This window comes from Actinosynnema sp. NPDC023794 (assembly GCF_040639675.1).
GTDB lineage: Bacteria > Actinomycetota > Actinomycetes > Mycobacteriales > Pseudonocardiaceae > Actinosynnema > Actinosynnema luteola.
Window position 1 is genome coordinate 1 of sequence record NZ_JBFAFR010000005.1, and the last position, 56,680, is coordinate 56,680.

The 56,680-nt window shown below is 71.4% G+C and carries 58 protein-coding genes (1 of these 58 cut by a window edge); 24 read left to right on the top strand and 34 right to left on the bottom strand.

The features are described from left to right. Positions 1-304: 304 nt before the first annotated feature. The 6 genes from AB0H12_RS13645 to AB0H12_RS13670 form a co-directional block, all read right to left on the bottom strand. Positions 305-1,459 carry a sensor histidine kinase gene (locus AB0H12_RS13645; RefSeq protein WP_499623541.1) on the bottom strand — a complete coding sequence of 385 codons (1,155 nt, stop codon included), beginning with the start codon at positions 1,457-1,459 and terminating at the stop codon, positions 305-307. After that, on the bottom strand, positions 1,449-2,126 hold the full coding sequence (locus AB0H12_RS13650) for a response regulator transcription factor (RefSeq protein WP_499623189.1): 678 nt from the start codon (positions 2,124-2,126) through the stop codon (positions 1,449-1,451). Before AB0H12_RS13650 ends, AB0H12_RS13645 begins: the two co-directional genes overlap by 11 nt. A gap of 255 nt (positions 2,127-2,381) precedes the next feature. Continuing rightward, positions 2,382-3,014 carry a slipin family protein gene (locus AB0H12_RS13655; RefSeq protein ID WP_499623190.1) on the bottom strand — a complete coding sequence of 211 codons (633 nt, stop codon included), beginning with the start codon at positions 3,012-3,014 and terminating at the stop codon, positions 2,382-2,384. A gap of 231 nt (positions 3,015-3,245) precedes the next feature. Beyond that, on the bottom strand, positions 3,246-5,144 hold the full coding sequence (gene dxs, locus AB0H12_RS13660) for a 1-deoxy-D-xylulose-5-phosphate synthase (RefSeq protein ID WP_499623192.1): 1,899 nt from the start codon (positions 5,142-5,144) through the stop codon (positions 3,246-3,248). Between the two features lie 74 nt (positions 5,145-5,218). Continuing rightward, positions 5,219-6,448: a class I SAM-dependent RNA methyltransferase gene (locus AB0H12_RS13665; protein WP_499623194.1), complete on the bottom strand. Its 1,230-nt coding sequence runs from the start codon at positions 6,446-6,448 to the stop codon at positions 5,219-5,221. Then, the gene (locus AB0H12_RS13670) at positions 6,445-8,454 is read right to left on the bottom strand and encodes an APC family permease (RefSeq protein WP_499623195.1); all 2,010 of its coding nucleotides are present in this window, start codon (positions 8,452-8,454) and stop codon (positions 6,445-6,447) included. Before AB0H12_RS13670 ends, AB0H12_RS13665 begins: the two co-directional genes overlap by 4 nt. Before the next feature lie 246 nt (positions 8,455-8,700). On the opposite strand from AB0H12_RS13670, the gene AB0H12_RS13675 reads away from it, so the two are divergent. After that, positions 8,701-9,363 carry a potassium channel family protein gene (locus AB0H12_RS13675; protein WP_499623196.1) on the top strand — a complete coding sequence of 221 codons (663 nt, stop codon included), beginning with the start codon at positions 8,701-8,703 and terminating at the stop codon, positions 9,361-9,363. Further along, positions 9,364-10,020, top strand: coding sequence for a potassium channel family protein (locus AB0H12_RS13680; protein ID WP_499623197.1), 657 nt, complete (start codon positions 9,364-9,366; stop codon positions 10,018-10,020). 154 nt (positions 10,021-10,174) lie between these two features. Here the strand turns inward: AB0H12_RS13680 and AB0H12_RS13685 are convergent, their stop codons facing one another. From AB0H12_RS13685 to AB0H12_RS13695, 3 genes are all read right to left on the bottom strand, one after another. Next, the gene (locus AB0H12_RS13685; protein WP_499623199.1) at positions 10,175-10,360 is read right to left on the bottom strand and encodes a hypothetical protein; all 186 of its coding nucleotides are present in this window, start codon (positions 10,358-10,360) and stop codon (positions 10,175-10,177) included. Positions 10,361-10,501: 141 nt separating this feature from the next. Next, the gene (locus AB0H12_RS13690) at positions 10,502-11,269 is read right to left on the bottom strand and encodes a DUF3159 domain-containing protein (RefSeq protein ID WP_499623200.1); all 768 of its coding nucleotides are present in this window, start codon (positions 11,267-11,269) and stop codon (positions 10,502-10,504) included. After that, a complete protein-coding gene (locus AB0H12_RS13695) occupies positions 11,266-11,643 on the bottom strand; it encodes an OB-fold nucleic acid binding domain-containing protein (RefSeq protein WP_033437072.1) in 378 nt (125 codons plus the stop codon). Before AB0H12_RS13695 ends, AB0H12_RS13690 begins: the two co-directional genes overlap by 4 nt. A 105-nt stretch (positions 11,644-11,748) precedes the next feature. Here AB0H12_RS13695 and AB0H12_RS13700 point away from each other — a divergent pair, with 105 nt between their 5' ends. After that, a complete protein-coding gene (locus AB0H12_RS13700; protein ID WP_499623202.1) occupies positions 11,749-12,426 on the top strand; it encodes an alpha/beta fold hydrolase in 678 nt (225 codons plus the stop codon). Here AB0H12_RS13700 and AB0H12_RS13705 read toward each other — a convergent pair. Together AB0H12_RS13705 and dut are read right to left on the bottom strand one after the other, a co-directional pair. Further along, positions 12,423-13,049, bottom strand: a complete 627-nt coding sequence (locus AB0H12_RS13705) for a DUF3710 domain-containing protein (RefSeq protein WP_499623204.1) — start codon at positions 13,047-13,049, stop codon at positions 12,423-12,425. The two genes, AB0H12_RS13700 and AB0H12_RS13705, sit on opposite strands and share 4 nt — an antisense overlap. Before the next feature lie 5 nt (positions 13,050-13,054). Then, positions 13,055-13,522, bottom strand: coding sequence for a dUTP diphosphatase (gene dut / locus AB0H12_RS13710; protein WP_053717169.1), 468 nt, complete (start codon positions 13,520-13,522; stop codon positions 13,055-13,057). Positions 13,523-13,546: 24 nt separating this feature from the next. Between dut and AB0H12_RS13715 the strand changes: the two genes are divergently transcribed. Beyond that, positions 13,547-14,011: a DUF3093 domain-containing protein gene (locus tag AB0H12_RS13715; RefSeq protein ID WP_499623206.1), complete on the top strand. Its 465-nt coding sequence runs from the start codon at positions 13,547-13,549 to the stop codon at positions 14,009-14,011. Positions 14,012-14,207: 196 nt separating this feature from the next. Here AB0H12_RS13715 and AB0H12_RS13720 read toward each other — a convergent pair whose 3' ends face one another. Further along, entirely contained in the window at positions 14,208-14,507 is a 300-nt protein-coding gene (locus AB0H12_RS13720; protein WP_053717171.1) for a DUF4193 domain-containing protein, read from the bottom strand. A gap of 430 nt (positions 14,508-14,937) precedes the next feature. On the opposite strand from AB0H12_RS13720, the gene cei reads away from it, so the two are divergent. Continuing rightward, positions 14,938-15,660 (top strand): envelope integrity protein Cei, encoded by a 723-nt coding sequence (gene cei / locus AB0H12_RS13725; protein WP_499623207.1) that lies wholly within the window; start codon positions 14,938-14,940, stop codon positions 15,658-15,660. Positions 15,661-15,846: 186 nt separating this feature from the next. On the opposite strand, the gene AB0H12_RS13730 is transcribed toward cei, so the two are convergent. Then, a complete protein-coding gene (locus AB0H12_RS13730) occupies positions 15,847-16,647 on the bottom strand; it encodes an inositol monophosphatase family protein (protein ID WP_499623208.1) in 801 nt (266 codons plus the stop codon). A 95-nt stretch (positions 16,648-16,742) separates the two neighbouring features. On the opposite strand from AB0H12_RS13730, the gene ppgK reads away from it, so the two are divergent. The 6 genes from ppgK (at position 16,743) to AB0H12_RS13760 (ending at position 23,896) form a co-directional block, all read left to right on the top strand. Further along, entirely contained in the window at positions 16,743-17,504 is a 762-nt protein-coding gene (ppgK, locus tag AB0H12_RS13735; protein WP_308257186.1) for a polyphosphate--glucose phosphotransferase, read from the top strand. A 170-nt stretch (positions 17,505-17,674) separates the two neighbouring features. After that, positions 17,675-19,003 carry an RNA polymerase sigma factor gene (locus AB0H12_RS13740; protein WP_211363475.1) on the top strand — a complete coding sequence of 443 codons (1,329 nt, stop codon included), beginning with the start codon at positions 17,675-17,677 and terminating at the stop codon, positions 19,001-19,003. A gap of 177 nt (positions 19,004-19,180) precedes the next feature. Then, positions 19,181-20,674: a vanadium-dependent haloperoxidase gene (locus tag AB0H12_RS13745; protein WP_499623209.1), complete on the top strand. Its 1,494-nt coding sequence runs from the start codon at positions 19,181-19,183 to the stop codon at positions 20,672-20,674. 415 nt (positions 20,675-21,089) lie between these two features. Further along, positions 21,090-21,269: a DUF7455 domain-containing protein gene (locus AB0H12_RS13750; RefSeq protein WP_015800348.1), complete on the top strand. Its 180-nt coding sequence runs from the start codon at positions 21,090-21,092 to the stop codon at positions 21,267-21,269. A 151-nt stretch (positions 21,270-21,420) separates the two neighbouring features. Further along, positions 21,421-21,774, top strand: coding sequence for an RIP homotypic interaction motif-containing protein (locus tag AB0H12_RS13755; protein ID WP_499623210.1), 354 nt, complete (start codon positions 21,421-21,423; stop codon positions 21,772-21,774). A 7-nt stretch (positions 21,775-21,781) separates the two neighbouring features. Then, positions 21,782-23,896, top strand: a complete 2,115-nt coding sequence (locus tag AB0H12_RS13760; protein WP_499623212.1) for a tetratricopeptide repeat protein — start codon at positions 21,782-21,784, stop codon at positions 23,894-23,896. Here the strand turns inward: AB0H12_RS13760 and AB0H12_RS13765 are convergent. The 5 genes from AB0H12_RS13765 to AB0H12_RS13785 form a co-directional block, all read right to left on the bottom strand. Next, positions 23,789-24,961, bottom strand: a complete 1,173-nt coding sequence (locus tag AB0H12_RS13765) for an ROK family protein (RefSeq protein ID WP_499623213.1) — start codon at positions 24,959-24,961, stop codon at positions 23,789-23,791. The genes AB0H12_RS13760 and AB0H12_RS13765 overlap by 108 nt on opposite strands. Before the next feature lies 1 nt (position 24,962). Next, entirely contained in the window at positions 24,963-26,390 is a 1,428-nt protein-coding gene (locus AB0H12_RS13770; protein ID WP_499623214.1) for a sugar ABC transporter permease, read from the bottom strand. Between the two features lie 37 nt (positions 26,391-26,427). Next, positions 26,428-27,201, bottom strand: a complete 774-nt coding sequence (locus tag AB0H12_RS13775) for an ATP-binding cassette domain-containing protein (protein WP_387488242.1) — start codon at positions 27,199-27,201, stop codon at positions 26,428-26,430. Between the two features lie 124 nt (positions 27,202-27,325). Further along, on the bottom strand, positions 27,326-28,462 hold the full coding sequence (locus AB0H12_RS13780) for a sugar ABC transporter substrate-binding protein (RefSeq protein WP_499623216.1): 1,137 nt from the start codon (positions 28,460-28,462) through the stop codon (positions 27,326-27,328). 179 nt (positions 28,463-28,641) lie between these two features. After that, a complete protein-coding gene (locus tag AB0H12_RS13785) occupies positions 28,642-30,357 on the bottom strand; it encodes a DEAD/DEAH box helicase (protein ID WP_499623217.1) in 1,716 nt (571 codons plus the stop codon). Positions 30,358-30,519: 162 nt separating this feature from the next. On the opposite strand from AB0H12_RS13785, the gene AB0H12_RS13790 reads away from it, so the two are divergent. Then, positions 30,520-31,698, top strand: a complete 1,179-nt coding sequence (locus tag AB0H12_RS13790) for a YihY/virulence factor BrkB family protein (RefSeq protein WP_499623219.1) — start codon at positions 30,520-30,522, stop codon at positions 31,696-31,698. Positions 31,699-31,744: 46 nt separating this feature from the next. On the opposite strand, the gene AB0H12_RS13795 is transcribed toward AB0H12_RS13790, so the two are convergent. After that, the gene (locus AB0H12_RS13795; RefSeq protein ID WP_499623220.1) at positions 31,745-32,335 is read right to left on the bottom strand and encodes a hypothetical protein; all 591 of its coding nucleotides are present in this window, start codon (positions 32,333-32,335) and stop codon (positions 31,745-31,747) included. Between the two features lie 86 nt (positions 32,336-32,421). Next, positions 32,422-32,670 (bottom strand): DUF3039 domain-containing protein, encoded by a 249-nt coding sequence (locus tag AB0H12_RS13800; protein WP_141978007.1) that lies wholly within the window; start codon positions 32,668-32,670, stop codon positions 32,422-32,424. 31 nt (positions 32,671-32,701) lie between these two features. Here AB0H12_RS13800 and AB0H12_RS13805 point away from each other — a divergent pair, with 31 nt between their 5' ends. Next, positions 32,702-33,610 (top strand): pseudouridine-5'-phosphate glycosidase, encoded by a 909-nt coding sequence (locus AB0H12_RS13805; RefSeq protein ID WP_499623222.1) that lies wholly within the window; start codon positions 32,702-32,704, stop codon positions 33,608-33,610. A gap of 40 nt (positions 33,611-33,650) precedes the next feature. Continuing rightward, entirely contained in the window at positions 33,651-34,541 is an 891-nt protein-coding gene (locus AB0H12_RS13810) for a carbohydrate kinase family protein (RefSeq protein ID WP_499623223.1), read from the top strand. Here AB0H12_RS13810 and AB0H12_RS13815 read toward each other — a convergent pair. Next, on the bottom strand, positions 34,523-34,837 hold the full coding sequence (locus AB0H12_RS13815; protein WP_230566574.1) for a DUF3099 domain-containing protein: 315 nt from the start codon (positions 34,835-34,837) through the stop codon (positions 34,523-34,525). The two genes, AB0H12_RS13810 and AB0H12_RS13815, sit on opposite strands and share 19 nt — an antisense overlap. A gap of 150 nt (positions 34,838-34,987) precedes the next feature. Between AB0H12_RS13815 and AB0H12_RS13820 the strand changes: the two genes are divergently transcribed. Beyond that, a complete protein-coding gene (locus AB0H12_RS13820; protein WP_499623224.1) occupies positions 34,988-36,481 on the top strand; it encodes a PucR family transcriptional regulator in 1,494 nt (497 codons plus the stop codon). Here AB0H12_RS13820 and AB0H12_RS13825 read toward each other — a convergent pair. After that, positions 36,471-37,151 carry a TetR/AcrR family transcriptional regulator gene (locus AB0H12_RS13825; protein WP_499623225.1) on the bottom strand — a complete coding sequence of 227 codons (681 nt, stop codon included), beginning with the start codon at positions 37,149-37,151 and terminating at the stop codon, positions 36,471-36,473. The two genes, AB0H12_RS13820 and AB0H12_RS13825, sit on opposite strands and share 11 nt — an antisense overlap. Positions 37,152-37,200: 49 nt before the next feature. Between AB0H12_RS13825 and AB0H12_RS13830 the strand changes: the two genes are divergently transcribed. The 4 genes from AB0H12_RS13830 (at position 37,201) to AB0H12_RS13845 (ending at position 40,698) form a co-directional block, all read left to right on the top strand. Continuing rightward, complete coding sequence (locus AB0H12_RS13830; RefSeq protein WP_499623226.1) at positions 37,201-37,542, top strand: hypothetical protein; 342 nt, start codon at positions 37,201-37,203, stop codon at positions 37,540-37,542. 51 nt (positions 37,543-37,593) lie between these two features. Then, entirely contained in the window at positions 37,594-39,081 is a 1,488-nt protein-coding gene (locus AB0H12_RS13835; protein ID WP_499623228.1) for a DUF7782 domain-containing protein, read from the top strand. Continuing rightward, a complete protein-coding gene (dtd, locus tag AB0H12_RS13840) occupies positions 39,078-39,503 on the top strand; it encodes a D-aminoacyl-tRNA deacylase (protein WP_499623229.1) in 426 nt (141 codons plus the stop codon). Before AB0H12_RS13835 ends, dtd begins: the two co-directional genes overlap by 4 nt. A gap of 202 nt (positions 39,504-39,705) precedes the next feature. Then, entirely contained in the window at positions 39,706-40,698 is a 993-nt protein-coding gene (locus tag AB0H12_RS13845; protein ID WP_499623231.1) for a sigma-70 family RNA polymerase sigma factor, read from the top strand. 184 nt (positions 40,699-40,882) lie between these two features. Here AB0H12_RS13845 and AB0H12_RS13850 read toward each other — a convergent pair whose 3' ends face one another. Further along, on the bottom strand, positions 40,883-41,803 hold the full coding sequence (locus AB0H12_RS13850) for a phosphotransferase family protein (RefSeq protein ID WP_499623232.1): 921 nt from the start codon (positions 41,801-41,803) through the stop codon (positions 40,883-40,885). 103 nt (positions 41,804-41,906) lie between these two features. Here AB0H12_RS13850 and AB0H12_RS13855 point away from each other — a divergent pair, with 103 nt between their 5' ends. Then, positions 41,907-43,565 carry a fumarate hydratase gene (locus AB0H12_RS13855; RefSeq protein WP_499623542.1) on the top strand — a complete coding sequence of 553 codons (1,659 nt, stop codon included), beginning with the start codon at positions 41,907-41,909 and terminating at the stop codon, positions 43,563-43,565. A 5-nt stretch (positions 43,566-43,570) separates the two neighbouring features. Here the strand turns inward: AB0H12_RS13855 and AB0H12_RS13860 are convergent, their stop codons facing one another. Continuing rightward, positions 43,571-43,759, bottom strand: a complete 189-nt coding sequence (locus tag AB0H12_RS13860) for a DUF397 domain-containing protein (RefSeq protein WP_499623234.1) — start codon at positions 43,757-43,759, stop codon at positions 43,571-43,573. Continuing rightward, the gene (locus tag AB0H12_RS13865) at positions 43,759-44,604 is read right to left on the bottom strand and encodes a helix-turn-helix domain-containing protein (protein WP_499623236.1); all 846 of its coding nucleotides are present in this window, start codon (positions 44,602-44,604) and stop codon (positions 43,759-43,761) included. The genes AB0H12_RS13860 and AB0H12_RS13865 overlap by 1 nt, the downstream gene beginning before the upstream one ends. Before the next feature lie 128 nt (positions 44,605-44,732). Between AB0H12_RS13865 and AB0H12_RS13870 the strand changes: the two genes are divergently transcribed. After that, the gene (locus tag AB0H12_RS13870) at positions 44,733-44,966 is read left to right on the top strand and encodes a hypothetical protein (protein ID WP_499623237.1); all 234 of its coding nucleotides are present in this window, start codon (positions 44,733-44,735) and stop codon (positions 44,964-44,966) included. 4 nt (positions 44,967-44,970) lie between these two features. Here AB0H12_RS13870 and AB0H12_RS13875 read toward each other — a convergent pair whose 3' ends face one another. The 8 genes from AB0H12_RS13875 to AB0H12_RS13910 form a co-directional block, all read right to left on the bottom strand. Further along, positions 44,971-46,302 (bottom strand): jacalin-like lectin, encoded by a 1,332-nt coding sequence (locus AB0H12_RS13875; protein ID WP_499623239.1) that lies wholly within the window; start codon positions 46,300-46,302, stop codon positions 44,971-44,973. A gap of 56 nt (positions 46,303-46,358) precedes the next feature. Then, positions 46,359-46,727 carry a MerR family transcriptional regulator gene (locus tag AB0H12_RS13880; protein WP_498773998.1) on the bottom strand — a complete coding sequence of 123 codons (369 nt, stop codon included), beginning with the start codon at positions 46,725-46,727 and terminating at the stop codon, positions 46,359-46,361. Positions 46,728-46,741: 14 nt separating this feature from the next. Next, a complete protein-coding gene (locus AB0H12_RS13885; protein WP_499623240.1) occupies positions 46,742-47,431 on the bottom strand; it encodes an SDR family NAD(P)-dependent oxidoreductase in 690 nt (229 codons plus the stop codon). Between the two features lie 36 nt (positions 47,432-47,467). Continuing rightward, the gene (locus AB0H12_RS13890; protein WP_499623242.1) at positions 47,468-47,986 is read right to left on the bottom strand and encodes a hypothetical protein; all 519 of its coding nucleotides are present in this window, start codon (positions 47,984-47,986) and stop codon (positions 47,468-47,470) included. 87 nt (positions 47,987-48,073) lie between these two features. Beyond that, positions 48,074-48,553, bottom strand: coding sequence for a hypothetical protein (locus AB0H12_RS13895; RefSeq protein ID WP_499623243.1), 480 nt, complete (start codon positions 48,551-48,553; stop codon positions 48,074-48,076). Positions 48,554-48,766: 213 nt separating this feature from the next. Next, positions 48,767-49,888 (bottom strand): hypothetical protein, encoded by a 1,122-nt coding sequence (locus AB0H12_RS13900; RefSeq protein ID WP_499623244.1) that lies wholly within the window; start codon positions 49,886-49,888, stop codon positions 48,767-48,769. Positions 49,889-49,902: 14 nt separating this feature from the next. Continuing rightward, positions 49,903-51,159 carry a glucarate dehydratase family protein gene (locus tag AB0H12_RS13905; protein ID WP_499623246.1) on the bottom strand — a complete coding sequence of 419 codons (1,257 nt, stop codon included), beginning with the start codon at positions 51,157-51,159 and terminating at the stop codon, positions 49,903-49,905. Continuing rightward, on the bottom strand, positions 51,156-52,058 hold the full coding sequence (locus AB0H12_RS13910; protein WP_499623247.1) for a 5-dehydro-4-deoxyglucarate dehydratase: 903 nt from the start codon (positions 52,056-52,058) through the stop codon (positions 51,156-51,158). The genes AB0H12_RS13905 and AB0H12_RS13910 overlap by 4 nt, the downstream gene beginning before the upstream one ends. Positions 52,059-52,784: 726 nt before the next feature. On the opposite strand from AB0H12_RS13910, the gene AB0H12_RS13915 reads away from it, so the two are divergent. Genes AB0H12_RS13915 through AB0H12_RS13925 form a run of 3 tightly spaced genes read left to right on the top strand, consistent with a single transcriptional unit; the run spans position 52,785 to position 55,905 of the window. Continuing rightward, a complete protein-coding gene (locus AB0H12_RS13915) occupies positions 52,785-53,567 on the top strand; it encodes an IclR family transcriptional regulator (RefSeq protein ID WP_073895339.1) in 783 nt (260 codons plus the stop codon). Between the two features lie 29 nt (positions 53,568-53,596). After that, the gene (locus AB0H12_RS13920) at positions 53,597-54,418 is read left to right on the top strand and encodes an NAD-dependent epimerase/dehydratase family protein (RefSeq protein ID WP_499623249.1); all 822 of its coding nucleotides are present in this window, start codon (positions 53,597-53,599) and stop codon (positions 54,416-54,418) included. After that, positions 54,415-55,905: an aldehyde dehydrogenase (NADP(+)) gene (locus tag AB0H12_RS13925; protein ID WP_499623251.1), complete on the top strand. Its 1,491-nt coding sequence runs from the start codon at positions 54,415-54,417 to the stop codon at positions 55,903-55,905. Before AB0H12_RS13920 ends, AB0H12_RS13925 begins: the two co-directional genes overlap by 4 nt. Before the next feature lie 339 nt (positions 55,906-56,244). Here AB0H12_RS13925 and AB0H12_RS13930 read toward each other — a convergent pair whose 3' ends face one another. Beyond that, positions 56,245-56,680, bottom strand: the 3' end of a protein-coding gene (locus AB0H12_RS13930) for an acyl-CoA dehydrogenase family protein (RefSeq protein ID WP_499623253.1). The gene runs 626 nt beyond the window's last position; the window shows 436 of its 1,062 coding nt (coding positions 627-1,062); the start codon falls outside the window, past its right edge; the stop codon is at positions 56,245-56,247.

Consider the following 56,680-nt stretch of genomic DNA (forward strand, 5'->3'; position numbering starts at 1 on the left):
AGTTGTCCAGTAACAATCTCAAAGGAAACCTCTTGACGAGGTTCATAAATTTACTGGCTATTCGGCACGCTGTTGAGTTCTCAAAGAACACGCGCTCACCGTAACTCATCGCTGTGCAGCGACTCGATCCGGGGCTGATGTTCGCCGCGCTCCGTTCCGGTCTCTCTCCGGCCCGTTCCGCGCTGGCAGAGAGAAAGTTACACCCCGCCCAACGCGGAGACAAATCGGGGGTCCGGAGGCACGTCTGCGCAGGTAGTACCCCCTGCGGCGGCCCTCAAACCGGATCACGTGTGATCGGGACCACTCAGACCAGTTTTCCATGCGGCGTGGACGGCAGGTGCACGGCCACCGACAGGCCCCCACCGGGCACCGCCATGGCGTGCGCCCGACCCTCGTGAGCTGCGACGGCGGCCCGCACGATGGACAGCCCGAGCCCGGTGCCGGTGCGCGCGGTCCGGTCCGTGCCACCCCGGCGGAACGGCTCGAACAGCTCCTCAACCCGGTCCGGAGCGATGACGGGCCCGGACGACGACACCCGCAGCAACGTCCACTCGGGCCCGCCTTCGGTGCGCACCTCGATCCACCCGCCGGGCAGGTTGTGCCGCACGGCGTTCTCCAGGAGGTTCCCCGCGATCCGCTCCAGCAACGCCGGGTCGCCGACGGCGGGCGCCGGCGCCGTCACGAACGAGACCCGCAGCTGGCGCTCCTCCGCCTCCCCCCGCACGGCACGCCACGCGGACTCGACCACGGCGTTGAGGTCCACCGGCTCGCGCACCGCCAACCCGAGCCCGTCCGTGCGCGCGAGCAGCAGCAACGCGCTGACCAACTGCTCGGCCCGTTCCGTCGCGGCACGCACCACGCCCGCCATGCGCCGCAGCTCGGCGTCGTCGGCGTCCGGGTCGGCGAGCGTGACGTCGAGCTCGGTCCGGATCACGGCCAACGGCGTGCGCAGCTCGTGGGAGGCGTTGGCGACGAACCGCCGTTGCGACTCGAACGCCGCCTGGAGCCGGTCGAGCATCTCGTCGAACGTGTCGGCCAGCTCGGCGACCTCGTCCCGGGGACCGGCCAGGCGCAGGCGCTCGCCGAGGGACTCGGCGGACAGCCGACGGGCCGCGTCGGTCACGTCGTGCACGGGCTGGAGCACGCGGCCGGTGATGGTCCACGCGAGCAGGGCCGCCGCGGCGACCACGCAGAGGAACGCGATCGAGCCGGATCGCAGCACGTCGTCCCGTGCCTGTTCGCCGAGCAGGTCCATCAGCGCGTCGGCCCCGACTTCGCGGCCGTCCACGATCACGGTGCTGCCCTCGGCGAAGCGGGGCGAGGAGGCGATGACCCGGCCGACGAGCAGCCAGCCGAGCAGGAGCAGCAGGCCGCTGACGAACGCGACCAGTCCGGTCGCGAGGAGGGTGAGCCGCGTCCGCAGCCCGGGTCCGCGCCTGCGGGCCAGCTCAGAGTTCAGCGGAACCTGCCGTGGGCACGCGGTAGCCCGAGCCGACCACCGTGTCGATGATGCCCGGTTCGCCGAGCTTCTTGCGCAGCGTCATCACGGTGACGCGGACGGTCGTGGTGAACGGGTCGGCGTTCTCGTCCCACACCCGTTCCAGCAGCTCCTCGCTGGAGACCACCGAGCCCTTGGCGGCCAGCAGCACCTCCAGCACGCCGAACTCCTTGCGGGTCAGGTCGACGGGCTGGCCGGCCCGGCGGACCGTGCGGCGGGCCGGGTCGAGCTCGACGTCGCGAGCAGTCAGCAACGGCGGGGTGGCCGGGGTGGCGCGGCGGGCGAGGGCCCGGACGCGGGCGACCAGCTCGGGGAAGGCGAACGGTTTGGCCAGGTAGTCGTCGGCGCCGAGGGACAGGCCGGCGACGCGGTCGTCCACGCCGCCGCTGGCGGTGAGCATCATGACCCTGGTCAGGGCGCCTGAGCTGAGGATCTCCTTGCACAGCTCGTCGCCGGACATGCCGGGCAGGTCGCGGTCGAGCACGACCACGTCGTACCGGGTCACGGTCGACTTCTCGTGGCCGGTCTCGCCGTCGTAGGCGACGTCGACCGCCATGCCTTCGCGCCGCAGGCCACGCGCGATCGCGTCGGCCAACGGCACCTCGTCCTCGACTACCAGGATCCGCACCCCACAAAGGTGCCACACATCCCTGAGAAGGTGCTTAGCGTGAAGCTGTCGGTCGGCTGTCGAGGTGCTGTCGAGGTGCTGTCGAGGTGCGGGACGAGGCGCGCCGAGGTGCGGGCGGGAAGATCAAAAGAGTCCTCGTCGGACCCGGCAAGGGACGCACAGCCCCCTTAACACGCGCGGTAGGGCAAAGCCAGGTCGGCGGGATGACACGAAGCCCTCCGCTTGGGGAGGACGGAGGTGGCAGTGGACGGGAAGTCAGCGGTTGCGTTCGACGACGACGGTGTTGGCGGATTGCAGGGCGCGTAGTTGGAGCAGGGCGGGATGGTCCTCGGCCAGGCGGGCGGCGTTGAGGAGGGTGCGGAGGGCCGCTGTCTCGCCGCGGGCGCGTTCGAGGGACGCTCGGGCCTCCGAGCGGGCCAGGAGTTCGGCCAGGGCGGCTTTGCGCAGTTCGGTGGGCATGACGACGTCGCGCACGGCCACTTCGCGCAGGTCGATGCCCAGGTCGGCGGCGCGCGGGGCGACGGCGGCGAGGATTTCGGCGGCGATGGCCGCGCGTGAGGGGTCGACCTCGTCGTGGGTCCGGGTCAGCACGGCGGTGCGCAGCGCGATCTGGGTGGCGAGGTGGAGTTCGACCTCGGGGGTGGCGGCGGCCTGGACGTGCTGGGCGGGGTCGGAGATCGCCCAGACCAGGACGAGCGTGACGCGGATCAGGACGCCGTCGGAGGTCGGGATGTCCTGCCAGCCGGGCGTCTGGGACCGGGGGCGGACGTCGAGGTAGCGGACCTGGTGGCGGAAGCTCCGGCGGTGGCGGCCCGGGTCGAGGACCTCGACCAGTTTGCCGTGCCGGAAGACCACGCCGCGTTCCCACGGCATGAGTGTGTGCTTCACCGGTCCTCCTCCTGCGTTGCGCGGACCGCGACCCCGGCCTTGGGGCGGTGGGCGGGAGCACGGGGCTCGCAGGGCCCTGCGCCCCGTGGTCGACCGGGGTCGCGGCTTGGGTGTCGCAACCCGCCGCGTTGGCAACGCGCCTCTCTGAAAGGTTCGCCCGGCTGTGATCGCGGAACTCGGGTTCGGCAGTGCCGTCCGAGCCGCTGACCGGGCGGGAGGAGGGTAACCGGGCTACTTCTCGACCGTCGCGCCCATTTCCGCCGGCTCGGCGGCGACGACCCACTCGGTGATGCGGCGGGAGACGTCCTGGGCGGTCAGGCCGATGTCGGAGAGGACTTCGGCGCGTTCGCCGTGCTCCTGGAACGCCTGGGGGATGGCCAGGTCGCGGAGCGGGGTGTCGACGGAGGCGTCGCGGAGGGCGGCGGCCAGCGTCCAGCCGAAGCCGCCGTGCCGGCCGTTGTCCTCGACGGTGACGACCAGGCGGTGGTCGGCGGCGAGGGCGACCAGGTCGTCCGAGACCGGGAAGACCCAGCGGGGGTCGACGACGGTGACGCCGATGCCCTGGTCGGCGAGGCGTTGGGCGGCGGCCAGGCCGAGTTCGCCGAACGCGCCCACGGTGACCAGGAGGACGTCGGAGCCGGAGCGGTGCAGGACGTCCACCGCGCCGATGCGTTCGAGGGCTGGCAGGTCGGGGCCCACCGAGGCCTTCGGGTAGCGGATGACGGAGGGTCCGTCGGAGATGCGGACGGCCTCGCGGAGTTCTTCGCGCAGCGTGGCGGCGTCGCGGGGGGCGGCCACGTGGATGCCGGGGATGAGGCCGCAGATCGACAGGTCCCACATGCCGTGGTGGGAGGCGCCGTCCGGGCCCGTGATGCCGGCTCGGTCGAGGACCACGGTGACGCCCTGCTTGTGCATGGCGACGTCCAGCAGGAGTTGGTCGAACGCGCGGTTGAGGAACGTGGCGTAGATCGCGACGACCGGGTGCATGCCGCCCATGGCGAGGCCGGCGGCGGAGGTCATGGCGTGCTGTTCGGCGATGCCGACGTCGAAGCAGCGCTCCGGGTAGAGGCCGGCGAACTTGTCCAGGCCTGTCGGGCCGCGCATCGCGGCGGTGATGGCGACCAGGTCGGGGCGCTCGCCGCCGAGGGTGGCCAGTTCGTCGGCGAAGACGTGGGTCCACGTGCGCTTGGACGGGCCGATGCTCTCGCCGGTGATGGGGTCGATGACGCCGGTGGCGTGCATCTGGTCGGCCTCGTGGTTCTCGGCGGGCGCGAAGCCGTTGCCCTTGCGGGTGACGGTGTGGACGATCACGGGGCCGCCGAAGGACTTGGCGCGGCGCAGGGCCGATTCCAGCACGGCGTGGTCGTGGCCGTCGACGGGGCCGATGTACTTGAGGCCGAGGTCTTCGAACATGGCCTGCGGGCTGAGGGCGTCCTTGATGCCGCGCTTGGCCGCGTGCAGGGCGGCGTAGACGGGCTTGCCGACGATCGGGGTGCCCTGCAGGGCGTTCTTGCCGCGCTCCAGGGCGCGTTCGTAGCCGGGCTGCAGGCGCAGCGACGAGAGGTGGTCGGCCAGGCCGCCGATGGTGGGCGAGTAGGAGCGGCCGTTGTCGTTGACCACGATGACGACGGGTCGGTCGGTGCCGGAGGCGATGTTGTTGAGGGCTTCCCAGCACATGCCGCCGGTGAGCGCGCCGTCGCCGACGACCGCGACGACGTGCCGCCGCTGGCCGCCGAGCTGGTAGGCCTTGGCCAGGCCGTCGGCGTAGGACAGGGCGGTCGAGGCGTGGCTGTTCTCCTCGACGTCGTGCTCGCTCTCGGCCCGGGAGGGGTAGCCGGACAGGCCGCCCTTCTGGCGGAGCGTGTCGAAGCCGTCGCGGCGGCCGGTGAGGATCTTGTGCACGTAGCTCTGGTGGCCGGTGTCGAAGACCACGGAGTCGTGCGGTGAGTCGAAGACCCGGTGCACGGCCATGGTCAGCTCGACGACACCGAGGTTCGGACCGAGGTGCCCGCCGGTCCGGGAGACCTTGTCGACCAGGAAACGCCGGATCTCGTCGGCGAGCGCGGGCAGCTCGTCAGGTCCCAGCCGTTTCAGCTCCGCCGGTCCGTGCACGGATTCCAGCAGCGTCACTCGCTCCACCTCGCCCTGTGGTTCGGGTCCCCGATTCGTCCGGTCAGTCTACGGACCACAGGCTGAGACGCCTGTCAGCGTGCGGGCGTCAGCAGGGCGACGCATTCCACGTGATGGGTCATCGGGAACGCGTCGAACGCCCTGAGCTGGGCCAACTCGTAGCCGTGCTGGGCGAACGCGGCGATGTCGCGGGCCAGGGCTGCGGGGTCGCACGCGACGTAGACCACACGAGCGGGTCGGCTGCGTGCGATCGCGGTCACCACGACCTTGCCCGCGCCCTTGCGCGGCGGGTCGAGGACCACGACGTCGGGCGGCAGGTCGGTGAAGTCGGGTGATTCGAGCACGGCTTCGGTGCGTCCGGTGTGCCAGCTGATCTGCGGCTGGTCGGAGAGGTTGAGCCGGCCGTCGGCGACGGCCCCGTACGACGACTCGACCACGGCGACGGAGCCGCGGTGGCCGACCTGCTCGGCGAGCACGGAGGCGAACAGGCCGACGCCGCCGTAGAGGTCCCAGGCGCGGTCGCCGGGGCGGCAGTCCGCCCAGTCGCCGACGACCTTGGCGAAGGTGTCCGCGGCGGCGGGGTGGACCTGCCAGAAGCCGTCCGCGCGGAGGTTCCACGTGCGGCCGGCGGCCAGTTCGGCGGCCGTGCCGCTGCCTTGCCGCAGGCGGGAGGGGCCGGGGACGGGGCGGCCTCGGCGGATGATCGGCGGGCCGATCTCGGTGAGGTGCGTCCGGCCGCCCGCGTCGCGGGTGACGACCAGCTCGGACTTCGGCGGCCACGTGCGGTCGACCACGTCGTCCAGGGCGCCGGGGACGGCGATCACGCAGTCGTCCACGGGGACGACCTGGTGGCTGCGGTGGGCGCGGAAGCCGGGGCGGCCGTCCGGGCCGACGGCCATGCGCATCCGGGTGCGCCAGTCCTCCGGGCCGCCGGGCAGGTCCTCGACGATGACCTCCCAGTCGAGCTTGGCCAGGCGGTGCAGCTGCTCGCTGACCACGGCGGCCTTCAGCTCGCGCTGGGCCTGCCACGACGCGTGCTGCCAGTCGCAGCCGCCGCAGAGGCCGGGACCGGCGAACGGGCACGGCGCCTGCACGCGGTCCGGTGACGCCTCCAGCACCTCGACGGCGTCGCCGCGGCAGAACGAGCCGCCGGTGTCCTCGGTGATCCGCACGACCACCCGCTCGCCGGGCAGCGCGTGCCGGACGAACACGACGCGGCCCTCGTGCCGGGCCACGCAGTGCCCGCCGTGGGCGACCGCGCCGACCTCGACCTCGATCAGCCGCTGCTTCCAGGTCGCCGTCACTTGCCGTCCTTGTCTTGGCCGCGCTTGTCCAGGCCGCGTCGGATCGCGCCGGGCGCGACCACGTCGTCCTTGTCGGTCACCTTCGAGGATGAGGCCAGCTGCCACGGCACGCTCGTCACCATCACGCCCGGCTGGAACAGCAGCCTGCCCTTGAGCCGCAGCGCGCTCTGGTTGTGCAGGAACTGCTCCCACCAGTGGCCCACGACGTACTCCGGGATGAACACGGTGACCACGTCGCGCGGGTTGTCCGTGCGGACCCGCTTGACGTAGTCCAGGACCGGTTTGGTGATCTCGCGGTAGGGCGACTCGATCACCTTCAGCGGCACCTTGAAGTTCTCCTTCTCCCACTCCCGCACCAGGCGGCGGGTGTCGCCGTCGTCCACGTTGACGGTGACCGCCTCCAGCATGTCGGGCCGGGTCGCCTTCGCGTACGCCAGGGCCCGCAGGGTCGGCATGTGGAGCTTGGAGACCAGCACCATGGCGTGGTTGCGGGCGGGCAGCAGCTTCTGCCGCTCCTGCTGGCGCAGTTCCTCGGCGACCCGGTCGTAGTGCCTGCGGATCGCCGTCATCAGGGCGTAGAGGGCGGCCATCGCGGCGATGGCGATCCACGCGCCGTGGGTGAACTTCGTGATCAGCACGACGACCAGCACCGAGGCCGTGAGCGCCAGGCCGAACGCGTTGATCGACTGCGACCGCCGCATCCGGCGTCGGGCGTTCGGGTCGGTCTCGGTCTTGAGCAGCCGGTTCCAGTGCCGGACCATGCCGGTCTGGCTCATCGTGAACGACACGAACACGCCCACGATGTAGAGCTGGATGAGCTTGGTGACCTCGGCGTCGAACGCGATGACCAGCACGATCGCCGCACCGGCGAGGAACACGATGCCGTTGCTGAACGCGAGCCGGTCGCCGCGGGTGTGCAGCTGGCGTGGCAGGTAGCGGTCCTGGGCGAGGATGGAGCCGAGCACCGGGAAGCCGTTGAACGCGGTGTTCGCGGCCAGGACGAGGATCAGCGCGGTGACCGCGGTGATGAAGAAGAACCCGACCGGGAAGCCCTCGAACACCGCGCCCGCGATCTGGGCCACCATCGTCTTCTGCTCGTAGCCCTCGGGCGCGTTGACGAGCTGGTGCTCCGGGTCCACGGCCATCTTCACGCCGGTGAGCTGGGCCAGCACGATCAGGCCCATCAGCATCGTGACCGCGATGAGGCCCATCATGAGCAGGGTGGTCGCCGCGTTGCGCGACTTCGGCTTGCGGAACGCCGGCACGCCGTTGCTGATCGCCTCCACGCCCGTGAGCGCCGCGCTGCCGGACGAGAAGGCGCGCAGGACGAGGAACACGAACGCCAGGCCCATCAGGTGGTCGTCCCCGGCCCGCAGCTCCAGGCCCGCGCTCTCGGCGCGCATCTCGTCGCCCATGACGAAGCCGCGGAACAGGCCGTAGCCGATCATGAAGAGGACGCCGGCCATGAACGCGTAGGTCGGGATGGCGAACGCGCTGCCGGACTCGCGGATGCCGCGCAGGTTGACGGCGGTGAGCAGGACGATCGCGGCGACCGCGAACTCGGCCTTGTGGGTGGCGACGAACGGGATGGCCGAGCCGATGTTCGCCGCCGCCGCCGAGATCGAGACGGCGACCGTGAGGATGTAGTCGACGAGCAGGGCGCTCGCCACGGTGAGGCCCGCTCTGCGGCCGAGGTTGACCGTGGCGACCTCGTAGTCGCCGCCGCCGGACGGGTAGGCGTGCACGTTCTGCCGGTAGCTCGCGACCACCGTGAGCATCACGACGACCACCGCCACGCCGACCCACGGGGCCAGCGCGTAGGCCGACAGACCCGCCACCGACAGCACGAGGAAGATCTCCTCGGGCGCGTAGGCCACGCTCGACATCGCGTCCGAGGCGAACACGGGCAGGGCGATGCGCTTGGGCAGCAGCGTGTGGGCTAGGCGATCGCTGCGGAAGGGCCTGCCGACGAGGAGGCGCTTGGCCGCTGTTGCGAGCTTGGACACGGGTCGAGAGCGTAAGGGGTGGTGACCGGGCGGGCGTGGTCGTCCGGTGAGCGCCGGGTCGCTTGTGACGTGCGTCGCGGGCCCGTGTGGCGGCTCGACCGGGTGGTCACGTGCGCGGCCGGCGAGTTTTCGCTCAGGTGTTCGAGGCGTTGGGCTGTGCGGGGGCCGCTCGGTCCGGGACGCACCGCTCTCGTTCACTGATCAGGGACGGTAGGTTCTCCGTAAGCGTCGTTCGGGGAGGCTTTCGTGCACGTGGTGATCATGGGCTGCGGCCGGGTGGGCTCGTCCCTGGCCAAGGCGCTGGAGCGCCTCGACCACCAGGTATCGGTGATCGACAAGGACGCGCAGTCGTTCCGCAGACTCGGTTCGGACTTCCACGGCCAGCAGGTCGTCGGCAACGGTTTCGACCAGAAGGTGCTGATCGAGGCCGGTATCGAGCGGGCGGGCGCGTTCGCGGCCGTGTCCAGCGGCGACAACTCCAACATCATCTCGGCGCGGGTGGCGCGGGAGACGTTCGGGGTGGAGGCGGTGGTCGCGCGGATCTACGACGAGAAGCGCGCCGCGGTGTACGAGCGGCTGGGCATCCCGACCGTGGCGACCGTGCCGTGGTCCACCGACCGGTTCTTGCGGATGCTGCTGCCAGAGGGCACGGCGACCGCGTGGCGCGACCCGTCGGGCACGGTGGCGGTGCTGCCGCTGGAGCTGCACGAGGACTGGGTCGGGCGCACCGTGCGCGACCTGGAGGAGGCCACCGGGTGCCGGGTGGCGTTCGTGATGCGGTTCGGGACGGGTGTGCTGCCGGACTCGAAGACCGTGTTGCAGGAGGACGACCAGGTGTACGTGGCCGCCCTGTCCGGCACCGTGACCGACGTGGCCGCGGCTGCGGCTCACGCGCCCGAGGAGAGCTGAGTGCGTATCGCGATTGCGGGTGCCGGTGCGGTGGGTCGTTCCATCGCGGCCGAGCTGGTGTCCGACGGGCACCAGGTGATGCTGATCGAACGTGACCGCACGCACTTCGAGCCGCACACCGTGGAGCAGGCCGAGTGGGTGCAGGCCGACGCGTGCGAGCTGTCGTCGTTGGAGGACGCCGGCATGCAGCTGTGCGACGTGGTGATCGCCGCGACCGGTGACGACAAGGCCAACCTGGTGGTGTCGTTGCTGGCGAAGACCGAGTTCGCGGTGCGGCGCGTGGTGGCGCGGGTGAACGACCCGGCGAACGAGTGGCTGTTCACCGAGTCGTGGGGGGTGGACGTGGCCGTGTCGACGCCGCGCATCCTGTCCGCGCTGGTGGAGGAGGCGGTGACGGTCGGGGACGTGGTCCGGTTGATGACGTTGCGCCAGGGTCAGGCCAACCTGGTGGAAATCACGCTTCCGGGTGACACGCCGCTGGCGGGGTCCCCGGTGAACGGCCTGGCGCTGCCGCGGGACGCCGCGCTGGTGACGATCCTGCGCGGCGGCCGGGTCATCGTGCCGACGCCGGACGACACGCTGGAGGGCGGGGACGAGCTGCTCTTCGTGGCGGCGGCGGACGTGGAGCAGGAGATCCGTTCGGCTCTGGGTTACTGACGCCTGGGTTCGCCCACAGGCGGCGGTGTGCGGCTCGTTCCCGTCGGTGCCGGCCGGCAGGACAAAACAGGGGTCCCCTCGGCGAGGCCCCCTGTGCAGAAGTCGGTGGTTGTCGCTGGTCAGGCCGGTGACCGCATCGTCCGGATGGTGGGCCTCAACGCGGGTGGTCGATCGCGCCGAACGCCGTTCTGCCGCGCGTCATGATGTCCACCGACACGATGAGCTGGGCCTCGGCCAAGAGGTTGGCGCGCTCCTGAGAGCCGAGCGGCCACTGGCGTGCGGCGTCCAGCAGGTTCTGCGCGATGTCGACCGTGGTGGGTTCCTTGTCGAAGAACTTCACGCGACCCCTCCGAAGACGGCTGGCCACACGACGTGCGTGAACGCATCGACGATAGCGATCGGCGCGGGCCTCGCGCGGATCGGACCTGCCCCACCGGGCCTGTTGGCGTGCCGCAGAACCGGTGGGGCGCAGGTCGGGAGGTCAGCGTTCCTCGGCCCGGGCGGGCGCGGGGTGGGGGTGGTCGGTCGAGGCGTCGAGCAGTTGGTCGTAGACGTTCGGCTTGCCGTCGGCCTCGGCCTCGGCTCGGAGGCGTTCCTCGGCTGCCCGGTTCTCCTCCTCTTCCCGGGCGAGGGTGGCTTTCAGGCGCTTGTCCGAACGGCGCACCGCCCAGACCGTGGCGATCAGCGCCACCGCCATCAGCGGGTAGCCCATGGCCAGGCGCGCCGCCGCCAGCCAGCCCACCGACGCCTCGTCGTACAGCCACCGCTGCACCACGAACCGCGCCAGGAAGACCAGCGCCCACACGAGGGTGGCGATGTCGTAGTCCCGGACGCTCGCCTTGTCCTTGCGCCACGCCTGGCCCTGGCCGTTGAGGAACGACCAGATCACGCCCGCGAGTGGCCACCTGACCAGGATCGACAGGATGAACCCGCCGCCGTAGACGAGGCTCTGCCAGATGCCGAACAGGAAGAAGCCCTTGGCGTCGCCGGTCCGGTAGGCGATGAACGCGGCGATGCCGACGCCGAAGACCGCCGAGACGGCAGGCTGCACCGAGCCCTTGCGCATGGCCAGCACGATGCCGATCGCGACCGAGAACGCCAGCGCGCTCCAGATCGCGGGCATGAGCCCGGCGAAGGCGTTGACCAGCACGAACACCACGACGGGCAACGAGGAGAACAGCAGGCCGCTCACGCCGCCCATCTGCTCGAGGAGGGTGGGCTGCTTCTCGGACTCGTTCGCTTGTGTCATGAAGCGTTCTGCAACTCGTAGTAGGGGTTGTAGAGCACCTTGCGCCCGTCGCGCACCGCGATCCGGCCTCTGGCCTTGATGGTGCGACCCGGCTCGATGCCCGCGATCCGACGACGGCCCAGCCAGACCAGCGTCACGCCCTCGGTGCCGTCGTACAACTCCGCCTCCAGGGTGGCCGCGGCGTCACGGGGGCACAGCTCCACGCTGCGCAACCGGCCCAACACCGTCACCTCTTGCCCGGACTTGCAGTCGCACGCTCGGATGGCCCCGACGGCCTCGGCTTTTCGAGACAGGTCGTCGGCGTCCAACTCGCTGACGTCGGTGGTCAGCCGACGCACGAGGCGGCGCCAGTAGCCACCCCCAGTACCAGTCATCCCCGACTCCTGGAATGCGCGGGGCCTCGACGACGAAGCCCGTCCAACAGCCAGCGTAACCGGGTGCACCCGATCGGGTATCCGACTGGGGGAGGATCTGACGTCATGAGGTCGTCACGTGCCGTTCTGCTGCCGGGCACCGCGTCCGACGAGGTGTTCGTCTCCTCGGTGTTCGCCCGGCCGCTGGCCGAGGCCGGGTTGGCGCTGGTCGCGCCCGCGTCACGGGGTGTCCGGGAGCACGTGGAGGCGTTGGACGCGGCCTGGGACGGCACGCCGCTGGTCGTGGGCGGGGTGTCGCTGGGCGCGCACGTGGCGGCGGCGTGGGCGGTGCGGCACCCCGAGCGGTGCGCCGGTCTGCTGGTGGCCTTGCCCGCCTGGAACGGCGTGGCGGACGGCGCGCCCGCGGCGGCCACGGCTCGGGCCAGCGCCTCGGTGGTGGAGTCGGCGGGCGTCGAGGCCGCGTTGACCGGCGTCGACGGGTGGCTCGGCGACGAGCTGCGGCGGGCCTGGCCCCGGTTCGGCTCGCGGCTCGCCGACGTGCTGAGGGAGGCCGCCGGGTCGTCCGCGCCGACGTTGGCCGAGCTGGGCGGCCTCACGGCGCCGGTAGGGGTCGCGGCCTGCACCGACGACCCCGTTCACCCGTTCGAAATCGCCCGAGCGTGGGTCGGAGCGCTCCCCCGTGCCGCTCTGCGCACGACGACGCTGGCGGCGTTGGGCGCGGACCGGGAGTCCCTGGGCCGCGCCGCGCTCGATGCCTACCGCTCCGTGGCGGTGGCCGACTAGCCCTGCTGCTGTGCCTGGATGTGCCGGGCGATGGCCTCGGGCAGCTCGATCGGCAACGGCGTGCGCACCGGCATCGCCTGCTCGCCGCGCACCACGACGGTGTCCCGCATCAACGCGTAGAGGGCCTCGGTCGCCTTGAAGCTCTGCTCCTCCGTCGGCGCCGCCGCGATGCCCCGCAGCATCCAGCGCGGCCCGTCGACGCCGACCACCCGCAGGTGCACCTCGTTGTTGCGGGCGGTGATCTCCTCGCCCCACTCGCCGTTCTCCCGCAGGATCCGGAAGCCGTCGCTCTTGAACTGGGCGATCATCTCGCCGCTCACGTCCGGCCACAGCCGGTCCTGCTTCGGCGCGGCGAACGCGCTCACGGTGAGCTGGCCGACGGTCGTCAGCAGGTGCACCGCCCGCACCGCGCCCGCCGGGTCCATCTCCACCTGCAGCTGCACGCCCTCGGGCACGGGCAGCCGGATCGAGCCGAGGTCCAGCCGGTTCAGGCCGTCGTCCGGGGCCCGCGTCGAGTCGAACGGCCCGTCCTCGGCCTCCTCGGCAGCGTCGAACTCGACCTCGGGTTGCGCCGTCCCCCGGTTCGCGGAGTGCCTACCGCGCTTGCGGCGCTTTCCGAACATCGCCTTCACCCCTCCGTCCGGGCGAGCACGTCGTGCCCGCCTGTAGAGCCGTAGCCGCCCGCGCCCCGTGCGGAGTCGGGCAGCTCGTCGACTTCGCGGAACACCGCGTGCTCCACCTTCTGCACCACCAGCTGGGCGATCCGGTCACCGCGCGTCAGCACTACGGGCTCGCGCAGGTCGTGGTTCACCAGGCACACCTTGATCTCGCCCCGGTAGCCCGCGTCGATCGTGCCCGGGGTGTTGACCACGCTCAGGCCGACGCGCGCGGCCAGGCCGGATCGCGGGTGCACGAACCCCGCGTACCCCTCCGGCAACGCGATCGCGACACCAGTGCCTACCACCGCGCGCTCCCCCGGTTCGATCACCACGTCGGTGGTCGTCACCAGGTCGGCGCCGGCATCACCCGGTCGGGCGTAGGCCGGGAGCGGCACGGCGGGATCGAGCCGGGACAACAGGACCTCGACGCTGGGCACGGCGCGCGAGACTACCCTGGTGGCGTGAGCGAGACTGCTGTGACCGCCCCGATCGCGTTCCGCGAGCGGTTGTACGTGCCCTGGTGGGGTTGGCCGCTGCCGCTGGCCGCGGCCGTGCTGCTGGCCGCCGAGATCCACATGGGGTTCCCCGGCGTGCGGTCGTGGCTGCCGTACGTGATCACGGTGCCGCTGGCCGTGCTGCTGATCGTGCGGATGGGCTCGGCGAAGGTCGAGGTGTCCGGCGGCGAGCTGCGGGTCGCCTCGGCGCACGTGCCGCTGGACCTGCTCGGCGAGGTCGAGGTGTTCGACTCGAAGAGCAAGCGGAAGGCGATGGGCCCGAACCTGGACCCGATGGCGTTCGTCACCCACCGGGGCTGGGTCGGACCGGTGGTGAAGGTCGAGCTGCGCGACCCGGCGGACCCGACGCCGTACTGGCTGTTCAGCGTGCGTTCGGCGGAGGAGCTGGCGGCCCTGCTGCGCGACCGGTGACGTGGATCGGCAACGGGACTGGGCGCCACCCCGGCGGTGGGGGTGAGCGCCCAGGTCTGGTCGTAGGTGCGTGTCCGGTCGTGCCTCGGTGCCGGTCGTGCGGTGCCGTGCCGGTCGTGCGGCGGTGGGTGGTGCTGGCCGTGCGGTGTCTTGCGGTGGTGGTGGGTCGTGCGGGTTCGTGCCCGGTGGACGTGCCTCAGGCGCAGTCGCGGCAGATGTACTGGCCGTTGACTTCCTCGGCCAACCTGCTGCGGTGGTGCACCAGGAAGCACTTCGAGCACGTGAACTCGTCCGCCTGCTTCGGCAGGACCTTGAACGTGAGCTCCTCACCGGACAGGTCGGCGCCCGGCAGCTCGAAGTTCTCGGCGGTCGCGTCCTCGTCGATGTCGACGACCCCGGACTGCGTTTCATTGCGCCGCGCCTTCAGCTCCTCGAGGGAGTCCTCAGCGAGTTCGTCCGCCTCGCTGCGACGCGGTGCGTCGTAGTCGGTCGCCATACTTCTTTCACCCCTGCGGTCAACGGAGACTGTTCGTGTCGCTGGTTAACGCACCAGCGCCCCTATTTGTGCCCTCCGTCCCCAGTGACGGAGGTCTCGCTCGCGCGGCCGGGCGCCAACCCCCTGTTCGTCGACGCTTCCAGGTGTCCGGCAGTGCGCGGAGCGCCGAGAGGGTAGCTCATCGATCGGGCGGTCGCGCAGCGGGTTCCCCCTAATTGAGCAGACGGGTGACAGGCCCTTCACACGCTGGCCAGATAGGCTTGGGCGGGCACCACCCACCCGGTCCTCCCGTGCTCCGCCGCCAGACCAGGGCGTTGACCGTCCGCGACCGGGTGATCGCACCCCGCTACAACCCCGCCCGAGGCGCGGGGCGGCGGGGCGCGGCATAGCCTGATCACTGTCAACACTGCGCCAGGGGAGGTCGACGGACGTGGGACGACCCGGTACGGGGAGCAGCGGGTCGTCGCGGTACCGCAAGCGGCGACCGTTGCCGGCGCTCGTCCTGTTCCTGGTGCTCGCCGTGACCGCCGTCGTGGTGTGGAACCGCGTGCTGGCGGACGAGGGCGACGTGGACGCGGCGATCAAGTGCAACCCGCCCGGCGGTGTGCCCGCGCCGTCGTCGGGCGCGCCCGTCGCGCCCGCGGCCGAGCCCGCGCCGCCGTTGGGGACGGTGCTGGCGCACGACGCCCTGGACCGGACCGACCCGGTGCCGGTCGGCAGCGTGCAGTTCCGGGTGTTCAACGCGAGCACGCAGCGCAACCAGGCGCGGTTCGTGGCGACGACGTTGACCGAGCTGGGCATGAAGCAGGCGGCCGAGCCGGGCAACGACCCGGTGTACCCGGCGCAGGACATGAGCTGCCGCGGCCAGATCCGGTTCGGCGCGCCCGGCGCGGGCGCGGCGCGGACGTTGAGCCTGGTCGAGCCGTGCCTCGAACTGGTGCGCGACGAGCGCCAGGACGCGACGGTGGACGTGGCGATCGGGCAGAAGTTCAGCGAGGTGAAGCCGAACAGCGACGCCCGCAAGGTGCTCGACCAGCTCGCCGAGTGGGCGATGCAGCAGCCGGAGCAGCAGGGCGGCCAGGCGGCCGAGGGCTCGACGCCGCTGGCGCTGAACGCCGACAACCTCAAGGGCGCCCGCGACACCGCCTGCTGACCGGACCGGGGCGACGACCGGACCGGGGCGACAGCCGGACCGAGCGGAGTTATCCAGCAGAGCCGGAGTTGTCCACAACCTGGTCCGCGGCGGACGCCGGCTGTCGGTCCCTCGTGATTGGATCGAATCCAGGGGTCCCCCTGGCCGGAGGACCCCAGCGACGGCACGGCCCTGCGGCCCGGCCGGTCAGACCTTGCCGAAGCCGCACTCCACGAGAGCGGTGAACAGGGCGTCCGCGATGCCCGGCGCGGCGGCGAAGGTGGCGTCCGCGCCCAGCTCCGGAGCTTCACCCGGCAGGTGGACGACCGCGCCCGCCTCACTCGCCAGCAGCGCGCCCGCCGCCCAGTCCCACCGACCGAGGCCGTGCTCGGCGTAGGCGTCCAGCCTGCCCGCCGCCACCGCGCACAGGTCCAACGACGCCGCACCCGCCCGCCGCATGTCCCGCACCCTGGTCGCCAGGCCCGCCCACGCGTCCGCCTGCCGCTGCCGCCGCTCCGCCCGGTAGGCGAAGCCGTAACCCAGAAGGGACAGATCCAATCGGGTGGCGTCGGAGACCCGGAGCCGCCGACCGTCCAACCAGGCACCGCCGCCCCGCGCCGCCGTCCACACCCGACCGCTGACGGGCTCCACCACCGCCCCCGCCACGGACACGCCGTCGACCTGCGCGGCGATCGACACGGCGTACTGGGGGATGCCGTAGAGGTAGTTCACGGTGCCGTCGATCGGATCTACGACCCAGGTCAGGCCCTCGACGGCGGCACTGCCGCCCTCCTCCTCCCCGATCACGGGCTCGCCCGGCCGCACCTCGGCGAGCCGCGCCCGGACGAGCTGTTCGGACGCGTGGTCGGCCGCGGTCACCACGTCGGTGGCGCTGCTCTTGGTGTCGACATCGGTCACGGCGGCATCGCGCGTGGTCACGACCAGCTCGCCCGCCTCGCGGGCCACGAGCACGGCGACATCGACCAATGAGCGCGGATCGAAACGCAACTGTTCCTCCTGCGTCACTCTCACGGGACTATCGGAGAACTGCAGGCTAATGTCTGCGGCCACGGTTACTGAATCGAGTAGGAAGGGCCACGGGGATGGGCATGACCCGCGGGTTCGGCGTGGACATCGGCGGTTCCGGCATCAAGGGCGGGCTCGTGGACCTCGAAGCGGGGGCGCTGGACGGTGAGCGCCTGCGCATCACCACGCCCCAGCCGTCGACCCCGGACGCGGTCGCCGACGTGGTCGCCGAGATCGTCGAGAAGTTCAACTGGGACGGTCCCGTCGGCGTCACCCTGCCGTGCGTCGTGAAGCACGGCGTCGCGCACTCCGCCGCGAACGTCGACAAGGCGTGGATCGGCACGGACGCCGCGGCGCTGTTCGCCGAACGGCTCGGCCGGCCGACCGACCAGGTCGTCGTCCTCAACGACGCCGACGCCGCCGGCATCGCCGAGATGCGGTTCGGCTCCGGCGTCGACCGGGACGGGCTGGTGGTCCTGCTGACGTTCGGCACCGGCATCGGCAGCGCCCTGTTCCTCGACGGCAAGCTCGTGCCCAACACCGAGTTCGGCCACCTCGAAGTCGACGGCCACGACGCGGAGAAGCGCGCCGCGGCCTCGGTGAAGGAGGACAAGGGCCTGACGTGGGCCGAGTGGACGCCCCGCGTGTCCCGGTACATCAACGTGCTGGAGGACCTGATCTGGCCGGACCTGGTCATCGCGGGCGGCGGGGTCAGCAAGAAGGCGGAGAAGTGGCTCCCGCTGCTCGAGGTGCGCACCGAGGTGGTGGCCGCCGCGCTGAAGAACGACGCGGGCATCGTGGGCGCCGCCGTGGCCGCCGCGCAAGGTCTCCGGCACTGATTTCCGCAGCGTTCCACCTGCGAGAACGCGTGCCGGACCACCTCGGATGACGCCGGGGGGCAACGGCACGCGATTCTCGTCGTTACAATGGAACGGTGCCCCGCTGACGAACGATCCGGCGGGGGATCCCCCGTACTCAGGCGACCGAGGTTCGCGCCCTTCGGTCGGCCTTGATCGACAGTCGCGAAAGGGCGTACGTGGCAGCCGCGAAGACGACTCAGGCAGCTAAGGCTGACGCCGAGGAGACGCCCAAGGCCACCTCGGCGAGGAAGGCCCCGGCGAAGAAGCCGGCGGCGAAGACCGCCGCGGCGGGGAAGACGGCCACGCGGGCGCCGCGCAAGACGGCCGCCAAGGCCGCCGCTGCCGCGCCTGGCAAGGTGAAGAAGGACGGCGAGGAGCCCGAGGACCTGGAAGGCGCTCCAGACGCCGAAGACCTGGTCGACGACGTCGAGTTGATCGACGAGCCGGTCGAGGAGGAGCCCGCCGAGGAGGAGGCCAAGCCCGGCGAGGGCGACTTCGTCTGGGACGAGGAGGAGTCGGAGGCCCTGCGGCAGGCCCGCAAGGACGCCGAGCTCACCGCCTCGGCCGACTCGGTCCGCGCCTACCTCAAGCAGATCGGCAAGGTCGCCCTGCTCAACGCGGAGGAGGAGGTCGAACTCGCCAAGCGCATCGAGGCCGGCCTCTACGCCGCCGAGCGGGTGCGCCGCGCCGAGGACGAGCAGGAGAAGCTGACCCCGCAGATGCGCCGCGACCTGCGGTGGATCGTGCGGGACGGCGAGCGGGCCAAGAACCACCTGCTGGAGGCGAACCTCCGCCTCGTGGTGTCGCTGGCCAAGCGCTACACCGGTCGTGGCATGGCGTTCCTGGACCTGATCCAGGAGGGCAACCTCGGCCTGATCCGCGCGGTGGAGAAGTTCGACTACACCAAGGGCTACAAGTTCTCCACGTACGCGACGTGGTGGATCCGCCAGGCGATCACCCGCGCGATGGCCGACCAGGCCCGCACCATCCGCATCCCGGTGCACATGGTCGAGGTCATCAACAAGCTGGGTCGCATCCAGCGCGAACTGCTCCAGGACCTGGGCCGCGAGCCCACCCCGGAGGAGCTCGCCAAGGAAATGGACATCACCCCGGAGAAGGTGCTGGAGATCCAGCAGTACGCCCGGGAGCCCATTTCGCTCGACCAGACGATCGGCGACGAGGGCGACAGCCAGCTCGGTGACTTCATCGAGGACTCCGAGGCCGTGGTGGCGGTGGACGCGGTGTCGTTCACGCTGCTGCAGGACCAGCTGCAGTCGGTGCTGGCGACGTTGTCCGAGCGCGAGGCGGGTGTGGTGCGGCTGCGGTTCGGCCTCACCGACGGCCAGCCGCGCACGCTGGACGAGATCGGCCAGGTCTACGGCGTGACGCGCGAGCGGATCCGGCAGATCGAGTCGAAGACGATGTCGAAGCTCCGGCACCCGTCGCGGTCGCAGGTGTTGCGCGACTACCTGGACTGACCCCAGGCTGAAGATCACGCTGAGCCAGGACCCCTCGACCGTTCGGTCGAGGGGTCCTGGTTTTTGTGCGCTTCTCCACTCGAACGGACGCTGTCATCGCTCACTCTCCGTGGTGTCCTGGGTATGGCGCGACCGCCGGGGGGCGGTGACGGGGCGCGCCGAGGCAGGGGGAATTCCATGAGTGAACGTCGCACTGAAGCACGCCTGTCGCGCCTGGCGTCTGCCGAGGCGTTGGACCGGCAGCCGTGGCCGGAGCACGTCAACAACGGCGAGGAGGGCGACTACCCGCACGTCGCCAACTACGCCAAGGGCCTGCCGCACGACGAGGCGGGCGAGGTGCGCCCCGAGGCGTACAACACGCTGCTCAGAGCCCTGGCCACGGGTCGGACGGAGGACTTCGAGCGCATCCCGCTCGGCCGGGGCGTCAAGCTCACCAACCCGCAGGCCGGCCTGGCGTTCGACCTGGAGGGCCCGGACCCGCAGTCACTCGCCCTGCCGCCCGCGCCGCGCATCGACAGCGCGCGCAACTCGGCCGAGGCGGTCGAGCTGTACTGGATGGCGCTGACCAGGGACGTCCCGTTCGACCAGTACGACCGGCACCCCTTGATCGCGCAGGCGGCCGACGAGCTGTCGCGGTTGAGCGACTACCGGGCGCCGAAGGTCGACGGCCGCGTCACGCCCGCCACGATCTTCCGCGGTGGCACGCGCGGCGACCTGCGGGGACCGCTCCTGTCGCAGTTCCTGCTGCGCGACGTCCAGTACGGCACGCTGCGCGTTCCGCAGCTGCACGACACGGTGCGGCCGTTCCGCGACTTCCTGACCGACTTCGACGCGTGGCGCGCGGTGCAGGAGGGCGCGACCACCAAGCCGATCAAGCGGGACCACGTGAACCGCCGGTACCTGCGCAACGGCCGTGACGTGGCCAACTACGTGCACTTCGACGCGTTGTACGAGGCGTACCTCAACGCGGCGCTGATCCTGCTGGACCTGGGCGCGCCGGTCGACCCGGGCAACCCGTACCGGCACTCGGCCAACCAGATCGGCTTCGGCACCTACGGCGGGCCGCACCTGTTGTCGCTGGTGACCGAGGTGGCGACGCGGGCGTTGAAGGCGATGTGGTTCCAGAAGTGGTACGTGCACCGCAGGCTGCGGCCCGAAGCGTTCGGCGGTCGGGTCCACGCGCACCTGTCCGGGATGCGCGACTACTCCATGATCGACCGCGAGGTGCTGGACTCGCAGGCGGTCAAGCTCTCCTACGAGAAGCACGGCTCGTACCTGCTGCCGCAGGCGTTCCCGGAGGGCTCGCCGACGCACCCGTCGTACGGCTCGGGTCACGCGACCGTCGCCGGGGCGTGCGTCACGGTGCTGAAGGCGTGGTTCGACGAGTCGTGGGTGCTGCCCGACCCCGTGGTGGCCAACGCCGACGGCACGGCCCTCGTGCCCTGCACCGGCGGCGAGCCGCTCACCGTCGGCGGCGAGCTGGACAAGGTGGCGGCGAACATCGCGACCGCCCGGAACATGGCCGGCGTGCACTGGCGGACCGACTTCACCGAGTCCGTGCTCCTGGGGGAGGCGGTCGGCATCGGGATCCTGCGGGACCACGTCCGGGTCGACCACGAGGACGCGTCGTTCGGGCTGACCCGGTTCGACGGGCGACGCCTGACCATCTGAACGGGCGGTGAAGCGGCCAGTGAACCGGACGGATCATGTCCGGATCGTGGAACGCGAGGCCGTGTTCGCTCTGGGCTGACCAAAGTGTTACCCGTCACAGCGGTGACGTCCGAGGACCGCCCTTCTGGAGCATCAAGGGTGCGTCGAACGCCGTATTCGCAGGTCGGAAATCCGTTGGCACGACAGCGGAACGTGAGCACGGGCGGATCGAACCGGTGGAAACGACAGGTTCCGACCACCCGGGCGCCGGGTAAAGGAGGAGTGACGCGGGTCGCCACGGTCAGGGGAACACTGACTTCCGCCCGAACGTCTGCAAGAGTGAAGGCAGCGAACACGGCGCACCCGCCAGATGCGAAGTGGTCGCAGCTAGGTGTGAGGGCACCGATCCCCGGTGCCGGGACGGAGGGAGATTTCCATGACTACGACGCTCACCCGCCCCGCGTTGACCGCTGCCGACCGCTGCGACCGCTGCGGGGCTGCTGCCCAGGTTCGCGCCGTGCTCCCCTCCGGGGGCGAGTTGCTGTTCTGCGGGCACCACGCCCGTGAGCACAGCACCAAGCTGCGTGAGCTCGCTGCCGAGTTGCAGCAGGGCTGAACACCACGAGTCCCCGCACGGGGCTCGTAGCACCCTAGCCGTCCGGGGCGGGGATCCGAGAGGATCCCCGCCCCCCTCATTTTCGGCGGACACGCTTGCCGTGGTCTCGCCGATACTCGTGGTGACGGACGCGGACGGGAGTTGGTGCGTGGTGATCGAGTCGGTTGACCTCGTGGTGGCGGCGCTGGCCGCCGGTGCGGCGGCGGGCGTGACGGACACGGCGTCGGCCGCCGTGAAAGACGCGTACCAGGGCCTGAAGTCGCTGACACGGCGCGCGTTGCGCCGGGGCGGGGTGGCCGAGGAGCCGACCGACCCGGAGGCGTTGAAGGCCGCTCTGACGGCCGCCGGCGCCGGGTCCGACGTCGAGCTGGTCGCCGCGGCGCGCGAGGTGCTGGCGCTGGCGGACCCGGAAGGCGCGGCCAAGTACCGCGTCGACGTGCACGACAACCAGGGCGTGCAGGTCGGCGACGGCAACACGATGACGCTGAACTTCGGCGGCAAGTAGCTCCGCCGTGGAGGTCCACGACAACGTCGGCGTGCAGGTCGGTGACGGGAACACCCAGCACATCCACCTGCTGCCGGCAGCGCCGGTCACGTGGCCCGTGCGGGTCGGCGTGCTGCCGCCGGTCGCGGACCGGTACCAGCACCGGGCAGCCGAGGCCGAGCTGTCCGGGAAGTCCGCGGTGCTGTCCGGTCTGGGCGGTGTCGGCAAGTCCCAGTTGGCGGCGCGTCACGCGCACGCGGTGTGGCGGGACGAGTCGGTCGACCTGGTGGTGTGGATCGCCGCCGTGACGCGGGTCGCCGTGATCAGCGCCTACGCGGACGCGGCCGGTCGGGTCCGGCGCGATCCCGGCGGCACGCCCGAGGACGCGGCGGCTGCCTTCCAGACGTGGCTCAGCTCGACCGACCGGCGGTGGCTGGTCGTCCTGGACGACCTCCAGGACCCCGCCGACCTCAAGGGCCTGTGGCCGCCGAACACCCCGACCGGCCAGGTCGTCGTGACGACCCGGCGCCGTGACGCCGCGCTGTCCCGCGATGATCGCCGGTTGGTCGAGGTGGGAGTGTTCACCGAGGCCGAGTCACTGGCCTACCTGACCGCGAAGCTCCCCGGTCACGACCAGCTCCCGGCCCTGGCGGACGACTTGGGCCACCTGCCGCTGGCCTTGGCGCAGGCGGCGGCGTTCATCGCGGACAAGCCGCTGCTCACCGCCGCCGACTACCGCAAGCGATTGGCCGACCGCCGATCCCTGGCCCAGGTGCTGCCGGCGGACGGCGAACTGCCCGACGAGCACCGGGCCACGGTGGCGGCGACCTGGTCGTTGTCGATCGAACGCGCCGACGCGCTGCGCCCGGAAGGACTCGCGCGGCCACTGCTCGAGATCATCAGCCTGCTCGACCCGGCCGGCACCCCGGTCGCGGTGCTCACGGCCGGCAACGTCCTGGCGCACTTGGGCGTGGACGCCGACGACGTCGGCGACGCGTTGGGGTGCCTGCACCGGCTGAGCCTCATCACGCTCGACACCAGCACGATCCAGGCGCACGCGCTGCTGCAACGCGCCGTCCGCGACACCATCGAGCCGGAGCGGCTCACCGCCTTGGCCCACCTCGCCGCGGACGCGCTCCTGCTGGTCTGGCCACCTCACCAGATCGACAGCGCGCTGACCAGCACGCTCCGGTCGGCCGCCAGCGCCCTGCACACCCACACGACACCGGCGCTGTGGAAGCCGCGGGCGCACGCAGTCCTGCTGCACGCGGGCAGATCACTGGGTGAGGCGGGACTGCCGGCTGAGGCCATCGACTACTACCGCGGTCTGAGTCACCAGGCAGAACACCAGCTGGGGCCTGATCACCACGACAGCCTTCACGCCCGCCACGAGGCTGCCTTCTGGAGTGGACAACTGGGCCGCCACGCCGACGCGATCGCCGAGTACGCGCACCTGGTCGCGGACTCCACGCGGGTCATGGGTCCCGACCACCGCTCCACCCTGGCCATCCGGAACAACCTCGCGGTCCTGCGCGCCAAGGCGGGAGATCACGCGGGCGCGATCGAGGAGTTCGAACAGCTTCTCGCCGTCCGCCTCCGGATTCTGGGTCCAGACCACTTGGACACCCTCGGCAGCCGCCACAACCTCGCCGGCTGGCGGGCGTGGGCAGGTGACCACGCAGCGGCGCTGGAGGAGTTCGAGCAGGCGGTCGCCGACTACCTCCGCACCGTCGGGCCGGACCATCCGCAGACCCTCACCGCCCGCCACAACCTCGCCGGTTGGCGCGGGGCAGCGGGCGATCACGCCAGGGCCATCGCCGAGTTCGAGCAGGTGTTGGATGACCGCCGCCGAGTTCTGGGCCCCGACCATCCCGAAACACTGACCACTCGTTCCGGTCTCGCGGCGTCGCGGGCGGAGTCCGGTGAGGTTGCCACCGCGATCACCGAGTTCCGGTCGCTGCTCGCCGACCGGGACCGCGTCCTCGGACCCGATCACCCGGACGTGGCAACCACGCGGCGAGCACTCCAGCGCTGGTCAGACCTCGCCCAGGACGGGCTCGAAGGCCAGTTCGGCGGCGCCGATGAGCTTGGCGTCACGGCCGAGCGGCGACGAGACGATCCTGGTGCCGCCGACCGCGCGTGACACCAGCGACCGCTTCTGCACGGTGCGCCGCAGCTGGTCCACCAACGACTCCGGCAGCGCGGTGAACAAGTCGCCCAGCACCACCAGTTCCGGCCCGAGCATGTTGACCACCGTGATCAACCCCATGGCCAACCACTCGGTGAACTCGCCCAGCCGGTGCGCGACGCTGTCCGGCGAACCGGCCAACGACCGCAGCTCCGCCACCACCGTGCCGCGCGGCGCGTCCTCGGGCAGGGCCAGGGCACGGCACAGCGCCGCCTCGCCGACCTCGGTCTCCCAGCAGCCCTGGCAGCCGCAGTAGCACCGGCGGCCACCGGGGCGCACGACCATGTGCCCCAGTTCGCCGACGTACCCGCCGGTGCCCCGCAGCGGGTGGCCGCTGGAGATCACGCCGCCGCCGATGCCGACGTCGGCGGAGATGTAGACCATGTCCGACGAACCGCGGGCCGCGCCGCGCACGTGCTCGGCCAACGCGCCCAGCTCGGCGTCGTTGCCGACCTGGACGGGGACCTTGAGCACCGACGACAGCCGTTCGCCCAGCGCCACGTCGGTCCAGTGCAGGTTCGGCGCCTCGTGCACGAGACCGTCGGCGCGGCGCACCACACCGGGCACGGAGACGCCGACGCCGACCGCCTGCACGTCGAGCTCGTCGGCCAGGAGCTTGGCCGAGTCGGCGATGTGCGTGATCACCTCGCCGGGGTCGCGGGACCGGTGGTGCAGGTTCCACGAGTCCCGGCCGAGGATGTCGCCGCCGAGGCCGACCATGGCCATCGCCACCTGCTCGACGCGGACGTCGATGGCCATCACCACGGCCGCGTGCGGCTGCGGCAGCACGAGCAGGGACGGCCGGCCGGCGCCGGAGCGCTGCGCAGGCACGCGTTCGGCGACCACGCCGGACTCGGCCAGGCCGTCCACCAGGGCTTTGATCGTGCTGCGGTTGAGGCCCAGCTCAGCCGCGAGCGAGGCCCTGGTGGAGGGCCCGTCCACGTGCAGTCGGCGCAGCAGCGCCGTCCTGTTGTGCCTGCGTACCTCGTCGGGTCGGGCTCCCGCGGTCGGCGTGCTCACGTCAGCGGGCGGCGGACGCCGCCCGGCGGCGGGACAGCGCGTCGACGCTCGCGGCCAGGAGCAGCACCAGGCCGGTCACGATGAACACCACGGCGGCGGGCTGGTCGAGCAGGCCCATGCCGTTCTGGATGATCGCGAGCACCGCGCCGCCGATCACCGCGTCGCGCAGCTTGCCCTTGCCGCCGAACAGCGACGTGCCGCCGATCACGGCCGCGCCGACCGCCATCAGCAGCGTGTTGCCGCCACCGGCGTTCGGGTCGACCGAGCCGACCTTCGAGGAGTAGACGATCGCGCCGATGGCCGCCATGGAGGAGGCGATCACGAACACGCTCATCCGGATCTGCGCCACGTTGATGCCGGCGCGGCGGGCGGCTTCCTGGTTGCCTCCGACGGCGTAGACGTGCCGGCCGTAGCGGGTGCGCTCGAGCACGAACGTGCCGATGACCAGCAGGACGAGCACGATCGGCACCACGAACGGCACACCGGTGATCACCACGAGGTCGCTCTTGGAGCGGTTGAGCGTCAACGCGTAGGTGGCCACCGCGCCCAGCACGAGGACCACGCCGACCTTGACCAGCACGATCGGGGTGGGCGACGCGACCAGGCCGCGGCGCAGCCTGCTGAAGTGGCGGCCGAGCACGACCGCCCCGTAGCCGCCCGCGGCGAGGACGAACAGCGCCCACGAGCCCGCCGTGCTCAAGTTGCCGTTGGCGACGTTGAAGATCACGTCGTCGCGCAGGCCGAGCGTGCCGCCCTCGCCGATGAACTGGAGGATGACGCCGCCCCAGGCGAGGAACAGCGCCAGGGTCACGACGAACGACGGGATGCCGACGCGGGCGACGAGGAAGCCGGTGATGCAGCCGATGGCGGTGCCGACGCAGACGGCCAGCAGCATCTCGACCCACGGGTTGGCGGGCACGCCGATCAGGGCGATGGCCAGTGCCACCACCGACAGGGCGACGCCCGCCCAGATGCGCATGATCCCGGCCAGCACGGCGGCCAGCGCCAGCAGGCCGCAGAAGAGGTAGAAGACGGTGTCGCCCATGCCCCCGAGCAGGTTGCCGCCGTTGATCAGGTGCAGCGCCATCACCGAGGCGGTGACGCCGGAGGCGGTGCCCGCGGACAGGTCGATCTCGCCGAGGAGCAGGACGAACACCAGGCCCATGGCGATGATCACGACGCTCGCGCCCTGCGCGAGGAGGTTGGCGATGTTGCCCAGGGTGAGGAAGGTGTCCGCGAGGGAGCTGAACACGATCAGCAGCACGACCACGCCGAGCAGCGCGGGCAGGGAGCCGAGTTCGCCGCCGCGCAGCCGGGCCGCGTAGTCGCGCACCGCCTCGCCGGTGGACTGGGACGTGGTGTCGATGCCGAAGTCGGAGATCGCGCCCTGGGGGGCGTCCGGGGACGTCTCGCTGGTGGTGTTGGTCATGCTGCGTTCCTCGTCGTGGGTGCCTTGCGCGGCGGCATCAGATGGTGGCGGTCTCGGGACGGGCGATGCCCAGGTCGCCGGACCGGCCGGCGGTGATCAACTCGACCACCTGGCCGTGGGTGACGTCCTTGGTGTTGACCTCGGCCGCCATCCGGCCCAGGTACAGGCACGCGATGCGGTCCGCGACCTCGAACACGTCGTTCATGTTGTGGCTGATCAGCACGACGCCCAGGCCCTGCTCGGCGAGCCTGCGCACCAGGTCGAGGACCTGGCGGGTCTGCGCGACGCCCAGCGCCGCGGTCGGCTCGTCCAGCAGCACGACCTTGCTGTTCCACAGCACGGCCTTGGCGATCGCCACGGTCTGCCGCTGACCGCCGGACAGCGACGCGACCTGCGTGCGCACCGACTTGACCGTGCGCACCGAGAGCGAGGTCAGCGTCTTGCGGGCGGCCTGCTCCATGTCGGCTTCGTCGAGCATGCCCAGCTTGCCGCGTTCCCGCCCGAGGAACATGTTCTGCACGATGTCGAGGTTGTCGCACAGCGCGAGGTCCTGGTAGACGACCTCGATGCCCAGGTGCGCGGCGTCACGCGGGCCGTTGATGTGGACTTCCTCGCCGTTGAACAGGACCTGGCCGGAGTCGGTGGGGTGGATGCCCGCGATGCACTTGACCAACGTCGACTTGCCCGCGCCGTTGTCGCCGACGAGGGCGGTGACCTGGCCGGGGTGCACGTCGAAGTCGATGTCGTGCAGGACGTGCACGGGACCGAAGCTCTTGTTGATGCCGCGCAGCTCGAGGATCGGCTCGCTCACTGGAAATTCCTCCGTCTAACCCGTCTGAAGGGGTCCAACCCGTTCTCGGGTGCAGCCCCACACGTGGGTGGGCGCGCCGGAACGGGGTGCGTCTCCCACACCCCGCCCCGGCGCGAGCCTTGACTTACTTGATGCCGAGCTCGGTGCAGACGGCCGCCAGGTCGGCGACGCAGACCTCCGTCGCCTTGACGAAGCCGGCGTCCACGACGACCTTGACCTTGTCCTTGGTGATCAGCTGCGCGGGCAGCAGGACCGACTTGACGTCGCGGTTGCCGGTGGTGTCCTTGGTGACGCCGGTCGCCATCTTGTCGGCGGCGGCCGTGTCGCCCTTGGCCAGCGCGGAGGCCAGCTTGGCGGTGGCCTCGGCCTGCTCGTTGATCGGCTTGAACACGGTCATGAACTGGTCGCCGCGCAGGATGGCCTGGAGGCCTTCCGGGGTGGCGTCCTGGCCGGTGACCGGGACCTTGCCGTTCAGGCCGTACTTCTTCAGCACGGTGATGATCGCGCCCGCGAGGCCGTCGTTGGCGGCGACCACGCCGTCCACCTTCTGGCCGTTGCCGGTCAGGATCTGCTCGAAGGTGGTGCCGCCGACCTGGTTGTCCCACTTGTCGATCGGCTTCGACTGGACGAGCTTCAGGTCGCCGGCCTCGTACTTGGGCTTGAGGACCTTCTGCTGGCCGTTGTAGAACAGCGTCGCGTTGTTGTCCGTCGGCGCGCCCTCGATCTCGATGATCTCGGCCGGCTTCTTGCCCGGCGCCAGCGCGGCGAGGCCCTCGACGAGGCCCTGGCCCTGCAGCTCGCCGACCTTCTCGTTGTCGAACGAGACGTAGTACTTCGAGCTGCCGCCCAGGTTCAGCCGGTCGTAGTCGATGACCGGGATGCCCTGCGCCTCGGCCTTCTTCGCGACCGTCGCGCCGATCTCGCTGTTCGGCGTGGCGATGATCAGGACCTTGACGCCGGCGTTGATCATGCCGTCCGCGAGCGTGGAGAACTTCTGCACGTCGCCTTGGGCGTTCTGGATGTCCGCCTGGAGGCCCTCGGCCTCCAGCGCCTTCTTCAGGAGCGGCTTGTCGAAGCCCTCCCAGCGCGCGGAGCTGGCGGTCTCGGGGAGGATGACGCCGACCTTCGCGCCGCCCGAGCCGCTGTTCGTGTTGGTGTCCGACGCCGGTGAGGTGCCGCCGGACGTGTTGGCGCCACATGCCGTCATGGCAACGGCGAGGCCGGTGCCAAGGGCGATGAGAGCGAGGCTCTTGCTGCGCATCCGCCATCCCTTTCACGCAGGAGCGTAAATGTTGTGGCGCACAACGTATGCCGGGACAGGCGGTGACCGGAAGCACACTTGACCGGTCAAGTAGGCACGATGCGCTAACGACGAGGTAACCGAACGGACATCTGACTACGTCTAATGCAGTAACCGGTTACGTCAGGTCACAACAAAGGTCACCACGAGCGCAGCGTGGCGATCCGCTCCTCGAGCTGCTCGATGCTGGCCATCGCCGTCGGCGGGCCCCCGCAGTACTCGCGCAGCTGGTTGTGGATCTTGCCGTGCGGCTTCTTCGTGCGGTGGTGGTGCATGGCCACCAGGGTGTTGAGCTCCTTGCGCAGCTGCGCCAGCCGTTCCTGCACGCTCGCCGGGCGCGTCGCGGCGGCCGGCGGCGCCGGCGCGGCGACCTGGCGCTTGCTGGCCTCGACCAGCTGCTTCTCCTGCCGTTGCCGCAGCAGGGCGCGCACCTGGTCGGGCTCCAGCAGGCCCGGCAGCCCCAGGTACTCCTGCTCCTCGTCGCTGCCCGCGAACGCGGCCGTGCCGAACGACGAGCCGTCGTAGATCACCTGGTCGAGCTCGGCGGAGGCGCCCAGCGCGGTGAACGCCTTCTCCTCCTCGCCCGGCTCGTCCTTGGCCTGGTTGGCCTGGGCCAGCAGCTCGTCGTCCCAGCCGTCCTTCTCCCGGTGGGGCTTGCCGAGCACGTGGTCGCGCTGCTGCTCCAGCTCGCTGGCCAGCCCGAGCAGGACCGGCACGCTGGGCAGGAACACGCTGGCCGTCTCGCCCTTGGCCCGCTGCCGCACGAACCGGCCGACGGCCTGGGCGAAGAACAGCGGCGTCGAGGCGCTGGTGGCGTACACGCCGACGGCCAGCCGCGGCACGTCCACGCCTTCCGACACCATGCGGACCGCGATCAGCCAGCGGTCCTGCGACGCGGCGAACTCGGCGATCCGACCGGACGCCTTCGGGTCGTCGGACAGCACGAGGGTCGCGTCGTGGCCCGTGGTGCGCTTGAGGATCTCGGCGTAGGCCTTGGCCACGGTCTGGTCGGTGGCGATCACCAGGCCGCCCGCGTCGGGCATGCCGCCCTGGCGCAGCTGGGTCAGGCGCATGTCGGCGGCCTTGAGCACCGACGGCATCCACTCGCCCGTCGGGTCCAGCGCCACCCGCCACGCCCGCGCCGTCTGCTCCTGCGTCAGCGGCTCGCCGAGCCGGGCGGAGAACTCCTCGCCCGCGCTCGTGCGCCACTGCGCCTCACCCGAGTAGGCGAGGAAGATCACCGGCCGGACGACGCCGTCGCGCAACGCGTCGGAGTAGCCGTAGGAGTGGTCCGCGCGGCTGCGCTGCACGCCGTCGGGGCCCGGCTCGTAGCTGACGAACGGGATCGGCGAGTCGTCCGAGCGGAACGGCGTTCCGGTCAGGCACATCCGCCGCACGGCCGGCGTGAACGCCTCGCGGATCGCGTCACCCCACGACTTGGCGTCGCCGCCGTGGTGGATCTCGTCGAGCAGCACGAGCGTCTTGCGGTTCTCCGTGCGCACCCGGTGCAGCATCGGGTGGGCGGCGACCTGGGCGTAGGTCAGCGCGACGCCGTGGTAGTCGCGGGAGGTCATCGCGTTGGTGTTGCGGAAGTTCGAGTCGATCGCGATGCCCGCCTCGGCCGCCGCCTGCGCCCACTGGTGCTTGAGGTGCTCGGTGGGCGTGACGATCGTGACGGCCTCGACCGTGCGGTCGGCCAGCAGCTCGGCGGCGACGCGCAGGCCGAACGTCGTCTTGCCCGCGCCGGGCGTGGCGACGGCCAGGAAGTCCTTGGGCCGGGCGGCCAGGTACTTGGTCAGCGCGCGGCGCTGCCAGGCGCGCAGCGGTCGGGTCGCGACGACTTGCGGTTGCGACAACCTCGAACCCCTTCTGCGCTGATCAGCGGCTGTGCCGTGCGGTCGTGCGGCGGTGGACACGCAAATGCCCTCGGTGCGGGTGACCGTCGAGGGCATCGACAGCCTACCCGCTGGGCCCGCGACGCTCGGTCACCGATGCCGCGAAATCACCCGGCATGCACCATGCTTGATGTTGCGATGGGTTCGCCGAGGGACGAGACAGCACGCAGCGCGGGTCGCAAAGGACCCCTGCGCCTGTTGGCGCGCACGTTGTCCAAGGCCTGGGACGGCAGCATCTTCTCCGAGTCGGCCGAGGCGGCGTTCTGGCAGATCCTGTCGTTCCCGCCGCTGCTGCTGGGCCTGCTGGGCAGCCTGGGGTACCTCGGCGACTGGTTCGGGCCCGAGGTCGTGAGCGCGGTCAAGGACCGGATCATCTCCACCTGCCGGACGATCTTCAGCCCGGACGTGGTCAACGGGGTGATCGTGCCCACCGTCGACCAGATCCTCACCACCGGCAAGGGCGAGATCGTCTCGGTGGGGTTCCTGATCTCGCTGTGGGCCGGTTCGTCGGCGATGTCGTCGTTCGTGGACGCGATCACCGCCGCGCACGACCAGTACGGCGTGCGCAACGAGGTGTGGCAGCGGATCTTCGCGCTGCTGCTGTACATGGCGAGCCTGGTGCTGCTGATCATCGGCCTGCCGGTGGTGGCGCTGGGGCCGGACCTGCTGCCGCAGGTGTTCCCGGACTCGTGGCAGCCGACGATCGAGTCGTGGCTGAGCGCGTTCTACTACCCGGGCATGGCGGTGCTGCTGGTGCTGGCGCTGGCGACGCTCTACAAGCTGTCGCTGCCGAACAAGCTGCCGTGGCACCGGCTCGTGCCGGGCGCCGTGCTGGCGATGGCGGTGTTCCTGCTGTCGTCCATCGGGCTGCGGCTGTACATCCGGTGGATCACGACGACCGGGTACACGTACGGGGCGTTGGCGACGCCGATCGCGTTCCTGCTGTTCGCCTACCTGATCGGGCTGGCGATCACGCTGGGCGCGTACTTCAACAGCGCGTTGCAGGAGATGTGGCCGGCGAGGATGACCCGGCGCCAGCGGCGGCGGTGGCAGCGGCTGGAGCTGGAGCGGGCCGCCGAGCGGATCCGGTCGGACGAGGGCAAGCAGGCGAGGCCGGACCCACCACCGGCCGACGCCGAGCCGGACCGCGACCACACCGCGCCGTCACCCGCGGACACGAACCACACCGTGCCGCTGCCGGTGGACGCCGTCCGGGGCTTGCCCCGCGCCTCCGGGGAACAGGCCGCCGGGGAGCGGCCGGGGCCGCCACCCGCGCCGCGTGGACGAGGGCCCCTCGGCTGACCACCTCCCCACGACCGGGACGGGACGCCAGAGCCGGGACGGGACGTCAGAGAGCCGGGACGAACCTCACCCCGACGCCCTCCTCGGGGGACAGCAGCGGCGCACCCGAACCGGCGTTCTTCCCGGCCAGGTGGTCGGCCAGGAAGCGGCTGAACGACTTGTTCGGCTTGAACGTCATCAACCAGCTCGGATCCGAGATCATCACCGGCCACGCGTCCGGGTCGTCGCCGACCGGGTTCCAGAAGAAGTGCAGCCCGTCCATCTCGCCCCAGGCGATCAGCCCGCCTTCCTGCGGGTGGTACGGCCCGGGGAACGTCGGCGTGGTCGACGCGCGGAACTCGGTGGTCTCCTCGCTGACCCGCTCGAGCTGTCGGAACAGGTCGAACGACGGGGTGCTCGCGCCGGGCGCGAAGACGCGCAACGCGCCGGCCCGGCCGGCGCCGTACCGGTCGACGAACCGCCGGTAGTCCCCCGGCAACCCGATCCCCAGCCGCTGCCGGACGTCATCCCACGCCACCGCGGCGGCAGGCGGATCAGGCACGCCCAGGGCCGCCGCCACCTCGTCGAGGCAGTCCAAGGGGCGTTTCATGCCCGAGGGGCGGTGCATGCCCACCCAGTAATCGCGATAGGTGAACATCGCCTGCCCCTGGTGGTCCGATGGACGACACGCCGACACACCGGCGCGTCGATCGGCGCGCCGATGCGTCAGGTGGTCCGGGTGGTCTACTCGCCGCCGCCCTTGGGCAGGCCGTCGTAGATCTTCTTGCACTCGGGGCAGACGGGGGAGCCCGGCTTGGGCGACTTCGTCACCGGGAACACCTCGCCGCACAACGCCACCACGTGCGTGCCCATCACCGCGCTCTCCGCGATCTTGGCCTTGCGCACGTAGTGGAACATCTTCGGGGTGTCGTCCCCGGTGTGGTCCGTGCCTTCCGGCCGGGTCTCCACCTCGGGCAGAGTCTGCGTGCTCACGCGAACAGCGTACCTGGGATGATGGCCCCTCGTGAGCAAGCCGAGCGTCACCGAAGAGGTCCGATCCGCCCTGGCCGAGAACCGGCCGGTGGTCGCGTTGGAGAGCACGATCCTGTCCCACGGGCTACCGCCCGGCCGCAACCGCGAGGTCGCCGAACGGCTCGAAGGCGTGGTGCGCGCCGCGGGCGCGGTGCCCGCCACGATCGCCGTGCTCGGCGGCGTGCCCAAGATCGGGTTGACCCCCGCCGAACTGGACTACGTCTGCGACCCGGCCAACGACCTGGTCAAGCTGTCGCGGCGGGACCTGGGCGCGGCGTACGCGTTGGAGCGCGACGGCGCGACGACGGTCGCGAGCACGGCCGCGTTGGCGCACGCCGCGGGCATCGGGGTGTTCGCCACCGGTGGTCTGGGCGGCGTGCACCGGGACGCGCGCGAGACGTGGGACGTGTCCGCCGACCTGGACGTGCTCGCCACGACGCCGGTGCTGGTGGTGTGCTCGGGCGTGAAGTCGATCCTGGACATGGGCGCGACGCTGGAGCTGCTGGAGACCCGTTCGGTGCCGGTGATCGGTTTCGGCACGGACCGCTTCCCCGCGTTCTACCGGCGTGAATCGGAGTTCGGCGTGCCGTGGCGGGTCGATTCGGCGTCCGACGCCGCCGCCGTGGTCGCGGCGCACCGCGGGGTCCCCGGCGCGGCGGGCGTGCTGCTGGCCAACCCGATCCCGGTCGAGTTCGAGATGGACGCCGACCTGCACGAGCGGCTGCTGTCGGAGGGCCTCGAACTGCTGCGCACGCGGAACGTGCACGGCAAGGAGGTCACGCCCGTGCTGCTGGAGCACTTCCACACCGCGAGCGGCGGGGTGAGCCTGGACGCCAACGAGGCGCTGGTCGTGTCGAACGCCACCCTGGCCGCGGCGGTGGCCGTGGAGCTGGCGGCGTGAGCGAGCTGCTGGTCCCGACGGGCCTCGGCGAGGTGGCGTCGTGAGCGGGGTCGTCGTCGTCGGTGACGCCGGGCTGGACGTGGTGGCCCGGCACGCGGGCCCGATCGTGCACGGCGGCGACTCGCGGGCGGCGGTGACCATCGAGCCCGGCGGCGCGGGGGCCAACACGGCGGTGTGGCTGGCCGCGTGCGGCGCGTCGCCGGTGCTGGTGGCGCGGGTCGGCGCGGACTCGGCCGGACGTCAGGTGCACGCCGAGCTGACGTCGGCCGGGGTGCGGTGCGCGTTCGCCGTGGACGTGGAGGCGTCGACGTGCTGCGTGGTGGTGCTGGTGGACGAGACCGGTCAGCGCAGCATGCTGCCCGACCGGGGCGCGAACGCCCGCTTCTCGCCCGGTGACCTGGACGAGGGGTTGCTGCGGGACGCCTCGCACCTGCACCTGTCCGGGTACGTGCTGCTGGACGCGTCGTCGCGGCCTGCGGGGTTGGCGGTGCTGCGCGCGGCCCGTGAGGCGGGGTTGACCACGTCGGTCGACCCGCAGTCGTCGGCGTTGATCTACGACGGGTTCCTGGACGACATCCGCGGCGTCGACCTGCTGCTGCCCAACACCGAGGAGCTGGTGGCGCTCACCGGGTCGGCGGAGCCGTCGGCGGCCGCGGCGCTGCTGGACGTGGTGGGCGCGGTGGCGTTGACGTCCGGCGCGGACGGCGCGAGCTGGGTGGACTCCGACGGCGTGGTGTCCGTGCCGGCCGAGGACGTCGAGTGCGTGGACTCGACGGGCGCCGGTGACGCGTTCGACGCCGGGTTGCTGGCGGCGTGGCTGTCCGGTGGGTCGCGGGTGGACGCGCTGCTCGGCGGGGTGCGCGCGGCGGCACGGGCGGTGTCCGCGGTCGGGGCGCAGCCTGCGGGCGTGGGTCAGCCTTCGATGATGTGATGCGGTCGCGCCTCGATGGCGCGGTGTTCCTTGACGAACCGGCTGGCCTTCTCCGCCTTGCGGGGAGGCCGGTCGTTCGCGATCAGCACGGCCATCCACGGCAGCGGCACGGACAGCACGATCAGGGCCAGGGCAAGCCACCAGGTCTGGTAGAAGACCATCGCCAGGATGAGGCACGGGATGCGGGCGCCCATCATGATCGCGTACTTGCGCTTGCGCGCGGCGTGCTGCTCCTCGTAGGAGGGCGCCGCCTCGGTGATGAGCACCGGTGTGCCGTCGCGCTCGGGACTGACCATGCCACCATCGTCCCACCGCGTGCGCCGGACGGATACCTGCCCGGTGTGTTTTTGATTGCTGTGTTGACGGCCGCTGCTCCGCAGGCGGCGGCGACGTCGCGGGGGGTCGATCGGCCGCGGGGCGGGTGTGGCGTGACTTACGATCCGGCTGTGGTCGCCCTTGATCGCCTGGTGGACGTGCTCGGGAGCCTCGGCACGCACCTGAGCTGCGCGCCGCGCGGGCGGGACGTGGAGTTGCGCGGGGTGGCGTTGCACGACCCGGCGGAGCGCACCACGGCCGCGGTGGACGACGTCCTGCTCGGGTTGGGCGTGCCCTCCCCCGCCGCGGCGGCGCGGTTGGTCGGCGGCACGTCGGCGGCGGCGGTCGTGCTGCACGGTTCGCCGCCGTTGGACGAACGGGTGCTGGCCGCCGCGAAGCGGTCCGGGGCGGCGGTGCTGCTGGTGGACCCGTCGGTGCCGTGGGGGCAGTTGGCGAACGTCGCGCAGACCCTCGTGCTCGGCGGGCAGGGTTCCGGCGACCTGTTCGCGGTGGCGGACGTGATCGCGGCGGTGGTCGGCGGGCCCGTGACGATCGAGGACCAGCAGTCCCGGGTGCTGGCGTACTCGTACCGGCAGCAGGGCGTCGACCCGGTGCGGGTGCAGACGATCCTGGGCAGGCGGGTGCCGGAGGAGGCCTGGCAGGCCTTGGACGCGTACGGCGTGTTCACCCACCTGGCCCGGTCCGACGAGCCGCTGTTCGTCCCGAAGCTGACCGACCAGCTCGGCGGGCGGCTGGTGGTGGCCGTGCGGGCCGGGCGAGAGCTGCTCGGTTCGGTGTGGGTCGAGGTGGACGACCCGGTGGACGCGGTGCGTGCGGCGGCGCTGGTGGACGGTGCGCGGACGGCGGCGTTGCACCTGCTGCGGGCGCGGGCGTCGGCGGACTTGGAGCGCCAGGCCGAGGCGGACCTGGTGATCGAGGCGCTGGACTCGGGGTCGCCCGCGAACCTGGCCCGGCTGGGGTTGCCGTCGACCGACCTGCGGGTGATCGCCGTGCAGGCGCACGCCGGTGAGGGCGAGCACGGGGCGGCGCTGCTGGCGTTCTCCCGGGCGACGGCGGGTTTCGGCTGGTCACGGCCTGGCCGGTCGGCGTTGTTCGGCAACGTGCTCTACACCGTGCTGCCGTGCGGGGACGATCCGGCGGTGGCGGTGGACTGGGTGCGCGCGCTGGGGCGTGAGCTGCCCGCGGAGGCCGTCGTGCTGGCCGGCGTGGGTGGCAGGGCGGACGCCGCGTCGCTGCCCGCGTCCCGCGGCGAGGCCGACGAGTGCCTGGCCCTGTCCGAGGACGAGCCCGTGGTGTACGACCGGGCGTGGGCGCGGGTGTTGCTGCGCCGGTTGGCGGCGGTGGCGGAGGCCGGGCGGTTGCCGTCACGCGGGCCGGTGGCGGACCTCGTGCGGCACGACGCCGAGCACGGCACGCAGTACGCGACGACGTTGCGGGCGTGGTTGGCGGCTCAGGGTGACTCCCGGGAAGCCGCACGGGTGCTGTCGGTGCACCCGAACACGCTGCGCTACCGGATGCAGCGGATGGCGGCGGTGACGTCGCTGCCGTTGGACGACCCCGAGCAGCGGCTGGCCATGGCCATCGCGCTGGCGATCACGCCCTGAGCCCGCCGAGCAGCATGTCCAGGCCGAACTCGAACCGCTCGGCGGCGGTCTCGGCGGTGAACAGGTGCCCGGTGGCCAGCATGTTGGCGAACGCGTCGGGCGGCAGGGAACTCATGTACTCCCCCATCTGGCGCCCGCGGGCCGCGATCTCGGTCTGGTCGACCGCGCTCCACGTGCTGCCCTCGTACGCGAACGCCTTGCTGTAGAGCGCGAGCGCGTCGGCGGCGTACGCGGCACGGGTGAGCGACAGACCGCCCGCGCGCAGGAGGCTGAGCAGCGCTTCGGCGTGTCGGAGGGCGTTCGGGCCGATCGGGATCATCACCTGCCAGGCCACCTTCGCGATGCCCGGGTACTCCTGCATGGCCCGGACCTGGGCGCGCAGCAGCTCGCGGACCTGCTCCCGCCAGCGGTCCGGGTCGGGCGCGGGGAGCGGCACCTCTTCCAGGACCTGGTCCAGCATCAGCTCGAGCAGCTCGTCCTTGGTGGCGACGTGGGCGTAGAGCGACGCCGGTCCCGTGCCGAGGGCTTGCGCGACCCGCCGCATGCTCACGGCGTCGAGACCTTCCCGGAGCAGCACGTCCAGCCCGGTGCGGACGATCAGCTCCGGGGACAGGCGGGGCTTGGCGACCGGCTTGGCGGGCGGCGTGCGCCACGGCGGGTCCTGCGTCATGCGAACACCGTACTTGACACGAACACTGTTCGTCCGGAACATCGTTCGTGTGACGAACACCGTTCGAGTCGCCCCGATGATCGAGCTGACCGCGACCGTCGCCGCGCCGCCGGACGTGGTGCTGGCCAGGGTGGAGGCGGCGATCCGTGACGCGGGCGGCGGGCGGGTCGAGGTGGACCGCGAGCGCCGGACGGTCGCCGTGCAAGGTGGCTGGTGGTACCGGGGCGAGTACCAGGTGGACGCGACCGCCGACGGCGCGCGGCTGACCCACCGCGTCCGCAACGCCGCCCGGCGGGGCCGGTGGGCCGTGCCGCTGGCCAACCGCCTGTTCCTCGGCTACCGCGCGCAGACCGAGCGGAACTTCGCCGACTTCGTGGCGGGCCTCGCGTGACGAGCGGGGGCTGGTCAGGCGCGACCGGGTGGGGCGCGAGACCATGACCGCGTGCTCCCCGATCTTTCTGCCGACCTGACCACACGGCTGCGCGAGGCGTTCCGAGCCGCCGACTACGACGCGGACGGGGTGGTCGACGTGCTCGGGCCCCAGGCCCACGCCGCGCTCGGCCGCGGCGAACCGGAGGCCGCCCGGCGCGCCACCCGGGACGCGGGCGCCCTCGGCACCCTGGTCCGCCTGTTCCTGCTCGGCGACACGGAGTCGGAGGCCGCCGTGCGGGCCGCGCTCCCGGACGTCGACCTGGACACCGCCGTCAAGGCCGAGGTGCTGCGCGGTGACGGCGACGGGCTGCGGGCCGGGCTGGACATCCGCCCCTACGGCGACGACGAGGGCTCCTGGTGGGTCATCGCCGACCAGGACGCCGACCAGCGCGGCGGGCCCGTCCCGGCCGACCACGTGCTCGGCGTCGGCCACGCGTCCATCAGCCTCGCCCGCGCCACGTCACGCCGCCAGGTCGCCACCCTGCTCGACCTGGGCACCGGCTGCGGCGTCCAGGCCCTGCACGCGAGCAGGCACGCGCGCAGGATCACCGCCACGGACCTGTCGGAGCGCGCGCTCGCCCTGGCCGCGGGCACGTTCCGGATCAACGAGGTCGACGTCGAGCTGCGCCAGGGCGAGTGGTTCGGCCCCCTGCGCGGCCGGCGGTTCGACCAGGTCGTCTGCAACCCGCCGTTCGTCGTGGGCCCACCCCGGGTCGACTACACCTACCGCGACTCCGGCCTCGCCGGTGACGACGCCAGCGCCCTGGTCGTGCGCCAGATGCCGTCGTTCCTCAACGAGGGCGGCGTGGGTCAGCTCCTGGCCTCCTGGCTGCACCGCAAGGGCGAGGACTGGGCCGACCGCGTCTCCGCGTGGCTGCCGCGCGGTGGCGTGGACGCCTGGTTCGTGCAGCGCGACGTCGCCGACCCCGCCCTCTACGTCGGCACGTGGCTGCGTGACGCGGGCGTCGACCCGCGCGGCGCCGAAGGCCGCGCCAAGGCCGTCGCCTGGCTGGACTGGTTCGCCGAGAACGACGTCGAGGGCATCGGGTTCGGCTTCGTCACCCTCCGCCGCACGGACACCGAGCACGCCGAGGTCGTGTGCGAAGACCTCCGCCACGCCTTCGACGACCCGCTGGGCCCCGAGTCGGCCGCCTGGCTGGACCGGGTCGCCTGGCTGCGCGCCACCGACAACGCCCAGCTGCTGGGCACCCGGTTCACCGTGCCCGAGACCGTCCTGCTGGAGGAGGTCTCCTCCCCCACCGACGAGGGCTGGGAGCCGGTCGTGCGCCGCCTGCACCGCGTGGACGGGCCCGGCTGGCAGCACGAGCTGGACGAGACGGCGGCGAAGCTGCTCGCGGGCTTCCGGGGCGCGCTGCCGCTGGAGGACCTCGTCACCCTGCTGGCCTACGCGCACGACCTGGACGCCGACGCGCTCGCCGAGTCCGCCCTCCCGATCGTCCGCGACCTCGTCCGGCACGGCATGGTGGTGCCCGCGTGAGAGCGGTTGTGGCACGTGTCACAGAGGCGTCGGTCACCGTGGACGACGAGGTCGTGGGCGCGATCGACGAACCGGGCCTGTTGGTGCTGCTCGGCGTCCACGTGGACGACGACGCCGACAAGGCGCACGTGATGGCCCGAAAGCTCTACGAGTTGCGCGTCCTGAGGGACGAGGAGTCGTGCGCCACGACCGGTGCGCCCCTGCTCGTGGTGAGCCAGTTCACACTTTACGGAGAGACGAGGAAGGGGCGGCGGCCGTCGTGGACCGCCGCCGCACGGCCCGCGCACGCCGAGCCGTTGGTCGACGAGGTGGTCTCGGAACTGCGCCGGAAGGGCGCCCGAGTACAAACGGGACGGTTCGGCGCGATGATGTCGGTGCGGAGTGCGAACGACGGTCCGTTCACCGTGTTGGTGGAACTCTAGATCCTTCTCAGCCAATCCTCAGGATTCGCGGCGCAACCGCTGTGACGGCAGTGACGTCTTGTGGTCGTGGGAAGCGGGAACCATTTCGCCCCGGTTCGCGTTTCCACCAGTGTCAGACACCGAAAGGTGTGCCGCGCAGCGCAGCGCGGAGTGTGCGACACGACCGCACTGCCAGCCCGCGACACAAGGGGGAGGGAGCTCCATGACCGTCCCGAAGCTCCTCGACCGTCAGGTCGGGAACGAGACGACCACCACGAGCGCCGAGTTGGACCTCGACGCCCAGGGACCCGCCGCAGACCTGGTTCGGGTGTACCTGAACGGGATCGGCAAGACAGCGCTGCTGACCGCGGCGGACGAAGTGGAGCTCGCCAAGCGGATCGAGGCGGGCGTCTTCGCGCAGCACAAGCTGGAGACGCATCCGGAGCTGCCGGAGGACCGCCAGCGCGAACTGCGCGCTTTGATCCGCGATGGCCACGTGGCAAAGAACCACCTTCTCGAAGCGAATCTCCGGTTGGTCGTTTCCCTCGCGAAGCGATACACCGGTCGCGGAATGCCGCTGCTCGATCTGATCCAGGAAGGGAACCTGGGCCTGATCCGCGCGGTGGAGAAGTTCGACTACACCAAGGGCTTCAAGTTCTCGACCTACGCGACCTGGTGGATCCGCCAGGCGATCACGCGGGGAATGGCGGACCAGGGTCGCACGATCCGGCTGCCCGTCCACCTCGTGGAGCAGGTCAACAAGCTCGCCCGGATCAAGCGCGACCTGCACCAGCAGCTGGGCCGTGAGGCGACCAACGAGGAGCTGGCCAAGGAGTCGGGCCTGACGCCGGAGAAGGTGGTCGACCTGCTCGACCACGCCCGCGACCCGGTGAGCCTGGACATGCCGGTCGGCACCGAGGAGGACGCCCCGCTGGGCGACTTCATCGAGGACTCCGACGCCACGGACGCGGAGAGCGCGGTCATCTCCGGGCTGCTGCAGGACGACCTGCGCCGGGTGCTGGCCACGTTGGACCCGCGCGAGCAGGCGGTGATCCGGCTGCGGTACGGCCTGGAGGACGGCCAGCCGCGCACGCTGGACCAGATCGGCAAGCAGTTCGGCCTGTCGCGGGAGCGGGTGCGGCAGATCGAGCGCGAGGTCATGTCGAAGCTGCGGCAGGGCGAGCGGGCCGCCAAGCTGCGGGCGTACGCGAGCTGAGCTGACGCGATACAGCGACGATTCAGGGGTCGGTCACCGCTGCGCGGGATTGACTTGTGACGCCAGTCACGGCACGGTCGTGCGTTACACGAGCCAAGCGACACCTCCGCCCCATTGCGCGGAGGTGCTCGCACGCTGAGGAAGGTCGGGGCGGTCGGGGGCCGGCCCGGCCTTCCGCATTTCTCTACAGTTCCAGGTACTCCGCGAGCTTCTCGCGGAAGAACCGCACGTGCGCCTCGCGTTCCTCGCCGGCATAGCCGCGCGGCACGCCCTCCACGATCATCACCAGGCACAGGTACGCGCGGTAGAGCGCGATCCGGGTCTCCTCGGCCGCGGTGAACACCTCGAACCCGTAACCGGCCTTGTAGTCGTCGTCCAGGTCGGTGAACAACGCCACCGTCGCGATCTCCGCCAACGGGTCGCCGAACATCGCCCGTTCCGGGTCGATGATCCCCTCGACGTGGCCGTCGGCGAGGAAGACGTTCGCCTCCCACAGGTCGAAGTGCACCAGCACCGGCTCGGTGACCTCGTCCAACAGGTGCGCGCGAGCCTCGACGGCCGGTCGCACGTCGGGCAGCTCCACGCCGAACCGGGCCGCGTCGGCCAGCACCGCGCCCACCATCCTCGTGAACGCCTCGCGCCACGTCGCCGCGTTCGGCCCCTGCACGTAGCCGAACACGTCACCCCGGATGGTGTGCAGCCCGCGGACGATCGTGCCCAGCTCACGGCGCAGGGCGCCGTGCTCGGCGTCGGTCAACCGGGGACGCGCGGCCGACCACGGTTCGCCCCGCAGCGCCGTCATCAGCAAGAAGTCGTCTTCGTGGAGCAGCACCTCCGGCACGGGCAGCCCGTGCGCCGCCATCAGCTCGAACGCCAACGCCTCCGTGCGCATCAGGTCCCGCTCGTAGGTGAGCAGGGGCACGTCCGGCGGCGGCGCGACCTTCAGCACGGTCTCGCGACCGTCGGCCGCGGTGAGCCGGTACGCGGTGTTGAACATGCCGTCGGTCAGCTCGACGTGCGCGGCGAGCGGAACGCCCAGGGCACGGCGGACCAACGCGTCGAGGGCGGCGGCGGAGAGCCGGCGCTTGGTGAGGCTGTCGACCACGACGCGAATCACACCACGCCGTGCGGACCTCGGCGGCGCGATCGGTATAAGTTCGGCGGAACCCGAAGCGCGCAAGGGAGCCCGCGACGTGACCTCGTCGAACCTGTTGGGACCGACGTTCCAGTACACCGACGTCCTGCCACTGGCCAAGGACAACCACACCGAGTACCGGCTCGTGACGCCGGACGGCGTGTCGGTCGTCGAAGCCGCCGGCCGCACGTTCCTCCAGGTCGAGCCGTCGGCGTTGACGCTGCTGGCCAAGGAGGCGATCCGGGACATCCAGCACCTGCTGCGCCCCTCGCACCTGGCCCAGCTGCGCGCGATCGTGGACGACCCCGAGGCCAGCGGCAACGACCGGTTCGTCGCGATGGACCTGCTGCGCAACGCGTGCATCTCCGCCGGCGGCGTGCTGCCCATGTGCCAGGACACCGGCACCGCCATCGTGATGGGCAAGCGCACCGAGTCCGTGCTCACCGGCGGCACCGACGAAGAGGCCCTGTCGCGCGGCATCTTCGAGGCCTACCAGGAGCTGAACCTCCGGTACTCGCAGATGGCGCCGGTCACGTTCTGGGACGAGAAGAACACCGGCACCAACCTGCCCGCGCAGATCGACCTGTTCACCGCGCCGGGCGTGGAGCCGAAGTACGAGTTCCTGTTCATGGCCAAGGGCGGCGGTTCAGCCAACAAGACGTTCCTGTACCAGGAGACGAAGGCGCTGCTGAACCCGTCGCGGCTGGCCAAGTTCCTGGACGAGAAGCTGCGCTCGCTCGGCACGGCGGCGTGCCCGCCCTACCACCTCGCCGTGGTCGTCGGCGGTCTGTCGGCCGAGCAGAACCTGAAGGTCGCCAAGCTCGCGTCCGCCCGCTACCTCGACGGCCTGCCCACCGAGGGCTCCGCCGCCGGGCACGCGTTCCGGGACGTCGACCTGGAGCAGCAGGTGCTGGAGCTGACCCGGAACTTCGGCATCGGCGCCCAGTTCGGCGGCAAGTACTTCTGCCACGACGTGCGCGTGATCCGGCTGCCCCGGCACGGGGCGTCCTGCCCGGTCGGCATCGCGGTGTCGTGCTCGGCGGACCGGCAGGCCAAGGCGAAGATCACCCCCGAGGGCGTCTTCCTGGAGCAGCTCGAACGCGACCCGGCGCACTTCCTGCCCGACGTGACCGGCGAGAACCTGTCCGACGAGGTCGTGAACATCGACCTGACCCGGCCCATGTCCGAGATCCGGGCGACGCTGTCGGCGTTGCCGGTGAAGACGCGGGTGTCGCTGACCGGTCCGCTGGTCGTGGCGCGGGACATCGCGCACGCCAAGATCAAGGAGCGGCTGGACGCGGGCGAGCCGATGCCGCAGTACCTCAAGGACCACCCGGTGTACTACGCCGGACCGGCCAAGACGCCCGAGGGTTACGCCTCCGGGTCGTTCGGGCCGACCACGGCCGGTCGGATGGACTCCTACGTCGAGCAGTTCCAGGCCGCCGGCGGGTCCCTGGTGATGCTGGCCAAGGGCAACCGGTCGCGTCAGGTCACGGACGCCTGCCGGACGCACGGCGGGTTCTACCTGGGCTCGATCGGCGGACCGGCGGCGCGGCTGGCCCAGGACTGCATCCGCAAGGTCGACGTGCTGGAGTACGCCGAGCTGGGCATGGAAGCGGTCTGGAAGATCGAGGTGGAGGACTTCCCGGCGTTCGTCGTGGTGGACGACAAGGGCAACGACTTCTTCGCCGAGACCTCCGCCCCGACCCTCCAGATCTCGTTCCGGAAGTAGCCCTTCTACAGGTCGAAGACGCCGAGCTTGGCGCCGCGCGTGAAGAAGTCCCACTCGCTGTGGGTGAAGCGCTGTGGGACTTCTTCAGGCCGGTTGCTGTTGCGGACGAGCACCTCGTCGGCCGTGCGCATGACCTCGACGCAGTTGTCGCCGCCGCCGCTGAACTTCGTCCACTCGCCCTGCTTGAGGGTCATCAGGTCTCCTCCGTGATCCGGGTCAGGAGTTCACGGCTTTCCTCCACCCCCAACGCCTTCGCCCGGGTGTAGTCGAACCACCGGCTCGTCTTCTCCAGTTGGTCCGCCCCGTCCACGAACTGGGCGCCGTACGGGGTGTCGACGCTGATGAGCGACGGCATCTTGGCGGGCAGCCGGAACAAGGTCAGCGTAGTGCCGGTCAACGCGTGCGCCCCGACCCCTTGCGGCATCACCTGCACCACGACGTTCTCCAGCTCGGTCAGGGCGAGCACGTGCTTGAGCTGGTCGCGCATGACCTCCGGGCCGCCGACGTTGGCCCGGAGCGCGGGCTCGGAGATCACCGCCCACAGATCGAGGGGCGGCTCGCGGTCGGTGAGCAGCGCCCGTCGTTCCATGCGCAGTTGGAGGTTCTTCTCCAGCACCTCGCCGTCGAGCCCGATCCCCGTCATCAGCGCACGCGCGTAGTGCTCGGTCTGGAGCACCGCCGGCACCAGCTCGAACGACGAGTAGAGGGCTTCGGTGGCGATCGCCTCCACGTCCAGGATGCGGCGCAGCCAGGGCTGGATCGTGCCGCCGATCTTGCTCTTGGGCCGGCGGCGGTGCGCCTCGGAGTTGAGCGCGAGCAGGTCCTCGCGGGTCGCGTCGTCGGCTCCGTAGAGGTCCAGGAGCTTCTCCAGCTCGGCCTGCTTGACGCCGCTGATCGCGTTCTCGATGTTGCTGATCTTGGTCATCGTGCAGTGCAGGACCTCGCCCACCCTCTCCCGGGGCACGCCCGCCTCTTCGCGAAGGCGGCGCAGCGTGGTGCCGATCTGGATGCGGGCGGCACTGCGGTGTGGGCTGGTCATCGCTCTCCTCGATCATCACCCGATCGGGACTTGTGCACATCCTGTACATACGAGATAGTCGTCCCGAATTCAGAGAGTATACAACCATGTGCGAGGAGTGAGAGCGAGTGGGGTCGCGTTTCTTCCAAGTGAGCTTGATCGAGACGTCCGGGACCGGGGTGCACTTCCGGACGATCGCCAGGGAACCCGCGGACGGGCAGGGGGAGCTGCACGCGTGGATGACGCGGGTGCTGCTGGAGCACCGGTGCGACCTGGGCCTGTACGTCGGCGAGACGGGCACGATCGTCGCGGACGAGGACCAGGTCGACGCGGACCTGTGGCTGGCGTGGGACGGGGTGGCGGCCTTCGCGACCACCGAGTGAGGGATCAGCGGGTGTAGACCACGCCGAGCCGGTCGACCTCGTCGCCGGCGCGGCCCGTGAAGCCGGCGATGTGCCAGCCCGCGGGCGCGGTGAAGGTGACCTGGTCGGCGGTGGGCGTGCCAGCGGCGACGGTCCGACCGAGGTCGGTGGTGATGCGGACGGAGAAGACGCGGGTGCGGCCGTCGCGTTGGCCTCGGGTGAGCGTGGCCGCCGTCAGGCGCTCGCCGGGCTGGAGGGTGAGCGTGGTCGGGGTGCCGCCGGTGCCGCCGTGTGCGGGCGCGGTGCCGTCGGCGAGGGTGAGGCCGACGCGGTCGAGGCGTGCGCCGCCGCTCAGGGTCACTTCGCGCACCGTCGTGCCGGGGTCCACGGCGTCGACGTCGGTGAACGGTGTGCCGTGCGGGCCGCCGAACTGCTCGCTCAGGCGCAGGTGGGCGGCGAGCCGCCAGGAGAAGCCGACGGCGTGCGGGTAGTGGTCGGACAGCGGTTCGCCGTCCGGGTCGAGGAAGGAGGTGTGGTCGTTGCGGTAGGAGGTGGCGGTGAGGTCGATGTGGGCGTTGTCGCGGTAGAAGACCTTGTCGACGACCTCGCACGTGTCGGTGACGTTCGCCGGGTCGCACACCAGCGCGGGTGCGCCGAGGGTGGGTTCGACGCCTCCCCGGACGCGCTCCACCCAGGCGTCGGTGAGGCCGTTGGCGCGCACGAGGTCGCGGATGTTGTCGCCGGTGCGGGTGTAGCGGGTGTTGGTGTCGCCCATGATGATCACCGCGTTGCCGGCGGAGTTGCGGGTGACGTACTGCGACAGCTGGGTGATGTTCGCGCGGCGGGCGGCCAGGTCGGCGTCCGTGCTGCCGGCGTTGGCGTGGACGTTGTAGAGGTCGACGTGGACGCCTTCGGCCAGGCGGAGGCGGGCGTGGGTGAAGCCCTTGGGCGTGAGGCAGTCCGTGCCGTTGCACTGGTTCCACTTCACCCGCGTGAAGTCGCTGTACGGGTAGGCCGAGAGGGTGTTCAGGCCGTCGCCGAACGGCACTCCCCCGCTGGTCGGCGTGCGGTGCGGGTGGTTGTCGGCGGCGTACAGGGCGGCGTGGTAGTTGAAGTCCTCCTGGACGTTGACCACCGAGTAGTCGCGGATGCGTGCGCCGATGAGCGGCGTGTTCTCCGCCGGGTTCGACCCGGAGAGCGGTTCGGGGAGCCCGGCGACGTTGTACGTCAGCACGGAGAACTGCCCGTTGGTGTCGGCGGACGCGGGGGTGTCGGCGGACGCGGAGGTCGCGGTCAGCGCGGTGGTGGTGGCCGTCGCGAGCACGACGGCGAGCACCAGGCCGAGAGGTCGTCTCACGTCATCGGAGTCTGGCGGTCCCGCTGTCCCGCCGGAAGCCGTGACGCGAAAGTTCCTCAGGTATTCACCCGCTCGGCCGCCCGTGCCCGCCGCACGCCGTCCGCGAGGTGGTCGCGCACCTCGATCAGCGCGTCGATCCGGCTGGTCAGCACGGCGAGCCTGCGTTCGGCGACCGCGACCAGCTCCGGGGCCGGCTCGGCGTTCGCCACGTCGCCGTGCAGGCAGTGCCGGAAGTGGGCGACGTCCTCCAGCGTGAGGCCGTGGTCGAGCAGGTAGCGGATCGCTCGCACGCGCGCGACCGCGTCGGGACCGTAGCGGCGGTAGCCGTTGGACGCCCGTTCGGAGTCGAGGAGGCCCTGCTCCTCGTAGAACCGCAGCGCCCGCGTCGAGGTGCCGGTGGCCCGTGCCAGTTCGCCGATCCGCACCCGTCGCAGGGTAGTCACCCGACCAGCGCGCCGCCGTCGACGGGCAGCACCACGCCGGTCGTGTACGCGGCTTCGGGACGGGCGAGTTGGATCACCCAGAACGCGACCTCGTCCGGTTGCCCGACCCGACCCAGCGGCACGTGGGCGATCAGCGCTGCGCGCCGTGCCTCGTCGTGCTGCATCGGCGTCGCGATCGGACCCGGCGCGACGGCCACCACCCGCACGCCGCGCGGCGCGTACTGCACGGCCCAGCTCCTGGTCAGGGAGTCCAGCGCTGACTTCAGCGCCGCGTACAGCTCACCGCCGGGCATCGGCCAGCCGCGCTGACCGATGGCCGTGCTGACGTTGACCACGACGCCGCGCGTGTCCTCCAGGTGCGGCAGGGCTGCCTCGACCAGGCGGATCGGGGCGACCAGGTTGGTGGCGACCACCCCATCGCCGGAGGGGACGGCGGCGTTGTTGACCAGCACGTCGAGCCGGCCGAACTCGGTGACGGCGGCGTCGACCACCCGTTCGGCGGCGGAGACGTCGGCGGTGAACGGGCGGATCCCGGGGTGGTCGGCGGCGGTCTCGGCCAGGGTCGCGGCAGTCCTTCCGACGGCGAGCACGGACGCGCCCTGTGCGGCGAACCCGCGTGCGACGGCACGGCCGATCCCCGTGCCCGCGCCCGTCACGACCACTGCCTTGCCGGTGAAGATCGTCATGGGGACCGAACGTAGAGCTTCACGTCCGCGTGAAGGTCAAGCCCGGTCCTGGCGGGCCTCCAGGACGAGGCGGCGTGAGCCGAGGGGCGCGTCGAGGGTGACGTTCAGCGGCACGTCGCGCAGTTCCTGCGTGCACTGGACGCCCGTGGGCGGCGGGTAGTAGGTCGTGACGAGGGTGATCGACACCTGGTCGCCGGACTGGGCGGTCACCTCGGCGCTCGCCGTCCGGCAGCCGCCCGCGATGCCGACGACCTGGACCGTGCGGCCGTCCGCCGACGTCCACGCCTGTTGTTTGTAGTGGTCGGGCAGCGTGCCGCCGTCGACCTGGGCGGCCGACACCTCGGTCGACCCGCCGGCCAGCGGCGCGGCGCTGGTCTGCGGCGGCGGTGCGGTCGGTTGGGCGTCGCCGGGGGATGACAACGTTGTCGGAGCAGACGACGAACCTGTCGTGGTGACCGCCGTGGACGACTCGCCGGGCGGGGCGCTGTCGGTGGTGGTGCCGCACCCCGCGAGCGCGAGCACGGAGAAGGCGACGGCGACCTTGACGTTCCTCATAGCTGGAGGACGGTACTCGGGGTCGAGAGGTTGCAAGTGGGCGATGCCCGGCCGACCGGGGGCAGGCCGACCGGGCACCGGAGGGGATTACTTCTGGTCCTGTCGGGTGCTCAGGACGACCGTGCGGTCACCGAGCGGCGCGTCGAGCTTCGCGGTCAGCGGCGGGTAGCGGATGTCCATCGTGCAGACCGGCTGGTCGAGCGGCGTGGTCTCGACCAGCACCACCTTCACCACCTGGGCGTTCTGCTCGGCGATCTCGACGCTCGCCTTGCCGCAGCCGGCTTCCTGGGCGATGACGCCGAGCACGCTGCCGTCACCCTCGGTCCAGGTGGTGGTGGGGTTGCCCTCGGGGACGGCAGCCGCGTCGATCCGGTTCTCGGGCACTTCGTTGCCGCCCGGCGGCACGGCGCTCTCGAACTCCGGTTCCTCGACACTGGGCGAGGTCGGTTCGGCCGAGGTGGTCAACGTCGGCCCACCGTTGCCCGGACCGACGGGCGTGGACGTTGCGCAGGCGGCGAGCACGACCAGCAGCACACCCGCGCCGATAGCGGTTCCAAGGCTTCTCATGTCCTCAGGACGGACCGACCACCCCTCCCGGTTGCCCACCCTTCTTCACAGTTACCCAATCCAGTGAACCCGCGTGTCGAACACTCAGGACCCGCGTGTCGAACACTCAGGACCCCTGAATTCAACGCTCAGCGCCCTGGGTGATCGACGTGAGCGTTGAACTCGGGGTACCTGAACGTTCGACACGCGGGCGCTCAACGTTCGACACGCGGGTTAGCGGAGGGCTTGGTTCAGGCCCGTGATGGCGTGGCGGAGGGCGGCCAGGCGGGGTTCGGAGGCCAGGCCCGCGTGGTACAGGTGGAACTCCTGGACGCCGGCCTCCGCGTAGGCCAGCCACTCCTTCAGCAGCTCGTCGCCGTCCACCGGCTTCGGCGGCAGGGCCAGCACGTACGCGGCAGTGCGCACGTCGGTTTCCGCGCGCAAGGCGCGGATCGCGGGCAGTGACGCGTCCACGCCCGGCCAGCACGTCACCGTCAGCACGTCGACGTCGGCGTCCACTCCCCCGGCCACAGTCGCGAACGGTCCGGTGCCCCACGGGTCGGCCGTCGCGTGCGCGGCGATGCGCGTGCCCGGCGACGTCGACCTGATCAACCCCACGAGCTCGCGCCGCAGCGAACGGGAGAGGTCGGTGCGCACCTCGCGGACGGAAGCAGCACGGTCGCCGAGAGCCTCCTCCACGCTGGTGACAGCGTTGTCGACCCCCTCACGAACCAGCGCGCGCAACCCCTCGGGGTCGTCATGACGCCGCACGCAAGCCCCGCAGAAGCACAGCGACAGCAGCTTCTGCTGCACGGCCGACCAGTCCGCGCCGTCGGTCTTCTCGTGGTGCCCGCCGTGGAAGAACCCCAGCGGCCCGCACGCCTCCAGCACGATCCCGTCCGGCCGCCCGAGCGCGAGCACCTCGGACACCAACGTCCGGGCGTACTCGACCACGTCGTCGTTCGACGGGCACAGCGCGTACGGGTACAGGTCACCGAAAGCGTTACGCACCGCCACGTCCGGATGAGCGTCGCCCAGCCGACTGCTGTGCGTCAGCACGGTCCACGCGTACACCGGCAGCCCGGCCGCCCGCAAAGCGCCGGACGCCTCACCATAGGAGTCCGAGCTGTCCATCCAGGACGGCGAAGCCGGCACCAACCGCTTGCCCCGCCACGCCTCCTCCCTCACCGGCAGGTAGAACGCCGCGTGCCGCGCGTCCACCATCCGGTGCGAGGGGTGGAACGGCGTCGCGGCCCGCACCGTGTGGTAGGACGCGGCGAGGGCCACCGCGTCCACACCCAACGACGCGACCCGTTCGACAGCGGACGGGTCGCCTACGACATCCCAGGGGTACACGTGCGCAACGGTGGTCACCACCGGGGGCGCTTCCTCTCGTAGGACGGGTCGTGCTTCTGCATGTAACCGGTGTCGTCGCGCTGCACGAGGCCGCACGTCCGGTAGTTCTCCGCCAGCCGCGCCAACGCGTCGCGGTCCAGCTCGACGCCCAGCCCGGGCGTGGTCGGCACCGGGATGGCGCCGTCCACGAACGTGAACGGCGTGGTGATCACGTCGTCCGCGACGTTCCACGGGTAGTGCGTGTCGCACGCGTAGTTCAGGTTCGGCGTGGACGCGGCGAGGTGCGTCATCGCGGCCAGGCTGATGCCCAGGTGCGAGTTGGAGTGCATGGACAGGCCGATGCCGAACGTCCGGCAGATCCCGGCCAGCTCCTTCGACCGCGACAGGCCGCCCCAGTAGTGGTGGTCGGACAGGATGACCTGCACCGCGTCCACCTCCACCGATCGGGCGATGTGCTCGAACGCGATCACGCACATGTTCGTCGCCAACGGCATCGGCGCGCGTGCCGCGACCTCCGCCATCCCGTCGATCTCCGGCGCGGGGTCCTCCAGGTACTCGACCACGCCGTCGAGCTCCTCGGCGACCTTCAACGACGTCTCCGGCGTCCACGCCGCGTTGGGGTCCAGCCGCAGCGGGTGGTCGGGGAACGCCTCGCGCAGCGCGTGGATCGCCTCGATCTCCTGGTCGGGCGGGTACACGCCGCCCTTGAGCTTGATCGAGCCGAACCCGTGCCGCTCGATGAGCAGCCGGGCCTGCGCCACGATGCCCGCCGGGTCGAGCGCCTCGCCGAACTCGTCCGGCTCCGCGCCGGGGTGGCCGGCCCACTTGTAGAACAGGTACGCGCTGTACGGCACGGCGTCCCGCACGGCGCCGCCGAGCAGGTCGCTCACCGGGCGGCCGAGGGCCTTGCCCCGGATGTCCCAGCACGCCACCTCGAACGGCGAGAACACCCGGTCCACAGTGGACTCGACGGTCAGCGGCCCGGTCAGCCCGTGCCGGTCCGACCCCGCCTCGCCGCCGAGCGACGTCGCGATCCGGGAGTGCATCTCGTTCAACGCGTGCACGTCCAGGCCGATCAACGCGGGTGCGGCCGTGCGCATCCGGGTGAGGTGGCCGATGTCGCCGTAGCTCTCGCCGAGCCCGGAGATCCCCTCGTCGGTGTGCACCTCCACGATGGTGCGCAGCGCCCAGGGCTCGTGCACGCCGACCGAGTTCAGCAGCGGCGGGTCGCGGAAGGCGACGGGGGTGATGGTGATGTCGGTGATCTTCATGCGGACAGGCTCCGACCGGCCGCGACGACCTTCTCCAGCTCCGCCACGTGCTCGGGCGTCGGGTCGAGCAGCGGCGCGCGGACGCCGCCGACGTCGAGCCCGGTGGCCCGCACGGCCGCCTTCACCAGTGACACCGCGTAGCCGGGCACCTTGTCGCGCAACTCGACCAGCGGCTTGTAGAACTCCACCAGGTACCGGTTGGCCAACGCGTCGTCACCGTTGCGCACGGCGTGGTAGAAGCCGAGCGAGATCTCCGGCGCGAAGCAGAACACCGCGGACGAGTACAGGTCCACGCCGATGCCCCGGTACGCCGGCACGGTCAGCTCCGCGGTCGGCAGGCCGTTGAAGAACTGGAACGGCTTGTCGATCGCCGAGCGCACCGCGAGCACGATGCGGTGCAGCAGGTCGATGTCGCCGAGCCCGTCCTTGAACCCGACCACGGTCGGCAGCGACGCGACCTCCACCGCCGTCTCCGGCGTGAAGATCGCGTTGTTGCGCTGGTAGACGATCAGCGCCAACTCCGATGCGCCCGCCACCTCCGTCACGTACCTGACCAGCCCCTTCGGCGGGTTGGTCACCAGGTACGGCGGCAGCAGCAGCAAACCGTCGGCGCCGACCCGTTCGGCGGCCCGCGCGATCCGCTTGGCCGTCGGCAACGGGCCGCCGACACCCGCGAACACCGGCACCCGCCCGGCGGTCGCCTCGACCGCGACCGCCACCGCCCGCTCGACCTCCGACGGCTCCAACGCGTGGAACTCGCCTGTGCCGCACGCGATGAACACGCCGCCCGCGCCCGCCGCCACCCCTCGTTCGACGTGCTCGGCCAGCACGTCCTCCGCGAGCGCGCCGTCCGCGTCGAACGGCGTCACCGGGAAGAACAGCACCCCATCCAGTTGCATACCCAGACCTTCATCCCTTGATCGCTCCCGTGGTGATCCCACGCAGGAAGGACTTGTGCGTTTCCTCGCGCGGCAGCGCGCAGGCGGCGAGCGCGCTGACGGCGAAGTGGAGCAGCAGGGGCACCATCGGCGCTGATGAGCGAGTCCCCGCCGACGTGACAATGGTTCGGGTGTGGTCCGTGGGGCGACCCCGATGGCGGGATCGCCCCACGGGGTGGGCCGCGACGGCACCGCCGCCACTGGCCGTCGCCCCCACGTCCAAGGCGGTGTCGACCGGTGTCACCGGGACACCCTGAGCGAATGGACGGCCCGAGTCCAGGAGTTGCGCAACCCGGGCCGTTCGCGGGAATTCACCGGTTCGGCGGATGCCGTCGTTCCGGCGGGGTCTGCCTCGACGCGGAGCCGCGCGCCGGGAGACTCGGTGCGGACCTCGGGCGACCTCGGCGCGCGGCGCGTTCGGACCGCGGGCGGCGCGTGGCGGTGCGCCGCTCCGTCGGACGGCCGGTAGCCGCAGGTCGGGTGCGTGATCGGACCCGCAACGGTCACTACAGCGACGGCCGTGGCGCACCGGCGGGAGAGTGTCATGGACGGCGACTCCTGTTCACGGCCATACTGTTCATATATATGAATCGGGGTCGTACTTGTGAACGTGTTGGGCGGACTGTAAGAATCGGCGCAGCGACGTGTCAAGAGCGTGTTGCCGGAACGTTTCCCGTGGAGGACTTGGTGACTGGACCCGCGTCACCCGCTCGGCCGAACGCGGTCAAGTCGGCCGATCGGACTGTGGAACTGCTCGAAGTGCTGTCGGCGTCGGACCGCCCGCTGACCCTGACCGAACTGCACCGCGAGCTGAGCTACCCGAAGTCGAGCCTCTACATGCTGTTGCAGACGCTCGTCGCCAGGGGGTGGGTGGAGCTCGACCCCACCCGCGGCACGTACGGCATCGGCGTGCGCGCCCTGCTCGTCGGAACGTCGTACCTCGACCACGACCCGGTGGTGCAGGTCGCCATCCGCGTCATGGAGCAGGTGCGCCGGGAGATCAACGAGACGGTCCACCTGGCCCGCCTCGACGGCGCCGACGTGGTCTACCTCGCCAGCCGCGAGTCCGAGCACCACCTGCGCGTGGTGTCCCGCGTCGGACGGCGGCTGCCCGCGCACTCCACGTCGCTGGGCAAGGCGCTGCTCGCCGCCCGCACGCCCGCCGAGGTCGACGCGATCCTGCCCGCGCGGCTGACGCCGTTGACCCCGAACACGATCATCGAACGCCCGGCGCTGCACGCCCAGCTCGCGGGGTTCCGCGCGGTCGGGTACGCGCACGAGCGCGAGGAGAACACGCCGGGCCTGGGGTGCTTCGCCGTCGCCCTGCCCTACCGCAACCCGGTGCTCGACGCGATGAGCTGCTCGGTGCCGCTGGGTCGGCTCGACCCGGACCACGAGCGCCAGGTCGTCGAAGCGCTGCTGCACGCGGCCCGCACCATCACCGAACTGCTGCGCCAGTTCGGCCGCTGATTCCTGTTCCGATTCCGAAAGGGCTCGACGTGACCGAGCGAATCCTCATCACCGGCGCCGCCGGCATAGTCGGCACGCTCATGCGCACCCGACTGGCCGCGCCGGACCGGACCTTGCGCCTGCTCGACATCGCGCCGCTGCCGGCCGCCGCCGACGGTGAACGGGTCGAGCTGGTCACGGCGTCGGTGACCGACCAGGCCGCGATGGAGGAGGCGTGCGCGGGCGTCGACGCGGTGATCCACCTCGGTGGGCACAGCCTGGAGCGGCCGTGGGCGGAGATCCTGGACGTCAACATCAACGGCACGCACGTGGTGCTGGAGGCGGCGCGGCGGGCCGGGGTGTCCCGGGTGGTGCTGGCCAGCTCCAACCACGCGGTCGGGTACTACGAGCGCGCGTCGGGCGAGGCGGGCGACTACCTGTTCCCGCAGCCGGACACGTACTACGGCGTGAGCAAGGTGGCGTTGGAGGCGTTGGGCAGCCTGTACGCGTCGCGGTACGGGATGGACGTGATCGCGGTCCGGATCGGGTCGTGCTTCGAGAAGCCGCGTGACGCGCGGATGTTGTCGACGTGGCTGTCGCCGGACGACGGCGCGCGGCTGTTCGAGGCGTGCCTGTCGGCGCCGTCGCCGGGGTTCCGGGTGGTGTGGGGCGTTTCGGACAACACGCGGCGGTGGTTCTCGCTGAGCGAGGCGGAGGCGTTGGGCTACAAGTCCGCCGACGACTCCGAGGTGTTCGCGGAGGAGGCCCTGGCCGCGGGCTCGCCGGATCCCGATTCGCCGGCCGTGACGCACTTGGGCGGCGTGTGGTGCACGCCCGAGTTCGACACCGCGGTGAAGGAGGCGGGCCGATGAGCGTCCAGGGCTACAACCCGCGGACCGGTGAGCCGGTGGGCGAGGCGGTGCCGGAGACGTCGGACCGCGAGGTGGACGCGCTGGCCCGTGCGGGTGCGGCGGCGTTCCCGGCCTGGTCGTCGTCGCCGGCGGTGGAGCGGGCTTCGGTGCTCGACGCCGTGGCCGACGCCCTGGACGCTTCGGCCGAGGCGCTGGTGGAGCTCGCGGACGCGGAAACGGCGCTGGGCGTGCCGCGGTTGACGGGGGAGCTGAAGCGGACGACGAACCAGTTGCGGCTGTTCGGCGAGGTGCTGCGCGAGGGCAGCTACGTCGAGGCGACGCTGGATTCGGCGGACCCGGGCATCATCCCGCCGCGGCCCGTGCTGCGGCGCATGCTCCGTCCACTGGGGACGGTGGGCGTGTTCGCCGCGTCGAACTTCCCGTTCGCGTTCTCGGTGGCGGGCGGCGACACGGCGTCCGCGCTCGCCGCGGGCTGCCCGGTGATCGTGAAGGCGCACCCGTCGCACCCCGGCACGTCGCGGGAGACGGCGCGGATCGTGGCCTCCGCGGTGCCGGCCGGGGTTTTCGGGATCGTGCACGGCCAGCAGGCCGGCGTGGCGCTGGTCAAGCACCCCGCGATCAAGGCGGTCGGCTTCACCGGCTCCACCGCGGGCGGTCGCGCCCTGTACGACCTGGCCGGCGCCCGGCCCGACCCGATCCCGTTCTACGGCGAGCTGGGCAGCGTCAACCCGACCGTGGTCCTGCCCGACGCCGCCGCCGCGCGGCCCGAGGGCTTCGCGGCCGAGTTCGTCGGCTCCCTGACCATGGGCGTGGGCCAGTTCTGCACCAACCCGGGCCTGCTCTTCGCCCCGGCCTCCCTCGTCCCGGCCTTGGCGGACGCCGTCTCGGCCGCCGCGGGCGGGCCCATGCTGAACGAGCGCATGCGCGACTCGTACCGCTCCGGCACCGACGGCCTGGCCGCTTCCGGCCTGGCCGACCTGGTCGCCGAGGGCACCGCGCCCACCGAGGGCTGGAGCGTCGAACCGCGGCTCTTCCAGGTGCCGCTGGCGACGTTCGCGGACAACCTCGAGAAGCTGACCGAGGAGCACTTCGGCCCGGCGGCGGTCGTGGTGACCTACACCGATCCGGCCGAGCTGGAGCCGGTCCTCCCCCGGCTGCCGGGCACGCTCACCGGCACCGTCCACGCCGCCGAGTCCGAGCACGAGCACGCGGGGCTCGTCGCCGAGGCGCTGCGGCCGGTGGTGGGTCGGCTGATCTTCAACGCCTGGCCGACCGGCGTCGCCGTGGCGTGGGGCATGCACCACGGCGGGCCGTGGCCGGCCACCACCAACCCGCTGCACACGTCCGTCGGGGCCACCTCGATCCGGCGCTGGGTGGCACCGGTGACCTACCAGTCCTGGCCGGACGCCCTGCTGCCCGCCGAGCTGCGTGAGGGCAACCCGTTGGGCATCCCGCGGCGGGTGGACGGGGTCCTCGGGGTCCACTGAGCCGGCTCGGGTCCGCTGCGTTCGGCCGGTTGGTCCGCCTGGTTCGCTCCGCCCGGGTCCACCTGGTTCTCGCGCCTGCGCCCGGTCCATCTGGTTCGTTCGCTGAGCGGTAGCGGTCCCCGGGGATGTTTCCCGGGGACCGCGGTGTTGGGGCGGGCGGCGGGCCGGACGGGGGTTGGCCGGGCCTCCTCTTCGTTTCAACCGACGTTTCAGGGTTTCGAAAACGGCGTTTTGTTTGATGGGATGTTCTGGATTCACCCGATCGTGGATCGGATGATCATGGTGGGCTTGGTCAGGATAAGGGGGATCGGGTAGGGCTGCCAGTTGGAAGTTCGCTGGTCAGGCACCCAGTCGGGTGGCTTTGGGGTGAGCAGGCTCGGCGCGGGCGGTGAAGGTGGTGAGGTGGTCGGCGGTTGGGGGTTGGGTGTTGAGGGAGGTCGCTTCGCGGAAGCGGCGTTCGACGGCAGACCGGGCCGGTGGGGGTGTGTCGGCGGAGGCTTTCAGGGCCAGGTCGGTGACGGTGGCCAGGGCTTCGGCGGCGTGCACCGCCAGTTGGCACAGCTTGCGTCTCGCCCGGTCCGGTTCCCAGTCCACGGCGGCGACCGCGTCGGCGTGCAGCACGCGCACCGCGTCCGCGCGCAGGCGCATGCGGATCAGGTCGAAGGCGCCGATGTGCGACGCGACCGCGTCGATGGCTCCGCACATGACGCCCAACGCCACCGACGCGCCCAGCACGACGTGCCAAGGCAGCACGTGGTGCACGACGGTGTCGAAG

Coding starts and splice junctions, on each gene's coding strand:
- AB0H12_RS13690 (WP_499623200.1), bottom strand. CDS start 11,269: ATGACACAAGCGAACGAGTCCGAGAAGCAGCCCACCCTCCTCGAGCAG.
- AB0H12_RS13695 (WP_033437072.1), bottom strand. CDS start 11,643: ATGACTGGTACTGGGGGTGGCTACTGGCGCCGCCTCGTGCGTCGGCTG.
- AB0H12_RS13700 (WP_499623202.1), top strand. CDS start 11,749: ATGAGGTCGTCACGTGCCGTTCTGCTGCCGGGCACCGCGTCCGACGAG.
- AB0H12_RS13705 (WP_499623204.1), bottom strand. CDS start 13,049: ATGTTCGGAAAGCGCCGCAAGCGCGGTAGGCACTCCGCGAACCGGGGG.
- AB0H12_RS13720 (WP_053717171.1), bottom strand. CDS start 14,507: ATGGCGACCGACTACGACGCACCGCGTCGCAGCGAGGCGGACGAACTC.
- ppgK (WP_308257186.1), top strand. CDS start 16,743: ATGGGCATGACCCGCGGGTTCGGCGTGGACATCGGCGGTTCCGGCATC.
- AB0H12_RS13745 (WP_499623209.1), top strand. CDS start 19,181: ATGAGTGAACGTCGCACTGAAGCACGCCTGTCGCGCCTGGCGTCTGCC.
- AB0H12_RS13750 (WP_015800348.1), top strand. CDS start 21,090: ATGACTACGACGCTCACCCGCCCCGCGTTGACCGCTGCCGACCGCTGC.
- AB0H12_RS13770 (WP_499623214.1), bottom strand. CDS start 26,390: ATGACCAACACCACCAGCGAGACGTCCCCGGACGCCCCCCAGGGCGCG.
- AB0H12_RS13780 (WP_499623216.1), bottom strand. CDS start 28,462: ATGCGCAGCAAGAGCCTCGCTCTCATCGCCCTTGGCACCGGCCTCGCC.
- AB0H12_RS13790 (WP_499623219.1), top strand. CDS start 30,520: ATGCTTGATGTTGCGATGGGTTCGCCGAGGGACGAGACAGCACGCAGC.
- AB0H12_RS13795 (WP_499623220.1), bottom strand. CDS start 32,335: ATGTTCACCTATCGCGATTACTGGGTGGGCATGCACCGCCCCTCGGGC.
- AB0H12_RS13815 (WP_230566574.1), bottom strand. CDS start 34,837: ATGGTCAGTCCCGAGCGCGACGGCACACCGGTGCTCATCACCGAGGCG.
- AB0H12_RS13825 (WP_499623225.1), bottom strand. CDS start 37,151: ATGACGCAGGACCCGCCGTGGCGCACGCCGCCCGCCAAGCCGGTCGCC.
- AB0H12_RS13845 (WP_499623231.1), top strand. CDS start 39,706: ATGACCGTCCCGAAGCTCCTCGACCGTCAGGTCGGGAACGAGACGACC.
- AB0H12_RS13860 (WP_499623234.1), bottom strand. CDS start 43,759: ATGACCCTCAAGCAGGGCGAGTGGACGAAGTTCAGCGGCGGCGGCGAC.
- AB0H12_RS13865 (WP_499623236.1), bottom strand. CDS start 44,604: ATGACCAGCCCACACCGCAGTGCCGCCCGCATCCAGATCGGCACCACG.
- AB0H12_RS13885 (WP_499623240.1), bottom strand. CDS start 47,431: ATGACGATCTTCACCGGCAAGGCAGTGGTCGTGACGGGCGCGGGCACG.
- AB0H12_RS13890 (WP_499623242.1), bottom strand. CDS start 47,986: ATGAGGAACGTCAAGGTCGCCGTCGCCTTCTCCGTGCTCGCGCTCGCG.
- AB0H12_RS13895 (WP_499623243.1), bottom strand. CDS start 48,553: ATGAGAAGCCTTGGAACCGCTATCGGCGCGGGTGTGCTGCTGGTCGTG.
- AB0H12_RS13905 (WP_499623246.1), bottom strand. CDS start 51,159: ATGAAGATCACCGACATCACCATCACCCCCGTCGCCTTCCGCGACCCG.
- AB0H12_RS13910 (WP_499623247.1), bottom strand. CDS start 52,058: ATGCAACTGGATGGGGTGCTGTTCTTCCCGGTGACGCCGTTCGACGCG.
- AB0H12_RS13925 (WP_499623251.1), top strand. CDS start 54,415: ATGAGCGTCCAGGGCTACAACCCGCGGACCGGTGAGCCGGTGGGCGAG.